We start from the raw sequence: 56,703 nt of genomic DNA, 5'->3' as shown, positions 1-56,703 counted from the left end.
GGCGATCAGCCCGCGGATCACCGCCGGAATATTCGCTCCGAACACGCCAAATGCCTGACGGCAAATCACCGCGTAAGGCACGCCAGCCTGCTGGCTTGGTTTCGCCACCAGATTGGCACAAATCTGCACGATACAAATTCCGCACAATAAACACAGCAGTACCTGCCAGCTGGTCAGGCCGAGCGTAAAGAAACTCGCGGCCATTACGTAGCCGCCCATGCTGTGCACATCGGACATCCAGAAAGAAAATATGTTGTACCAGCTCCAGTTTTGGTCTCGGGTAGGCGCTAAGTCATCATTACACAGCCGCGGGCTGTAATAAGGTTTGATGATCCCGGCGCCCTGTTCGGAAGACGCCGTGGCGGAGGTGATTTCCTGATTTGGCATAAATCGTGCTCCTGTCATAAACAACATGTGAAAGTCGGAAGCCGGATACCGGCTGCCCAAAGTTAAAAAGCAGTCACGGGAACACTGCATGAATCAGGCCAAACTTCACTTCTTGTATACAAAAAATCTATTTCAGGTATACGATAAATACACAAAACGGTATACGGAGTAACAGCAATGACCAGTTGGAGCGGGCTGAATACGGCCTATTTTACCGAGGATAAGGACGACCACATTTATAACGCGCTGGTGAAGGCTATTGTTGAGCACCAGCTTTTACCCGGCAGTAAATTACCCGAAGAAGCGCTGGCGGAAGTGTTCTCTGTCAGTCGCACGGGTATCCGCCGGGTGTTACAGCGCCTTGCCGCAGTGCAACTTGTGACAATATTGCCCAAGCGTGGTGCGCATGTGACCGCGCCGGATGCGGCTGAGGCCCGCGATGTTTTCGCGACCCGTAAAATTCTGGAATGCGCCAACCTGCCGCAGGTGATTGACCGTTGTCAGTCCACACATCTGGTGGCGCTGAAGAAACTGGTGCAGGAAGAAAAGCGTGCCCATGACGATCGTGACGGCGCTGCGGCAATCCGTCTGTCTGCCGCTTTTCACGTTCAGCTTCAGGCCATTTCCGGCAACAAAGTTCTGACCGAATCCGTTTCTCTGCTGACACTACGTTCTTCACTGGCGATTGCCGCCTGGGGCGCACCGTGGCAGCAAGGGTGCCGTTGTCGTGATCATGACGATCTGCTGGAGTTGCTGAAAAAACGCGATACCGCAGCGTTGTCCGACAGCATGGCGCAGCATTTTGACAGCATCGTCGCCAGCCTGCGCTTTGAGCAAAACAAAGGGCCAATGCCCGATTTCGCGCAGATTTTTGCCGCGCAGATGCCGGTTACAGAAAAGGACTCCGACTGATGGCGAATCCACTTTGTATACAACTGATTAATCCCAATACCAGCCTGGCGATGACCGAAGTGATGGCGCAAACCGCCCGTTCAGTGGCTGCGCCGGAGACACAAATTCTGGCGGTCTGCCCTGAAGAAGGCGCGCCATCCATTGAAGGACATTTCGACGAAGCGGTTGCAACGCTTGGCGTGTTGCAGCAGATAAAAGCGGGGCGCGATGCGGGTGTCGACGGGCACATTATTGCCTGTTTCGGTGATCCCGGATTACTGGCTGCCCGTGAGCTGGCGCGTGCGCCGGTCATAGGTATTGCCGAAGCGGCGATGCATCTGGCAACGATGCTGGCGACGCGATTCTCTATTGTCACGACGCTGCCACGCACGCTGACTATCGCCCGGCATCTGCTGCATCAGTATGGATTTGAGCGCCATTGCGCGGCTCTGCACGCCATTGATCTGCCAGTGTTATCGCTGGAAGACGGCAGCGGGCTGGCACAACAAAAAGTGCGTGAACAGTGTATCGCGGCAAAAAAATCCGACGGCAGCGGGGCGATTGTGCTCGGTTGCGGCGGAATGGCCGATTTGGCGCAGGAACTGACGCTTGAGCTGAATATACCGGTGATCGACGGCGTCAGCGCGGCGGTCAAAATGGTCGAATCACTGGCGTCCTTGCGCCTGACGACCAGTAAACACGGTGATCTGGATTATCCGCTGGAAAAACCTTTGTCTGGCCGTTTTGCCGGACTGAATCTGAGAGAACACTATGTCTGATTTCGAGTACGGTTTTACTGATGCTTATCCGCGAGACTTAATCGGTTACGCCGGACGCCCGCCGCATGCCAACTGGCCGGGCAATGCCCGCATAGCGGTGCAGTTTGTCCTCAATTACGAAGAGGGTGCAGAAAATAACGTGTTGCATGGCGATGCCGGTTCCGAACAATTTCTGTCTGACATCATCGGTGCCGCCAGTTTCCCCGACCGCCACATGTCGATGGATTCCCTTTACGAATACGGCTCCCGCGCGGGTTTCTGGCGCATTCATCATGAATTTCAAAAACGTGGACTGCCACTGACCGTTTTCGGCGTGGCGATGGCGCTGGCGCGAAATTCCGAAATCGTCAGCGCGATCAAAGCGGCGGATTACGACGTCGTCAGCCACGGCTGGCGCTGGATCCACTATCAGCACATGAGCAAAGCCGAAGAAGCGCAGCACATGCAAAAAGCCGTTACCGTGCTGCGTGATTTGTTCGGCAAAGCGCCAACCGGCTGGTACACCGGGCGCGACAGCCCGAACACCCGTCAGCTGGTGGCTGAGTCGGGCGGATTCCAGTATGACAGCGATTATTACGGCGATGACCTGCCGTTCTGGACGCCGGTAAAACTGGAAAATGGCGAGACAAAACAACATCTGGTGATCCCGTACACACTCGAAACCAACGACATGCGATTTGCGTCACCGCAGGGTTTTAACACCGGCGAGCAGTTCTACACCTATCTGAAAGATACGTTTGACGTGTTGTATGAAGAAGGTGAAACCTCACCGAAAATGATGTCGATCGGGATGCATTGTCGGATCCTTGGCCGTCCCGGGAGATTTCGCGCTTTACAGCGGTTTCTCGATTACGTGGAATCGCATGATCGCGTGTGGGTGTGTAAGCGGCAGGAAATTGCTGAGCACTGGGTTAAAGAGCATCCTGCTCCGGGACTTTAAGTTCAAAACCAAGATCAAGACCTTGGGCTCGCCGCCCAAACTGGCCCAGAGGACGCATAAGCGCGCGCCCTCTGGACTCCCGCGCTTTTTCACTGCGCGCTATCGCTAGATAATATGTTTCAGGTATCACCGTGACAGGCTGGAAATCTTGCCGCTGTGCGGTTCCCTCTCTCGGTCCTGAAGCCTTGGGTCTTCAGGCCGCTCCGTTCGGCAAGATGTCTGAATCGCCCGATGGTTCGGTCAAACCATCAGACTCACATGCGCCGCCACTATCTTCCATCCGCTCGCCATCTTCACCCACGTCTGCTGCTGACGCCCGATTTTATCGGTCCCTTCACGACGAAATTCCGTGCTGGCCACCGCCATGTCATCGCCAAACGTTGTGATAGTGGTGTTGACCAATTCCCGGTCTAACCCCTGGGACGATCGTGCGGAGCGGAATGCGCGGATGGCTTCAATGCCGTAAAGATTTTCTCCCGCGCCATAGCGTACGGTACGCGGGTCATGCCAGAACAGTTCGTCGAGGACGGCGGTATCATTGGTGATAAGCGCCTGTTCATAGCGATAAAACGCCGCATTCATTTCGGCAAGGATCGCCGGGCGGTCGATATGTTCAGTTTTCATGATTTCGTCTCTTTACTCTTTTTACTTCACCCTGAAAAACGGCGATGCAGGTTATTACTCGGGCATCACCGGAGAACTGCTGACTTTCACTATTCCCTGAAGCTCCAGCGCCCGTGCTGCGCGCAGGCACAGATCCTCGCGCCACGGCGGTGCAATCAGTTGTAATCCTATCGGCAGACCGGTCGATGTCGTGACCGGCACCGTCACCACCGGCAAACCGAGGAACGAAATCGGCTGCGTCAGCATGCCCATATTGGCACGTGTCGGCAGGTCCTGACCGCTAATTCTGATCGTGTCCTGGCCAATCAGCGTTGCCGGGCAAGGCGTGGCGGGCGCAATCAGAATGTCCCAGTGATCAAACAAGGGCAAGATTTGTTCCTGAAATTGCTGGCGAAAACGCTGCGCCTGCACGTACCACGCTGCCGGGATCATCGCGCCGGCAAGTAAACGCTCACGCGACAGCGGCTCGAACAGCTGCGGGATGCTGCGCAATTTTGGCAAATACTGATTGCCGCCTTCAGAGGCACTTATGATGAACGCCGCTGAGCGCGCCAGTTCGGCCTGCGGCATTTCAACTTCTTCCTGTGCCTCCAGCGCCTGCGCAATCTGGCGCACGGCGGCTTTGGCGTGGTCGTCGCACCAGGTAGAAAAATATCCGCCCAGCACCGCAGTACGTAAACCTTGCTGACCGCGACCCAGCTGAGAAAACGTCGCGGTAACCGGCTTATCAGCCTGAAAATGATCCTGCGGATCCGTGCCCTGGATCGCGTCATACACCTGCGAAAGGTCTTCGCTGCACCGCGCCATCGGGCCGATGTGATCGAGGCTCGCGACAAACGGCTGGCTGCCGCGACGTGAAATGCGCCCGAAAGTCGGTTTCAGGCCGAGAATACCGCTCAGCGAAGAAGGCACGCGAATAGAACCGTTGGTATCGCTGCCGAGGGTGAAATGCACCAGACCAGCGGCGACCGCAGCGGCTGACCCGCCGGAGGAACCTCCGGCGACGCGCGCCAGATCCCGCGGGTTACGGGTAGCGCCATAATGGCTGTTTTCGGTGGTAAAACCGTAGGCGTAAGCATCCATATTCAGCATGCCGGAAAGCATCGCGCCCTGTGCGGCGAGGCGGGAAACCGTCCACGCATCGTGGTGGGCGGCGGCATTGCTGCTGTTAAGACTCGCACCTGCCAGCGTCACTTCACCGGCCACGTCGAGCAGGTTTTTCACCGCATAAGGAATGCCCGCAAGTGGCGTGAGTGCGGCCCCGCTGGCGCGGGTTTTATCGACTTTTGCGGCCTCACTCAGCATGCGTTCGCGGGTGATATGCGTATATGCGTTGATGACCGGATTGGCCTGTTCAACGGCGTCGAGCGTGGCGCTGGCAATTTCTGTCGCTGAGATTTCACCCTGCGCAATCGCCTGATGTAACTGACTGACGGTAAAGCTATCAAACGATTTCATGCGCGATACACTCTTCATGCTCTATACACCCCGGCAATTTCCAGGCGCGAATCGAGCGGTAAATCCATCAGCGGTTGCGCCATTTGCGCGATACGGCTGAACTGCACCAGCAATTCCTGACGACGTCCGTCGTCGAGTTCCAGCGCCAGCACGGATTCCATCTGGCGGATGTAAGCGGCCCAGTCGGTCGCTGCGGGAGTATTTTTCATGCTGCTTCCTTATCAATGCTTATGAGCGAAGTCTGATTAAAATCCGGCGGCGCTGCCGTTACTGCGCGGGTCGGAGGCACCTTCAAACATGCCGTTGGTGTGGCGGATAATGGCTCCGGCATGGCCGACGGCCTCGCTGAAATCCGGCAACAGTTCAACGTCGTGACCGCGCTGCCTCAGTCCGGCCAGCGTCGGATAGGCGAAACGGCCTTCCAGTTTCAGTGAATCCGAACTTTCTCCCCAGGTACGACCCAGCAGCCAGCGCGGACCGCTGATCGCCTGCTGCAAAGACTGTCCCTGTACCACATGGCGGATAAACACCGCGGCCTGTGTTTGCGGCTGGCCGTCGCCGCCCATCGACCCGTAAACCATGGTGCGCCCGTCGTATAAGCGTGCGGCGGCGGGGTTGAGCGTATGGAACGGTTGTTTGCCCGGTGCCAGCGCCAGTAAATGGCTGGCGTCGAGGCTGAACGACGCGCCGCGGTTTTGCCACAACACGCCGCTGCCCGGCAGCACAACGCCACTGCCGAACTCGTGATAAATGCTCTGGATAAATGACACCGCCAGCCCGCTGCTGTCCATCACGCCCATCCAGACGGTATCGCCCGGTCCTTTTCCTTTGCCCCAGTCGGCGGCGCTGTGTGGTTTGATTCGGGTGGCGAGAGCGTCGAGATACTGCGGATCGAGCAGGCTCTGTGCATCCTGCGTCATCATACGTGGATCGGTAATGAAGCGGTCGCGCAGGCCAAACGCCAGTTTGGTGGCTTCGACAATGCTGTGAATAGTGGCGCTTTCGTCCATGGTTTCCAGTGGCAGACGGTCAGTCAGGCCGAGGATCGCCAGTGAGACCAGCCCCTGCGTCGGCGGTGTCAGATTGTAGATTTCGCCCTTGCTGTGTTTGAGGCGCAGCGGTACCCGTCGCTGCGGCTTGTAGGCGGCGAGATCGGCGCGGGTCACCGGCATACCGAGTTTTTCCATGTCGGCGGCCATATTGCCGGCCAGCTCGCCCCGATAGAAACTGTTCAGCCCGTCCTCGCACAGCATGGATAACGTCTGTGCCAGCTGCGGCTGGGTGAAACGATTACCGGCGCGCGGGACTTCCCCGTTCGGCAGAAAAACGTCGGCAAAGGTGCGGAAATCTTTTAGTTCGTGCTGCTTGGCGCGGGTCGCCGCTTCCTGCGATGCCGTCACCGGAATGCCGTCCGCAGCGTAACGGATGGCATCACGAAGCAGGCGCGAAAGCGGTTTTTGCTCGCCGCCAAATTCAGACGACACATTCAGCGCTTCCTGCCAGCCGCCGACAGTGCCTGCGACGGTCAATGCCGCTTTCGGGCCACGGTGCGGAATATGAGTTTCACCCGCGTAGAAATCGAGAGAGGCGAGTGCACCTGCCGCACCGCTGGCATCTATCGCCACAGGATTGCCCTGCGGTGGCACAATCAGCCAGAAGCCATCGCCGCCCAGCCCGTTCATGTGCGGATAGACCACGGCAATGGTTGCGGCCGCAGCCACCATCGCTTCAATGGCATTGCCGCCTTCGCGCAATACCGCAAGCGCACTCTGGCTCGCCAGATGATGAGGGGTGACCGCCATACCCAGCGGTGCGCTGTTACTGTTAATCATGCGATGTCCTTTTTAGAAACGCTTTTTTTATGCTGCCCGTGCTTGCAGGGTTTAGGGCGCGTAGGGATTAAGTTAAGCAAGAGGTGTTCCACATCCGCAGAACGTTGTGGCTTTCACACATAATTTTGCTTGCATTGGCAAGCTTAGTGCATGGTATGTTCCGCTGAAACATTGGTTACAAATACCCAAGGGTTAGGGGAAAAGATGAAACAGATTGATGAGCGTCTGCGTGATCATTACGCCGAACTGACGCCGCAGGAACAGCGGGTGGCGGACTTTATTTTTGCCAGCATCGACGACCTGATGAGTTACAACAGCGCAGAGCTGGCGCGGCTTAGCGGCGTGTCGAAAGCCACAGTCAGCCGCCTGTTTAAGCGCCTCGGCTACCCGAGTTATCGCGATATGCGCAATGAAATGCGCACCCTGCGCCAGAGCGGAATGCCGCTGACCGACAGCCGTGACGCGGTGCAGGGTAATACCTTGTTATCGCGGCACTATAAGCAGGAAATGGCCAATCTGACGCAGTGGATTAACCAGATTGACGGCGAACAGTTTGGCGCGTTGATCGCGGCGCTGAGTCAGGCGCGACAGGTGCGTCTTCTGGGCTTTCGTAACAGTTATCCGGTGGCGTTGCATTTACGTCAGCAGCTGATTCAGGTGCGTCCAGGCGTGATGATCATGCCGCAACCGGGACAAACACTGGCGGAAGAACTGGTGGATCTGACTGAACAGGACGTGGTGATTTTCGTGGCTTTCCGCCGCAGGCCGCGTATGGCGAAGGAAATTCTGATGCAGTTACAGACGCTTGGCGTACCGGTTCTGCTGATTTGCGAACCGCAGGCGCAGACGCTTATCCCGCTTGCCACCTGGCATCTGGCCGCGCCGCTCGACAGCGTGTCGGCGTTCGACAGTTATTCTTCCGCCATGAGTCTGGCGAATTTACTCAGCAATGCGTTGCTGCACGATATTCTCGCCTCAGGCCGTCAGCGCATTCATCAGATAAGCGATTTGTATAACTCTCTGGATGAACTGGAACAGCGGTGATTCCCTACTGAGGAACAAATCCGGCGCTTTTGTGGTGCTTTCGCACGATTTCAGTGCATCCTGTTTTTCATCACTTCACGCTTTTTGCCCTGATTCAGGGCAAAAAAACCGCTTCTGATCCTGTCCGTCCTTTTCTAATTCCTTGTCATACCGTGACTTTGCGCACATTTTTTTCGGCGCGTCGCTTTTGGCACATTCGTTGCAAAGTTTTAAATATAAGAATCTATCGTTCCAAAAACTTTTCACCGGAGATAATCTATGAACATGAACAAACGGCTGTTGGCTTGGGCAGGTGCGGCAATGCTGGTGCTTCAGGCATCGGGTGTGATGGCCGATCAGTTGCAGGATATTCAGAAGCGCGGCGTGCTGCGCGTGGCTGTCCCTCAGGATTTCCCGCCGTTTGGTTCGGTGAGCAAGGATTTGCAGCCGGAAGGCTATGATATCGATATGGCGCAGTATCTGGCCGATAAGATGAAACTTAAGTTGCAACTGGTGCCCGTCACCAGCGCCAACCGCGTGCCTTATCTGCAAACGGATAAAGTCGATCTGGTGATTTCCAGCCTCGGCAAAAATGCTGAGCGCGAAAAAGTGATCGACTTCAGCAACGCCTACGCACCGTTCTTCCTCGGCGTGTTTGGCGCACAAGGTGACAAACTGGCGGATCTGAAAGAGCTGTCCGGCAAAACCATCGGCGTGACACGCGGGGCGGTGGAAGATCTGGCGCTGACGGATGTCGCGCCGAAAGACGCCAAAATTCAGCGTTACGAAGACAACAACACCACGCTGTCTGCCTATCTGTCCGGTCAGGTTGAATACATCGCTACCGGCAACCTGGTGGTAGCTGTCATTGCCCGCATGAATCCGGCCAAAGCCCCGGTTTCGAAAGTGATGCTTAAAGACTCGCCGTGCTACGTCGGGCTGCGTAAAGACGAACCGGCGCTGAAAGACAAAGTGAATGAGCTGATCGCTGAAGGCATTAAAGACAAGACGCTGAATACGTTGTCTGAAAAATGGATGAAGGCTCCGCTGCCAGCTTCCATCGGCGCGTGATCAGGATTTTGACGGAGATCTTTCATGACCTATCAGCTTAACTTTAGCGCGCTGTGGCCTTATATGCCGGAACTGCTGGCCGGATTATGGACCACCATTGAGCTGACGGTACTGGCAACGATTGGCGGTGTCGCAATAGGCATTTGCGGCGCGGCCATCCGCTGCGGCAACCATAAAACCCTGCGTGCGGTCTGGGGCATTTATGTCGAAGCCATCCGCAATACGCCATTTGTGGTGCAGTTGTTTTTCATCGTTTTCGGCTTACCGGCTATCGGTCTGAAAATGACTGCCGGTGAAGCGGCACTGCTGGCGATGCTGATTAACCTCGGCGCGTACAGCACGGAAATTATCCGCGCCGGTATTCAGGTGACGCCGAAAGGCCAGTGGGAAGCCGGGCGCGTGCTGGGTTTAACGCGCAGCCAGACGTTCCTGCGCATCGTGTTGCCGCCGTCGCTGAAACGCATTTATCCGTCGCTGGTCAGCCAGTGCATTATCGTGATGCTCGGATCTTCCGTGGTATCGCAGGTGTCCTATGAAGAGCTGACATTTGCCGCGAACTTAATTCAGTCGCGCACTTTCCTCAGTTTTGAAGTGTATCTGGTCACCACGTTGTTCTATTTGCTGTTGTCGGTGGCGATGCGTCAGTTGTTACTGCTGGCCGGACGCCGTGTCTTTGGGAGTGAAAACTGATGATGACCTTCACCGACTGGGACATTGTGCGCAATCTCCTGCTGGCCGCGCGCTGGACGCTGTTGCTTTCGCTGACTGCGTTTATCGGTGGCACGCTGGTGACCCTGCCGCTGCTGTTATTGCGACTGACTAAACGCCGCTGGCCGACGCGTTTTGTGCGTTTATATTCCGAACTGTTTCAGGGCACGCCGTTGCTGATGCAGCTGTTTCTGGCGTTCTTCGGTCTTGGCCTGTTTGGTATCAACGTCAGCCCGTGGACGGCCGCCGCGCTGGCGCTGACGCTCTACACCAGCGCGTATCTGGTAGATATCTGGAGTGGCAGTATTGTCGCGTTACCGAAAGGCCAGTGGGAAGCATCGCGCTGTCTCGGCCTGAATTTCGGGCAAACGCTGTGGCGCGTAATCACCCCGCAGGCGCTGCGGATCGCGATTGCGCCGACCGTCGGGTTTTCCGTGCAGGTGGTGAAAGGCACCGCGCTGGCCTCGATTATCGGTTTTGTCGAGCTGACCAAAGCCGGAACCATGCTTAATAACGTGACCTATCAGCCGTTCAAAGTGTTTGGATTAGTGGCGCTGGGCTACTTCCTGATGTGCTATCCGCTGTCCCGTTACAGCCAGCATTTAGAAAAATCATTGCGTGGAGAGAAACAGTAATGCCACTGATCACCATCAACCAGGTTCAGAAGTTTTACGGTCAGAACCACGTACTGAAAGGCGTGGATCTGGATATCGACAGCGGCGAAGTGATTTCGATTATCGGCCGCAGCGGTTCAGGGAAAAGTACGCTGTTACGCTGCATGAACGGGCTGGAAGGCTATCAGGAAGGCAGCATCAAACTGGGCGGCATGACCATCACAGACCGCGATTCTCAGGCGCGTGATATCAGCCGTTCCGTCGGCATGGTGTTCCAGAGTTTTAATCTTTTCCCGCACATGACTGCGCTGGAAAACGTCATGCTGGCACCACGCCGCGTGCTGAAAAAATCTGCGTCCGAATGCCGTGAACTGGCCGCGCAGATGCTGGCAAAAGTCGGGCTGGCAGATCGCATGGATTATTACCCGTCGAATCTTTCCGGCGGCCAGCAGCAACGTGTGGCCATTGCCCGTGCGCTGGCGATGACCCCGAAAGTGCTGCTGTGTGATGAAATCACCTCGGCGCTGGATCCGGAATTAGTCGGCGAAGTATTGAAAGTGCTCGAGCAACTGGCGAAAGAAGGCATGACGCTGGTGCTGGTGACGCACGAAATGAATTTTGCCCGCGAAGTGGGCGACCGCGTGGTGTTCATGCATCAGGGCACCGTGTGGGAACAGGGCGAAAGCCGGGCGCTGTTTGCTAACCCGCAAACTCCCGAGCTGAAACAGTTTATCGCATCCGTACGCGGTTTGAATGAAGCCGCTGCCAGCTAACATCGTAAAGGATTAACTATGTCAGATTTCATCTCTCCCGGACAAATCAACCCGCCGACCCGTCTGCTGATGGGGCCGGGGCCAATTAACGCCGATCCGCGCGTGTTGCGGGCGATGGCGAGCCAGCTGGTCGGGCAATATGATCCGGTCATGACCGGCTACATGAACGAAGTGATGGCGCTGTACCGCGCGCTGTACAAAACCGAAAACCAGTGGACGTTGCTGATCGACGGCACCTCGCGCGCGGGTATCGAAGCTGTGCTGCTTTCCGGTATCCGTCCGGGCGATAAAGTGCTGGTGCCGGTGTTTGGGCGGTTCGGGCATCTGCTGTGCGAAATCGCCCGCCGCTGTCGTGCCGAAGTGCACACCATCGAAGCGCCGTGGGGGGAAGTGTTTGACCCGCAGCAAATCGAAGATGCGATTAAATCGGTGAAACCACGCTGGTTGCTGACCGTGCAGGGCGATACGTCCACCACCATGTTGCAGCCGCTGGAGCAACTGGGCGAAATCTGCCGCCGTCATGGCGTGCTGTTCTACTCCGATGCCACGGCGTCCTTTGGCGGCAACCCGCTGGAAACTGACGCCTGGGGATTAGACGCCGTATCTGCCGGTTTGCAAAAATGCCTCGGCGGTCCCTCCGGCAGCTCACCGGTGACCATCAGCCCGCGCTTTGAAGAACAAATCCGTCGCCGTAAATGTGTGGAAGAAGGCATCCGTACTGCCGACCACGCCGACGGCGATGAAGAGATGATTTATTCCAACTATTTCGATCTGGGCATGATCATGGATTACTGGGGCCCGGAGCGTCTGAATCACCACACCGAAGCCACCAGCATGCTTTTTGCCGCACGTGAATGCGCCCGCATCATTCTGGAAGAAGGGCTCGATACCGGCATCGCCCGCCATAAACTGCACGGCGGCGCGTTGCTGGCGGGTATTCAGGGCATGGGGCTGGAAGTGTTCGGCGACCTGAATAACCGCATGAACAACGTACTCGGCGTGGTCATTCCTCAGGGCGTTCACGGCGAACAGGTGCGTCAGATGATGCTTAACGATTTCAGCATTGAAATCGGCACGTCATTTGGTCCGCTGGCCGGGAAAATCTGGCGCATCGGTACGATGGGTTACAACGCGCGTAAAGACTGCGTGTTGCAGACGCTGGTGGCGCTGGAAGCCGTGCTTAATCGTCTGGGATTTGCATCGAAATACGGCGCAGGGGCGCAGGCAGCCTGGGATCACTACGCGGGAGGTCAGTAATGGCAGAAGCCTTTACGCTGGCTGCGGTTTCCGACAGCGCAAAACTTGCCGCTGAACGGGTAATGGCGCGCTGCGACGCACTCGCCGCCATCAGTGAAACGCCGGGACAACTCACCCGCGTGTATATCTCACAAGAACATTTACAGGCCAACCATCTGGTGGGGGAATGGATGGCCGCCGCCGGTATGCGCGTCTGGCAGGACAGCGTTGGTAATATTTGCGGACGCTACGAAGGGCTAGACGCTTTGGCACCGGCCATACTGCTCGGTTCGCATCTCGACAGCGTGCGCAATGCGGGGCGTTACGACGGACCGCTCGGCGTGCTGGCCGCGCTGGAAGTGGTGGCACATTTGCATCAGAACGCTATTCGCTTGCCGATGGCTGTGGAAATTGTCGGGTTCTGCGACGAAGAAGGGACGCGTTTTGGCATCACGCTGCTGGGCAGTCGCGGACTGACCGGCACCTGGCCTGCTGACTGGTTGGAACGTCAGGACGCGCAGGGTATTTCTGTGGCGCAGGCCATGCAACATGTCGGGCTGGATCCGCTGAAAATCGGCGCGTCACAGCGTGCGGTCAGCGATTTTTGCGCTTATCTGGAATTGCACATCGAGCAGGGCCCGTGCCTGCAAGCGGCTGATGTGCCGCTCGGTGTGGTCACGGCGATCAACGGCGCGCGTCGTCTTAATTGCGAATTTACCGGTCACGCCGGACATGCCGGAACCGTGCCGATGGGGCGACGTCAGGACGCCCTGACGGCCGCCGCCGAATGGACGCTGGCGATTGAAAGCATCACCACCGCCACCGGCCGCAATCTGGTGGCAACAGTCGGCACGCTGGAATGTCTGCCGGGCGCGGTGAACGTCATTCCGGGGCAGGTCAAATTGTCGCTGGATGTACGCGGGCCGAGCGATGATGATCTCTCTGCGCTGCTGGAAACGCTGCTGGCGAAAGGCAGGGATATCGCAACGCGTCGCGGACTGACTTTCGCCGCCGGGCAGTTTTACGGCATCAGCGCGACGACGTGCAGTGCCGGTTTGCAACACCGTCTGAACCAGAGCGTTCTGCAATTGCAGGGGCAGGCAATGTCACTGCCAAGCGGCGCCGGGCATGACGCGATTGCTATCGCCGAATGCTGGCCGGTGGGCATGTTATTTGTGCGCTGCAAAGACGGTATCAGCCATCATCCCGACGAATCTGTCACCACCCGTGACGTGGCTTACGCGGTGCAGGCGTATATCAATACGGTGCTGAGTTTTGCAGAGGGACATTTATGACCTTTGAAGAATTCAACGCGCTGTCAGAATTCGAAGCTGTGGCTCTGTTGCGCCCGCTGGTGAATATCCCTGCCTGGGCGAAATCGGTCAGTGACGCGCGGCCTTACATTTGTGTGGAAGACGTGCTGCAAAGCGCCGAATCAGCCTGTGAAAACTGGCAGCAGGAAGATATTGCTCAGGCACTGTCGGCGCATCCGCGTATCGGTGAGCGCGCCAGCGGTGCCAGCAAAGAAGCACAGCTTTCCCGCGGCGAACAGGCGACGCTCAATATCAGCCAGCAAACGGTGATTGATGCGCTGCATGAAGGTAATCTGCGATATGAACAGCGCTTCGGGCGGGTATTTCTGATCCGCGCCAAAGGGCGCAGTTCAGAAGAGATCCTCGAAAATTTGCAACGACGTCTGAAGAACTCACCCGACGCCGAATATCAGGAAACTGCTCAGCAGCTAAAAGAAATCACCCTGCTGCGTTTAAAGGAGATATTCCAGCCATGACCCGCATCACCACGCATATTCTCGATACCTCTCTGGGACAGCCTGCTGCCGGCGTACGCGTCTGGCTGGAAAGCCTGGAAGGGCAGAAAATCACGCTCATCAGCGAAGGCCAAACTGATGCCGACGGGCGCGCCGCGAAATTAACGCCGGAACCGGTGGCTTCCGGCCATTACCGGCTATGTGCAGACATTGGCGCGTATTTCATAGCGACGGGGCGCGACACGCTTTATCACTCGGCGATCATTGATGTGATGATCGACGGGGAGCAAGATCATTACCATCTGCCGCTGCTGATCAGTCCGTATTCCTACTCGACCTATCGCGGCAGCTAAGTTTCACGAAATTTAGCCCATCAGCAGGTGCGGATGCTTTAACCGCACGCTTTGGGTCAGTGCCGCGTGGCTGACATCCCGCTCACGGTTGCTCTGACGCACCTGTTGCAGAAACGCCATCAGCAGCGGATTGGGGCGCTCGCGGCGCGACATCAGTTCCGGTTGTCCCTGAACGCCCATAAAGAACGGATGATTATCCAGTTCTACCGCCTGCGCCTGTTCCCCGCTTTCGTCGTAACCCGAAATCAGTAATCCCGAACTTTCCAGTTCTGCCAGTAATTGCGGATTCAGATAGCGGCGCTGGTTATAGCGCAGCGTAAATTCGTCGCCCATTTTATTCGCCAGCAGGCTGCCATTGCGGGTAATAACCGGATGGTTCCCCAGACGCGGCTGCGCGTGTTCGGCGAGCGGCAGACCGGTTTGCAGGCTACCGAGCGTCGACGGGCCGTGCATCACCACGCTGTCCTGTCCCAGCACTTTCTGGCCCAGCGCCGTCACCATCTGATGCATTCCCTGATTGATGCCCAGCACTGGCGTGCGGTTTTCCAGCGCCCAGGCCGCCGTCGCCAGCGGACTGGCCTGATGATCGCCTGACGTTAACGTCGCTCCCGGCAAAATAATGCCATCGACATCAAAAAGCGTGCAGTCGAGCTGACTGCCCAGTAATGCGGCGGTCACATAAACCACGTCAATGTTCATTGCCAGTGCATCGGCGGCGTCTCCCAGTGCAGCGAGCATCGCCGGATAGCTGTCACGCTGCTCGGCAAAATCACCCACCAGCGCCACGCGCAGAGTTTTTCCTGCCCGCATGACCGGCTGTGAAACGGAGCCTAGCGCCCAGCGACCGAAGGTATCGCGCCCCCAGCCGTTACTGCGAATTTTGCCGGTGACACAATCTTCCAGCTGGAATTTATCCTGTTTGCGCACCACGGTCAGTGACTCAATTTCTATGCCGTGTTCCGTGATTTGTGCCGCCAGCCCTGCGGGTAACGGCTCACGCAATGGCACGACGATATCTTCTTTAAGTGCCCGATAAATAAGAGATTCAAGGCCAGTTTCTTCACCCGCACCGCGCCCGGTGAGGCGCTCAAGCCACACCAGTCCGCTGGTCAGTGCGTGCCCCTGCGCCGTGACGTGCTGACGGGCATTCGGGTAACGTTGTGCATCATGACTGACGGGGAAGTGACACAGCGGCAAAGCGCGGAGTTCAGCAAGTATCGCCGCCATCGCGCCGTACAACGCAGGTTCGGGCGTGGAGTGTGCAATAAAGGTGATGGTCATCAGTGGTCCTCTGTCAGATGTTTTTTGCGGGGGTATTGAATGCAAGAATTGATCCACACCGGGATGTCTTTACATGCTCTGACAAAAAGAGGGAGGTCTGTCGCAAACCAGCATTTCGTCACACTTCACTGCTATAAAACGTCACGCTGTTTAGAACGGAACGCGCTAATGTAGCGCCGGTTGTTCTAACACTTCATTCACTAAGGAAGCATCATGTCAGCATCTCTTTATGGCAGTACGGCGGCACAGTTTGTTCGTGGTTTAAAGAATCTTTCAGCATTGCTGGAAAAGGGCGCGGCATGGGCAAAGGAAAACGGAAAATCAGAAGAAGAAGTCCTGAATACCCGTCTGGCTGATGATATGTATCCGCTGGCGCGTCAGGTGCAGATCACCAGCGATATGTCTAAAGGCGCGATTGCCCGTCTTTCCGGCGTTGCCGCACCGGCGATGGAAGACAATGAAGTGACGTTTGCCGAGTTGCAGGAACGTATTGCCAAAACCCTGCGCTTTATCGAAAGCGTGGATGTCGCGAAACTGGAAGGCGATGAATCCCGTGAAATCGTGGTGAAAGGCAAAAATCATGAACTGAAATTTACCGCACACAGTTATGTCACCGTGTTTGCCGTACCGAACTTCTATTTCCACATCACTACGGCCTATAACATCCTGCGTCATCTTGGCGTGAATATTGGCAAGGCGGACTTTATCGGCGGGAACTAACAGAAATGTTTAATCCGGCGTCTACCCTGAGGGTAGACGCCGGAATATGTATATTTTCATTTATTCAGGCTATAAGTGAATCTCTTAATATTCACAGGAATTATGATTAAAGGAAAATAATCCTTAAATCACCTCCTTTTTATTTAATACCCCCGGTGCCACTGCTGGCACAACAGCTTCCATTTTTTAATTAAAGATTAATTTGCCACGATAAAGCCTCTTTAATTCCGGCGTATTTATTCAATGACGTTCGCGAATTACTGATCCTGAATATTTGCACTTAATCTAATGGAAGAATTTACTATGTGTAATTGCAACTGTAATTCATCAAATAATACAGTATTAAAAGCGGGCGAAGTGAATGACGTCACCTATGTTTCTGTCGAAGCTGCCGCCGCCGCTGCGGCAGATCAGGCTATGCAGGCCTATTGTCAGAATACTTTCAGCGTCGGCGGTGTAATGCTCGATGGCACTGGAAAAGTTCTGAATGCGATTCATAATAACGTCGTCATGAATAATAAGACCAACGATCCTACTGCTCACGGTGAAAGACAACTGATTGACTGGTATTACGCGCAGATTGCCCAGGGCGTTGAGCTGCCACCTCCGTCCGAAATTACTATTGTGACCTCACTGGATCCCTGCTGCATGTGTACCGGTTCGATTATTACCGGCGGCTTTAACGTGATTTCTGCGGCTTTCGATACTTATTCTGGTATCAATTACGACACTCTGGCTGATTTCCCCTCGCTTTCTGCCGATCTGGCTCTGGTGGCGCAGGAGACATTCAGCTATCCGGCCGTTAACGGGGATAACTGCTTTTCCCGACCGGCAAGTTCTGCGCCGGTGGCGGAGTTCTTTACGCAAGACGTGATTGATGTGCAGACGCTGGCGTTGTGTGAGTCCATTTTTGACGCCACCCTGACGCAGGTGAAGGCGAGCATTAACTCAGATTTACCCCCGGATCAGTTGAAAGATATCAAAGAATTACCGGCTGATGATCCGATTGTCGTGGCGTTGCAGGCCATCTATCCTGATGCTTTGCAATATACTGCCCCATCACGTGGCGCACCGGACGACGGGCTGGCTCCTTTCCTGATTGAAGCGGCGAATACTGATATTGCTCAGGGGGGTAAAGGCAACTCGGTCGCATTCCTCGATTACTTCGGTAATCTGTTGTTGTGTTTGTCCGGTGACGAAAAAGCTTCATTGATTCAGACGGCGTTTTTACTGGTGACGCGCAATTATGCACAACTGCGCTATAACCTGCGTGATTCTCTCGGTGACGAAAAAGTACTGCCTTATCTCGGTCATCCCAAATACGGCACTTTTGTATTTTCGCATGGTCCGGATGAGTCATCACATAGCCTGATTGAGCTCGGTGCCTACGGTTCAACCATGGAAGGTGCATTGCCTGAGGAGAATCCGAATTCCTTCCAGTATGGTGTGCCGACAATCGCGCAAACCGAACTGGATGCGTATTGTCAGAAACTGCCACCGTTATACAGCTCAGAAATTAAGGTTCATCCGCAACAGGTCGTGGATCAGGGATTGATAGACGCGCTGGAGGCCGGTTTACCGACAGTTTAAAGTCTCTCATCACACGCTGAGTCTTTAGCCGCCTGGAAATTTCACAGGCGGTGTTTTCGTTTTATCAAGTCCTCAGGCGTGACTAACACGAGCTATCCTGACGAAAAGCTGAGTTTCTGGCTGATCAATCATGTAATAAATACGTATCGGCATCGCGCCAGGCAGGGAAGGTTTCGCGGTAATCCTGTAATGCTTCCAGCGACAGTTCGGCGTCGATAATCATCGCTGAACCCGGTTCGGCACGCGCCAGTTCTTCGCCCTGCGGATTAATGATCAGGCTGTCGCCGCTGTAGTAATGGCCGTTATCATCGTGGCCGACGCGGTTGCAACCGGCAACGTACGCCTGATTTTCAATGGCACGGGCAGCAAGCAACGTCTGCCAGTGACGGCTGCGCGGAGCAGGCCAGTTGGCGACGTAAAGTGCCAGGTCGTAATCCTGACGATTGCGGGAATACACCGGGAAACGCAGGTCATAACAGACTTGCGGCAGAATACGCCAGCCTCGCCATTCGACGATTTCACGACGTTTTCCCGGCACATAATAATTGTGCTCACCGGCCATGCGGAACAGGTGACGTTTATCGTAAAAATGCACTTTGCCCTGCGGTTCTACCAGCAGAAAACGGTTCACGGCGCCTTCGGTGGTACTCAGCGCCACACTGCCGCCGATCATTGCCCCGAGTTGCTGTGCCCATTGTTGCAGCCATTGCACTACGCGGGATTCCGGCAGCGCACTGCCCGGTGCCTGCATGGCGAAACCGGTAGTGAACATTTCCGGTAACACAATCAGATCACGGCCGGTCAGCGCACCGAGCAGGCCGTCAAAATGCGCGAGGTTTGCCTCGCCGTCCAGCCATACCAGCGGCTGTTGCAATACGGACAGTTTTAAAGTTGACACAGGCGCTCCGCAGCAGCGTCCAGCGTGGCTTCCTGTTTGGCAAAGCACAGCCGGATCAGTTTATGTGGGAAAGGCGCGGCGCAGAATACCGACATCGGGATCGCCGCGACACCTACATGTTCAGTCAGCCAGTGGCAGAATGCAACGTCGTCTAAATCGGACACGTCACTGTAATCGACCAGCAGGAAATAGGTGCCCTGGCTCGGCATAACCTTCAGGCGGCTGTTCGCCAGTCCCTGCGCCAGACGGTCACGTTTGGCCTGGTAAAAGGCCGGTAATTCCTGCCAGTGTTCCGGCGCTTCCCGCAGCATATCCGCCAGCGCCAGCTGCACCGGTGTGGTGATGGAGAAGGTCAGATACTGGTGAACCTTGCGCAGTTCGGCGCTGATAATCGCCGGTGCGATGCAATAACCCACACGCCAGCCGGTCATGTGGTAGGTCTTGCCGAACGATGACACTGCAATCGCGCGCTGACGTAACTCGGGATGGCGCAGCACGCTGGCGTGGCCTTCCGGTGCGAAACAAATGTGCTCGTACACTTCATCGCTCAGCACGAAAATGTGCTTATCAGCAATAATTTGCCAGAGCTGTTCAACGTCGCTGTTGCTCCAGACGGTGGCCGACGGGTTATGCGGCGTGTTGATGATGACAAGTTTTGTGCGGTCGGTAATCTGATCGGCGAATTCCGCCCAGTTCACCTTGAATTCCGGCGGCTGCAACTGAATGCGCTTCATCACGCCGCCTGCCAGTTCTACCGCCGGGGCGTAGCAGTCATAGCTCGGATCGAAAGCAATCACTTCATCGCCCTTAGACACCAGCGCGGTGATGGCGATATACAGCGACTCCGTCGCGCCCGCCGTGATGGTGATGTCAGTATCGGCGTCGGGCGCATAGCCGTAAATTTGTTCGGTTTTCGCCGCAATCGCTTCACGCAGCGTTGCGGTACCGGTCATCGGGGCGTACTGATTCGCGCCCTGACTGACGTGATATGCCAGACGATCCCGCAGATATTGCGGGCCATCGAAATCAGGAAAACCCTGCGACAGGTTAATCGCATTGTGTTTCTGCGCCAGAGCACTCATTTGGGTGAAAATCGTGGTGCCTAGTGCGGGAAGTTTACTTTCGGGGATCAATGCTGCTGTGCTCATGGCGGGTCAATACTCCTGGACCGTTGACCTGACAGGCGTCAGGTGTGCAAATAGCGATGTTGCTGACAATATAACACGATGTTAATATTTGGCAATCGAGACGCTTAGATGGCTAAATGACAATTCGGTATAAGGCGCTACGCTTTTTATATATTGCATATTTCACCCCAAACTCAGTCCCTCAACGCACCGTTTTTTCAGGATAAAGATGACAGAAAATTTGCAACTGGGCGCGCTGCTGGCGGCGTGTCACTGGATTGGTCAGAAGGGCTGGAGCCCGGCGACGGGCGGCAATATGTCCATCCGGGAAGGCGATGCCCATTGTCTGATCACCGAATCTGGGAAAGACAAAGGATCACTTACCGCAGAAGATTTTCTGCTGGTTGAACTGGAAAGCGGGCTGGCGCCGAGCGGCCGTCGTCCTTCTGCGGAAACCGGCCTGCACACAATGCTGTATTCCCGCTATCCTGAAACAGGCGCGGTGCTGCATACCCATTCGGTCAATTCGACCGTGTTATCGCGGGTAGAGCGCAGCGGCGCGCTGGTGCTGGAAGGCTACGAGATGCAGAAATCGCTCAGCGGCCAGACCTCGCACCTCGATCAGGTGGTGATCCCGATTTTTGACAACAGCCAGGATATTCCTGCGCTGGCGCAGAAAATTATTGCGTCTTCAGAGCACACGCCGTTGCAGTATGGTTTTTTGCTGCGCGGCCACGGGCTGACCTGCTGGGGACGGGATGTGGCCGAAGCGCGCCGCCATCTGGAAGGGCTGGAATTCTTATTCCAGTGTGAACTGCAACGCCGCCTGCTGGAGGCCAAATGATCCGCGCCATCGTCACTGATATTGAAGGCACAACAACGGATATCCGTTTTGTGCACCAGGTGTTATTCCCTTACGCACGCCAGCGTCTGGCCGAGTTTTTACGTCATGAGCATGACCAGCCGGACGTTGCTGCGGCGCTGGATGCTTTACGCGCTGAAATAGACCGGCCACAGGCCAGTGTCGAAGCGCTGATCGAACAGCTTTTTACTTACATGGACAACGATGTGAAATCGACGTCGCTGAAAGTATTGCAGGGCATTATCTGGCGTACCGGTTATGAGAACGGCGATTTTCGCGGACATCTTTATGACGATGTCGCGCCGCAACTGGAAACCTGGAAAGCCGATGGCCTGCAACTTTGCGTCTATTCCTCCGGCTCGGTGGACGCGCAAAAACTGCTGTTTGGCTACAGCGATGCCGGTGATTTAACGCCGCTGTTCAGCGGGTATTTTGATACCCGCGTCGGGGCCAAGCGTGAAACGGAGTCGTATCAGAACATCGCAGAACAACTGATATTGCCGCCACAGGATTTATTATTTTTATCGGACATCCGTCAGGAACTGGACGCCGCGCGTTTAGCGGGCTGGCATACCTGTCAGCTGATCCGTGATGACGCTGACGAACTCAGCAGCCACCTGCAAGTTAATCGTTTTGATCAGATAGCCTTAGAAACATTCTTATAAGAGGGTTGACCATGAGTGCATTGACGATTTTTAGTGACCAGGATCCTTCCGTCGCGGTGTGGGAAAGCCGTGACGGCGACGCTATCGCCGCCGAACTGAGCAAAATTGATGTACGTTTTGAGCGCTGGCAGGCCGACCGTGATTTGGGCGCGAACCCGCAGCCACAGGACGTGATCGCCGCTTATCAGCATGAAATCGACAAGCTGGTCGAAGAGAAGGGCTATCAGAGCTGGGATGTGATCAGCATGCGTCCGGACAACGAACAGCGCGAAGTGCTGCGCACCAAATTCCTTTCCGAACATACTCACGGCGAAGACGAAGTACGTTTCTTCGTCGAAGGCGCCGGGCTTTTCTGTCTGCATCTGAACGGCAAAATTTTCCAGATCCTGTGTGAGAAAAACGATCTGATTTCCGTACCGGCCAACACCCGTCACTGGTTTGATATGGGCGGATCCCCGTCGTTTACCGCGATCCGCGTGTTCGATAATCCCGAAGGATGGGTCGCGCATTTCACCGGCGATAAGATTGCGGATGCGTATCCGAGAATGGGGGAGTAAGGGGCGTCTTTGAAAGGCTTTAAATCTGAATCAAGTTCAAGGTCGTCGGCGTCGGCCCACACCGACCAGAGACCCGGTAACGCTCGGGCCTCTGGACTCCGCGCTTTTTTCACTGCGCGCTGTCGCGGGCACAACGGACATGTTCTGGTGCATTGGTGAGTGGCGCAAATCCAGGTGCTTCGCACTGCCTTCTTTGGGCGGTTTCGGCGCAACCCGATAAGTGATCACGGCAATTGTGAAACCGAAACGTTCACCGTCTGTTTGCGAAGCGTTCAGCGCCTCAGCGCTATGACTTCAGGGATGCCGCGAAGATCCCTTCGCGAACCTGATCCGGCGTCACCACGCCCGCATCCAGCACCCATCCGCTGATCAACTCCGCAGGTGTGACATCAAACGCCGGGTTATAAACCTGCGCGTTGAGTGGTGCCCATTGCACGGAACCAAAACTGCCGGAAACGCCGGTGACTTCGCTCGCTGCACGCTGTTCGATGGGGATCGCGGCACCGTTCGGACAATGCGGATCGTGCGTGGTATGCGGTGCGGCGACGTAAAACGGGATGCCGTGATATTTCGCCAGTACCGCCAGACTGTAAGTGCCGATTTTGTTGGCGACATCGCCGTTGGCGGCAATGCGGTCAGCACCGACCCAGATCGCATCGACGCGTTTTTGTGCCATCAGGCTGGCCGCCATCGAATCGCAAATCAGCTGATAAGGAATACCCAGCTCGCCGAGTTCCCACGCGGTCAGGCGTCCGCCCTGTAACAGCGGACGGGTTTCATCTACCCAAACCTGTTCGACATTGCCTTGTTCATGGGCGCGACGGATAACACCAATTGCTGTACCGACACCCGCCGTTGCCAGCCCGCCGGTGTTGCAATGTGTCAGCAGGCGACTGCCGGGCGTCACCAGCGCAGCACCGTGAGTCGCAATGCTGTCGCACAATGCTTTGTCTTCATCCACCAGACGCAATGCTTCTTCAACTAACGCCTTCACGTAATCGTGTTGTTGCAATGCGGCTTTCATGCGATCGAGATTGTTCATCAGATTCACGGCGGTCGGGCGCGAGGCGCGCAGCGTTTCCAGCGCGTGATGCAGTTCATCCTGCGCCATTCCCCGTTCGGCGAGCAGGGCCAGCAGCAGGCTGGCAGATAATCCAATCAACGGCGCGCCACGCACACGCAGGGTGCGGATGTGATCCACCAGCTCGCTGACATTGCGGCATTCGCGCCAGTCAGATTGTTGCGGCAGGGCTTGCTGATCGAGGATCCACAGCTGGTTTTCACGAATACGTAAACTGGTGGTTGTGAGGCTTTGCATTATTGGTTAAATCCTTGTTGCCCGGTTGCATCTGGTCACTTATTCTGCCAACATGCTGAACGGATGTATAGACGTCTAAACGCTTTAAAGGCTAAAAAAGAATTCGAGAGGTCAGGATGTCGCGCTACTACACATTTACCGCCAACGATGCCGTTGAATATGCCCGTCAGTTTGGCGGCGTGGCAGATCCTCAATCCCTGGTGACCGCCGATGAAATCGGTGACGGAAACCTGAATCTGGTATTTAAGATCCGCGATACTGCGGGTAAAAGCCGGGTGATTGTTAAACAGGCGCTGCCTTATGTACGTTGTGTGGGAGAATCCTGGCCGCTGACGTTAGACCGTGCGCGCATCGAAGCCGAAACCCTGATTATCCACGGTCAGTACTGCCCGCAGCACACCGTCACCGTTTTGCATCATGACGCTGAACTGGCGGTGATGGTGCAGGAAGATTTGTCGGATCATCACATCTGGCGCAGCGAACTGGTGCAGGGGAAATACTATCCGCAGGCTTCTGCCCAGCTGGGGGAATATCTGGCGCAGACCCTGTTCCATACCTCGGATTTCTTCCAGAACGCGCAGACCAAAAAAGCGGAAGTATCACGTTTCACCAATCCTGAATTGTGTCAGATCACCGAAGATCTGTTCTTTACCGATCCGTACATGGATCACGAACGTAATAACTTTGACGCCATATTGCAGCCGGAAGTCGGGGCGCTGCGAGCCGATAAACCGCTGCGACTGGCGGTGGCTGCCCTCAAACATCGTTTCCTGAGCAAAGCCGAAGCTTTGCTGCATGGCGATATTCACAGCGGTTCAATTTTCGTCGCCGAAGGTAAACTGAAAGCTATCGATGCGGAATTTGGCTTTTACGGTCCTGTCGGATTTGATCCGGGTTCCGCGATGGGTAATCTGCTGCTCAACTACTGCGGCCTGCCGGGGCTGGTCGGCGTGCGGGAAGCGGCAGACGGGCGCGAGCAGCGTCTGAAAGATGTGCGCGAACTGTGGCTGAGTTTCTCGGAACGTTTCCTGCAACTGGCGCGGGATAAATCACAGGATCCGACGCTGGCTGAGCCGGGTTATGCAGAGGCTTTCTTGCAGGAAGTCTGGCACGATGCGGTCGGTTACTGCGGCGCGGAGTTGATCCGCCGGACCATCGGGCTGGCGCATGTTGCCGATCTCGATACCATTAGAGATGCCGCAATGCGCGCCGATTGCCAGCGACATGCGCTGAGCCTCGGACAAAAACTCATTCTGACTGCACAACAAATCGGCGATGTGGAGTCACTTATTGCGCGGATCCGTCAGTTCAGCTAATCCTGTAAGATTCTTGTATAATGCCGGCTTCGAGGTGCGTAGGGGTAAACCCGGTGGCATTTCCTCGGTTTACTTTTAACAGGAATACAGAATTATGATGCATAACCATGTCTTGCGCAGCGTGCGCTACATGTTGGATTTAAGCGAAGGCCAGTTGATCGAGATCCTCAAAACGACCGGTACGCCTGTCAGCCCTGAAGTGATGTCGCGTTACCTGAAAAAAGAAGACGAAGAAGGCTACATGGAAGTGCCGGACGAAGTCATGGCGAACTTCCTCAATGGCCTGATCAGTTTCAAACGTGGCAAAGACGATCGCTTCCCGGCACCGGAAGTGGAAAAGCGCCTGACCAACAACATCATGCTGAAAAAACTGCGTGTGGCGTTCGAGCTGAAAACCGAAGACATGATTTCCGTGCTGACTGCGGCAGACTTCAAAGTCTCTGAAGGCGAACTGAGCGCGTTCTTCCGTAAAGAAGGCCACAAGAACTACCGTCCGTGCGGCGATCAGGTGATGCGCTACTTCCTCAAAGGTCTGACGGCTAAAGTTCGCCCGAAAAAGGGTTGAACCCTCAACATGCGCTGAATAAATATTTTTAGCGCAATATATTTGAGATGAATAATAAGCGGGGTGCTTTTAACAAAAGCGCCCCGTTTTACGTTTATTAGTTTTGTGAGGATGAAATTTCGTTATTACAGTTTTACTTCACGTTTCGCCAGTTTATTTTTGACAGCTTATTAAGCATGAATCTATCTTCAATTCTCATTATGAAATCTCTGGGCACTATTTTAATAAAAATAAAACAACGACGTTGATTTTAAAACGGCGGGTTTGTTTTCTATTGGGAAGGACATCTGAAATTATGAGAAAGATTAAAACACTGGCTTTATTAGTGGGGATCGCTGTATCTGGTTCAGCGATGGCGGCAAGTTCCAGTGCCAGTCTCGAGGCCCGTATGGCACTGCTCGAACAGCGCCTTCAACAGGCAGAAGCGCGCGCAGAATCGGCAGAGAAACAAATTCAGCAGCTCACAAAACAGGATGTGAAACGCGAGCAGGAAATAGCCAGTGTGAAACAAGCCGCACCGGTAGAAGTAAAAACTGACGGAATATCGAAAGACAAGGTTTTAACCCTGAATGGTTTTGATAATTTGAAATTATACGGCGATGTAGAATTTAACGTCGACGGAACCAGTCGTAGCGGGCAATTAACGTCAATTCGCACCAATGATAATAAACACTGGAAGTCTGGCACAAATGAACGCTGGGATGTGAATGGCCGTTTATTAATCGGACTTGATGGTTATCGCCGCAATGAAAATGGTCAGTTCTCCGGTTTCTCCGTACAGCCGACCGCCAATTTAAATGGCTCTATGGGCGTGGATGATGCGGCTTTCTTCTTCGGTGAAGAAAAAGACTGGATGGCGAAAGTCGGGCGATTTGAAGCCTACGATATGTTCCCGCTTAATCAGGATACCTTCATCGAATATTCAGGTAATACCGCCAACGATTTGTACGCTGACGGTTACGGATATGTCTACATGATGAAAGAAGGGCGCGGGCGTAGTAACAGCGGCGGCAACATCCTGTTGAACAAAAACATCGGCAACTGGTACTTTGAGCTCAATACCCTGCTTGAAGACGGTACCTCACTGTTCGCCGACAGCAATTATCACGGTAATCATCTGGAACAAGATAAAAACGTTGCTTATCTGCGTCCGGTTATTGCCTGGAAAGGGGATGTCTATTCGGTTGCCGCCGCAATGGAAACCAACGTGGTCGACAACGCTTACGGCTACAAAGATGCGCAGGGCAACACCATAGATCAGTCCAAACGTAATGGTTACGGCATGACCATGACCTGGAACGGGCAGAAAGCTGATCCGGAAAACGGCATTGTGACTAACCTCAGCACCGCATATATGGACGCGACAGATGAAAAAGATTTTACCGTCGGAGCGAATGTGCTGTGGAAAAATCTCGAACTGGGCTACATCTACGCGCATAACAAAATCGAAGATTTCAGTATTGATGGCCTGCGCGCGTCAGATTACAAAGACGACTGGTTTAATGAACCGGGCAGCTACGATATTCACACCATCCATGCCAGCTACCTCATCCCAAATGTCATGGATATGAAGAACTTCAACGTCTATCTCGGTGCCTACATGTCAATGCTTGATGGCGAGAGAACGTACTCAGATGACGACAGTAACGAGAAGAGATACGGCGGGCGCGTTCGCTTCAAATACTTCTTCTGATTACCCGTCATATTTCGCACCGCAAATGCGTTGGCTGTACTCACTCACCCCGGTCGCTTAGTTATCTAAGCTCCCGGGGATTCCTGAGCTTGCCGCCTTTTTGCAGCACGAACTATTTAGGGTAATACGCATGTGTCTTCACAAATAGCAAAAAGCCTGAGTGCGTAAACACTCAGGCTTTTTAATGGGTTAACGGTTAAATCAGGCAGCTTCGGTGTGGCGGGTTTTTGCCTCATCCTTTTTTGCGCTGTCTTCCTCCGCTTTTGGTTTTTGTGCGGCCAGGGCATCCGGTTCGAACTCATCAACATTAATGGAACGCAGACGGCTTTCTTCCGCACGGCTCAGGATACGCGCATCATCAGCACTCAGATGACCGGCATCCAGACCCTTTTGCGCCAGAATATCCAGACGGGTGAACGGGAGTTTTTTGCCCATCGCTTCGCACAGGCGTTTATGTACCGGTTCAGCGGCCAGAATGTCCTGCAACGCTTCTTCCAGCAGTCCGACCGGGTTGTGCTCGCTCGGTTCCAGATACTGACCGCGACCGATGCGACTGCGGGTCGCAGATGGCAGTTGGAGAATACGTGCCAGTTCGTGATCCAGACGGTCAGACGGCGCCGCATGAGACAGTCCCAGCGGGAAGATCACCAGACGCATCACGCCTGCCACGAAACGGTTCGGGAAGTTACGCAGCAAATCGTCTATAGCTACTTCAGCCTGATGCAGACAATCCTGCACGCCCCAGTGAACCAGCGGTAAATCCGCTTCGTGACAGCCTTCTTCGTCATAACGTTTCAGCGTCGCCGTCGCCAGATACATCTGGCTGAGGATATCGCCGAGACGGGCAGAAATACGTTCGCGACGTTTCAGACTGCCGCCGAGCACGCCCATCGACACATCAGACAGCAGCGCCAGGTTAGCGCTCAGGCGGTTGATGTGCTGATAGTAACGCGCGGTTTGATCATTAACCGGCGTATCGCTGGTGCGCCCGCCAGTCAGACCCAGCCAGAAGCTGCGCATTTTATTACTGCCGACGTGGCCAATATGTCCGAACAGCGCACGGTCGAAATCAACCAGATCGTTTTTCTCCGCCGCCGCCATTTCACGCAGAACATACGGATGGCAACGGATTGCGCCCTGTCCGAAGATGATCATGCTGCGGGTCAGAATGTTGGCCCCTTCCACGGTGATCGCAATCGGCGCGCCCTGATAAGAACGGGCCACGAAGTTGCTGGTACCGAGCATAATGCCTTTACCGCCGGTGATATCCATCGCATCCATCACGGCGCGCTGGCCGCGGTGCGTACAGTGATATTTCACGATTGCCGACAGCACAGCCGGTTTTTCGCCGAGCATAATGCCGTTGGTAATCAGCGTTGCGGCGGCGTCCATCACATAAGCGTTACCAGCAATGCGCGCCAGCGGTTCTTCGATACCTTCCATTTTGCCGATAGGCAGTTTGAACTGACGGCGGATATAGGCATATGCACCGGTCGCCAGCGCCAGAGATTTCAGGCTGCCCGTTGAGTTAGACGGCAGGGTAATACCACGACCCACGGACAGACATTCCACCAGCATACGCCAGCCCTGACCGGCCATTTTCGGGCCGCCAATGATGTAGTCAATTGGCACGAAAATATCGTGGCCGCGCGTCGGACCGTTCTGGAATGGCACGTTCAGCGGGAAGTGACGATGACCAATTTCAACACCGGCAGTGTCGGTCGGGATCAGCGCACAGGTTATGCCCAGTTCAGTTTCATTGCCAAGCAGGTGGTCGGGGTCTTTCAGTTTAAACGCCAGACCCAGCACAGTGGCGATAGGAGCCAGCGTGATGTAGCGCTTGTTCCAGGTCAGTCGCATACCGAGAACTTCTTTCCCCTGCCATTGGCCTTTACAGACGATACCGAAATCCGGAATTGCGCCGGCATCAGAACCCGCTTCCGGGCTGGTCAGGGCGAAACAAGGGATTTCCAGACCTTCGGCCAGACGCGGCAGATAGTGGTCTTTCTGCTCTTCCGTACCGTAATGTTGCAGCAGCTCGCCAGGGCCGAGGGAGTTTGGCACGCCGACGGTGATGGCCAGAATACCGGACACACCGGCCAGTTTCTGCAATACACGAGCCTGAGCGTAAGCGGAGAATTCCAGGCCGCCATATTCTTTCTTAATGATCATCGCGAAGAAACGGTGTTCTTTCAGATACGCCCACAGTTCCGGCGGCAAATCGGCCAGCTCATGAGTAATCTGGAAGTCATTCGCCATGCGGCAAGCTTCTTCCACCGGACCATCGATAAAGCGCTGCTCTTCTTCGGTCAGGCGTTGTTCAGGATAATCCTGCAATTTTTTCCAGTCCGGCTTACCGCCAAACAGATCGCCTTCCCACCAGGTGGTCCCGGCTTCAATCGCTTCTTTTTCAGTGCGCGACATTGCAGGCATCACTTTGCGGAAGGTGCGCAGGGCAGGGGCTGAGAACAATGCGCGGCGCAGGGCGGGCACATTGAACGGCAGCAAAATGATTGCCAGCGGCAGTAAAAGCCACAGCGTCCACAGATGAATGACACCCATCGCAGCCGTAAACGCCAGTAAAATCAGGCTGCTGAGGAGAAGGTTGACCTTGTGGTAGAACAACGCACCAAGGATCACGACAAATGCAACAATGCTAAGAACCATCATAGTAAAGCTCCTGAGTAGTAGGAGGTCTGACCTGTTGTAGGGATACAATGGTTTTAGTTCATGCTCATTTCTTTATCAATGTGTTTACATACTAATTACAACACAGCTCACAAACCGGTCGCACGAAGCGTCAAAAACCGAAACTATCGGAATCATTACCGCTTCATTGCTTCTCGCTGTTTCGGCTTTCCGTTAAACTGCTCAGCGGAACGTTTTATTGCTATCGGCCGTGCTGAAACCGGCTGCAAATGGACATAAAAGAGGCTGCTATGTACCAGGATATTATCCGTACTGAACTGAACGAAGCTGCTGACACGCTGAATAAATTCATCAGCGATCCGGCAAATATTGAGTCTATTCAACGTGCAGCCGTGCTGCTGGCTGATTCATTCAAAGCGGGTGGGAAAGTGATTTCCTGCGGTAACGGCGGTTCACACTGTGACGCCATGCATTTCGCGGAAGAACTGACAGGCCGTTACCGCGAAAACCGTCCGGGCTACCCGGCGATTGCCATTTCTGACGTCAGCCACATCTCATGTGTCGGCAACGATTTCGGTTACGACTACATTTTCTCCCGCTATCTGGAAGCGGTTGGCCAGAAAGGCGACGTTCTGCTGGGTATCTCCACTTCCGGTAATTCCGGTAACGTGATCAAAGCTATCGAAGCGGCGCGTGCCAAAGGCATGAAAGTCATTACCCTGACCGGTAAAGACGGCGGCAAAATGGACGGCTCAGCCGACGTGGAAATCCGCGTTCCGCACTTTGGTTTCGCAGACCGCGTGCAGGAAATTCATATTAAAGTCATTCATATCCTGATTCTCTTAATCGAAAAAGAAATGGCAAAATAATTCGCCACACGTTGGTAATGCGGCGTTGAAATCTGGCTCAGAATGCTCATTTACTCTGTGTAAACTCCGCTTCTTCGCCAGATTCCGCCTTGTCTTACCTTAGTGCTGCGCATTATTAAAATAATAATAAGGAGGCTGGTGATGTGCGAGTTGCTCGGGATGAGCGCTAACGTTCCTACTGATATTTGCTTCAGTTTCAGCGGATTAGTGCAGCGCGGAGGCGGGACAGGCCCGCATAAAGACGGCTGGGGCATTACCTTTTATGAAGGTAATGGCTGTCGTACTTTTAAGGATCCGACGCCAAGTTTTAATTCGCCCATTGCCCGCCTTGTTCAGGAATATCCGATCAAATCCTGCGCCGTGATTTCCCATATTCGCCAGGCAAATCGTGGCGAAGTGGCACTGGAAAATACCCATCCGTTTACCCGCGAACTGTGGGGACGCAACTGGACTTACGCGCACAACGGCCAGCTTCGCGGTTACCGCCAGCTGGATACCGGCACGCTGCGACCGGTCGGTCAGACCGACAGCGAATACGCTTTTTGCTGGTTGCTGCACAAACTCACGCAACGTTATCCGCGCCGCCCTGCAAGCTGGCCGCCTGTGTTTCGCTATATTGCGTCGCTGGCTGAAGAGTTAAGGCAGAAAGGGGTGTTTAATATGTTGCTGTCGGACGGCAATTTCGTGATGGCGTACTGCTCGACGAATTTGCACTGGATCACGCGGCGGGCGCCTTTCGGAAAGGCAACGTTGTTGGATCAGGATGTGGAAATTGATTTTCAGCAGCAGACGACACCGAACGATGTCGTCACCGTGATTGCCACGCAACCGCTGACGGCAAACGAAACCTGGAACAAGATCGCCCCAGGTGAGTTCGCATTATTTCATCGGGGCGAACGCCAGCTGTGAAGACAGCGGGGTGTTAGACAACGGCTGCAACACTTCATATTTACCATCACTCACCACGACATTCGGTGGCTGATGGTGTTTTTCAAAGTACGCATATCCCGGCTGCAACTGGCTCCAGAAGCTGTAATAGCTTGAGTTTTTGTGCGCCTTCATGTTGGCATCGGTCATTTTGAACGGATAAATACTGATTTGCAGATTACGCTGTCCGAACTGGAACGCGGCCTGCACATAGGTAAAGATTTCGTCCATATAACCGTCGGTCATTGCATAGCAACCAATAGACTTACAGTTACCGTGGATCATCAGATACTTACCTGAATAACCCTGCGAGATGTCGTAAGCGTTCGGGAAGCCGATGTTAATGGCGCGGTAAAAGCGACTGTCGGGTTTCAGGTGGTGAATATCCACGTTATAGAAACCTTCCGGGCTTTTAAAATCGCCTTCGCGACGTTTATTTCCCAAACCGCCGGAAAAATCGCAGATGCCATAACTGCCGATCAGACGAAATTCTCCGTCGAGCTGTGCATACAATTCGAGTTTACGTTCTTGTTTGAAAATCTGGATATAAACGGGCGCACCCAATAATTGTTTTTTAAGTGCGGCGTTGACCGGAACAGCATCGCTGGCCACGGCGTAATTTGCTGTAAATAAAGGCAAACTGAGGAGCATCGCAAGAAACAGCGCGATTCTGATCATTCTAAATCCTGCTTGGTAATATTTCTGATTATTTTGTCTACAGCTGAACTGCCTGTAAGACCGCCACTGATTTTCTTCTTATCTACTGCCTGTCTGAAACGATGCCATATTAATACTGATTAATTTTTTAGCAATCACCAACTAATCATTTATGCGGCTTTGAATTGTAAAACTATTCCAATGCCATTCCTGGTGATTAATTAAGCGAAATTAACCGATATTTTCTGTGTTTGATATTACGCCATTCAACTGTATACTTATACAGTTATTAGGGGAGGGCTATGCGTAAAATCATTCACGTGGATATGGACTGCTTTTTCGCGGCCGTCGAGATGCGCGATGATCCTTCCCTGCGCGACATTCCTATTGCCATCGGTGGCAGTCGTGACCGCCGTGGTGTCATCAGCACCGCCAATTATCCCGCGCGCAAATTCGGTGTTCACAGTGCTATGCCCACCGGAATGGCCCTGAAACTTTGCCCGCATCTGAAAGTCATTCCCGGCAGAATGGAAGCGTATAAAGAAGCCTCCAACCACATTCGTGAAATCTTCGCGCGTTATACGCCATTGATCGAACCGCTGTCACTCGACGAAGCATATCTGGATGTTTCCGACGCCACCCAATGCAACGGTTCCGCCACTTTGATTGCCGCTGAAATTCGTCAGGCCATTTTCGATGAAATCAATCTCACCGCTTCTGCGGGCATTGCGCCGATCAAATTCCTGGCAAAAATAGCCTCAGACCTGAACAAACCCAACGGCCAGTTTGTGATTACGCCGGACAAGGTCGATACGTTTTTGCAGGATCTTCCGCTGAGTAAAATCCCCGGCGTCGGTAAAGTCACCGCCCAGCGTTTGCAGGAGCAGGGGCTGATCACCTGCGGCGATGTGCAGCGTTATGATCTGGCTAAACTGCTCAAGCGTTTCGGTAAGTTTGGCCGCGTCTTGTGGGAACGTTGTCAGGGGATCGACGAGCGTGAGATTTCTCCCGAGCGGTTGCGTAAATCGGTCGGTGTGGAACGGACGCTGGCGGAAGACATCCACAGCTGGGAAGAATGCGTGGCACTAATTGAACGTTTATATCCCGAATTGCAAACGCGCTTAAGCCGCGTCAGCCCGGATCTGCGCATTGCGCGGCAGGGCGTAAAACTCAAATTCCACGATTTCCAGCAGACCACGCAGGAACACGTCTGGCCGGTGCTGAATAAAGAAGATTTACTGAAAGTCGCGCGTGATACCTGGGAACAACGGCGCGGCGGAAGGGGAGTCAGGCTGGTGGGCTTACATGTGACGTTGCAGGATCCGCAGATAGAGCGGCAACTTCTTCTTCCCTGGGAATAATCCCCGTCATCCTTCAAACTGTCTCTGCGTTGGCTGCCTTCGCAAACCCCGGTCACATACTTGTGTATGCTCCCGGGGATTTACTCAGTTGCCGCGTTACTCGGCAAAGCCTCGCCCCTTTGGGGCCAGCACAAGTGCTGTTCAAAAGGCTAAAGCCTTTTGTGATACAGCCCGAATGATTTAGGGGACTGATCGTGTATTAACCGCGTTCAGGAATTGCTTTCAGCAGAGCCGTCAGCAGTTTCCAGTACAGCTCGACGCTGGCGATTTCAACCTGCTCATCCGGCGAGTGTGGCCCGGTGATGGTTGGCCCGATGGAAACCATGTCCATGTCCGGGTACGGTTTTTTGAACAGACCGCATTCCAGACCTGCATGGATAACCATGATATTCGGGGTTTTGTTGAACAGCGTCTGGTAAGTTTCACGCACCAGCGTCATGACCGGAGAGCTTGGCTCAGGTTTCCAGCCAGGATAGCTGCCTTTTGCCAGACTTTTTGCGCCCGTCAGTTCGCTCAGTGAATTGAGCATGCTGACCACATATTCTTTACCGCTGTCGATAAGAGAACGGATCAGGCTATTGATCGCCACTTCGTCATCTTTCATGGTGACAACACCGACGTTCAGGGAGGTTTCTACCACGCCTTTCACGTCATCGCTCATGCGGATCACGCCGTTTGGCGTTGCGTTCAGCAAGGCAATGAATTTGCCCTGAGATTCAGCAGTCAGCGCTTTCGCTGCGCTTTCAGCCGGCTCCACAACCAGAGCAATTTTCTTCTCTACTGCAGACAGTTCGAACTGAATCGTTGCCAGGAATTCCTGTGCAGCCGCTTTCAGTGCATCTGCTTTATCCGCGGCAACGGCCAACGTCACAATCGCTTCACGTGGGATGGCGTTACGCAGTGTGCCGCCGGCGAAGTCCAGCACGCGCAGGCCAAGGGTTTCGGCGTTATCAGCCAGGAAACGCGCCAGCAGTTTGCTTGCGTTGCCCAGACCTAAGTGGATTTCAGCGCCGGAGTGGCCGCCTTTCAGGCCTTTCAGGGTCAGTTTCAGCGTAGTGAAACCGGCCGGTACCACTTCACGGCTCAATGGCAGTGTGGCAGTAAAATCAATCCCGCCGGCGCAACCCATGTAGATTTCGCCTTCGGTTTCTGAATCTGTGTTGATCAGGATTTCAGACTGTAACCAGTTCGGTTGCAGGCCGAATGCGCCCGCCATACCGGTTTCTTCGGTCATGGTCAGCAGCACTTCCAGCGGGCCGTGTTCTACGCTGTCATCAGCCAGAACTGCCAGCGCGGACGCCATACCGATGCCGTTGTCAGAACCCAGCGTGGTACCGCGGGCTTTTACCCAACCGTCTTCGATAAACGGCTGGATCGGATCTTTAGTGAAATCATGAACGGTATCGTTGTTTTTCTGCGGCACCATATCGAGGTGCGCCTGCAGGGCAACGGCTTTGCGGTTTTCCATGCCTTTTGTGGCCGGTTTGCGCAGCAAAATGTTGCCGACTTCATCACGCTCAGCGTGGATACCCTTTTCCTGTGCCCATTCAACGATGTGTTTTGCCAGTTCTTCTTCATGGTAAGAAGGGTGCGGAATTGAACAAATTTTGGCAAAAATATCCCACAACGGTTGTGGCGAAAGCTGAGACAGTTCAGACACTATAAGTCTCCTGTAACAGTCAGCTCATTCAGGCTCCATTTGCAGGCGAACTGATTGAGATGCTGTAGGTTTAAGGTTAAGTAATCCCCGCCAGACTGTGTGGCGAGTGGCCTGACAGAATATCACTTAATCTTAACCTGTGCGCGGGCGCCGGGATAAATTCCGGGATATTTAGGCCGCCGGGGCCAGATAATTGCTGGTTTTTGTGAGACGGACTCACTATAATCTCGCGCAACCTTTTTTCCCCCCAATACATTTTTAGAAGCCGTTAATTCACTGGCTGGGACACCTTTATGAGCGAAAAATACGTTGTAACCTGGGACATGCTGCAAATCCACGCCCGCACTATGGCTAAACGCCTGCTGCCGGCAGAACAATGGAAAGGCATTATTGCAGTCAGCCGTGGTGGCCTGGTTCCTGCAGCGTTGCTGGCTCGCGAGCTGTGCATCCGTCACGTGGATACCGTGTGTATCTCCAGCTACGACCATGATAATCAGCGCGAAATGCATGTGCTGAAACGCGCAGAAGGCGACGGCGAAGGCTTTATCGTCATCGACGATCTGGTTGATACCGGCGGCACCGCGAAAGCTATCCGCGAAATGTATCCGAAAGCACATTTTATCACGATCTTCGCTAAACCAGCCGGCGCGCCGCTGGTCGATGATTACGTGATCGACATCCCGCAGAACACCTGGATCGAACAGCCGTGGGATATGGGCGTCGTGTTTGTTCCTCCTTTAGTGGGAAAATGATCCCCTGCACTTTATAAAAGACGCCTGGCTTATTGCCGGGCGTTTTGCTTTTGTTGACTTGAAATCCTTTCCGCTTGACCTCACTCCTGTCTTGTCGCAACGTGGGCGGGTTATAATCCCGTCCAGAAAGGGTTGCCTGCGGGCGACCTGCTGCTTGCTAACGGAGGATCATGCATTATGGCTCCAGCCAACCTTACGGAAAAACTGTTTAAACCTTCCTTTAAATACCCGGAAACTTCGACGCTGGTTCGTCGCGTTCATCATCATAATACGCACCCGCCGATGCATACTGCGCTGGAAGGCGATACGGTAAATTGCTGGTACAGAACCATTAACCGTCTGATGTGGATGTGGCGGGGTGTTGATCCATTAGAAGTCGAAGAAGTGCTTTCGCGCATCGCGGTTTCTAAAGCTGAGCACAGCGATCCGCTGCTTCTGGACACAGTGATTGGCTACCGTAACGGTAACTGGGTTTACGAATGGTCCAATCAGGCGATGGCGTGGCAGCAAAAAGCTGCAGAAGAAAAAGATCCGAACCTGGCCAGCGAATACTGGCTGAAGGCGGCGAACCTTTACAGCATCGCCGGATATCCCCATCTCAAAGGCGATACGCTGGCAGAACAGTCAGAAGCGCTGGCCAATAAAGCGTTCGAAAAATCGTCAGAACATTCGCCGTATACTCTCAAAGAGATCGACTTCAAAATTCCGGGCGGAGCGCCGATCACCGGTTTTCTGCACCTGCCGAACGAAGGCAAAGCACCGTTCCCGACCGTGATGGTGTGTGGCGGTCTGGATACGTTACAAAGTGACCATCAGCGCCTGTTCCGTTCTTATCTCGCACCGATGGGTATTGCGATGCTGACTATCGACATGCCGTCGATCGGATTTTCGTCGAAGTGGAAACTCACTCAGGACACCAGCTTCCTGCATCAGCAGGTATTGCATCAGCTTTCCGATGTTCCCTGGATCGATGCCAGCCGCGTCAGCCTGCTGGGTTATCGTTTTGGGGCGAACGTCGCCGTGCGTCTGGCCTATCTCGAGCCACGCCGTGTCTGTGCGGTCGCCACGTTAGGCGCGCTGGTGCATTCCCTGCTGAGCGACCCGAAATGTCAGGAACAGGTTCCCGATATGTATATGGATGTGCTGGCGAGCCGTCTCGGGATGTCCAGCGCGTCGGATTCTGCACTTAAAACCGAACTTAATCGATATTCTCTGAAAATGCAGGGGCTGCTCGGGCGCAGAACGCCGACGCCAATGCTGGCCGCATACTGGGAAAACGACATCTTCAGTCCGAAGGCCGAAGCCAAGTTGATTGCGGATTCCTCATCGGAAGGCAAGCTTTTAGCCATTCAGAGCGAGCCACTTTACGAGCATTTTGATCGCGCATTGCACGAGATTTGTGAGTGGTTGCAAAAGCATATGCGTTAACTTAACGGTTGCTAATTCCTAACGTTTTGCTAAAAAGGATCGTCTTTCTATGGAGGTTGTACAATGACGTTACCAAGTGGTCATCCTAAAAGCAGGCTAATGAAACGTTTCGGTACATTGGGGCCGTACATTAGAGAAGGGAAATGCGAAAACGACCGCTTTTTCTTTGACTGCTTAGCGGTTTGTGTGAACGTGAAGCCCGCGCCAGAGAAGCGTGAGTTCTGGGGCTGGTGGATTGAGTTACAGGCTGAAGCTGAACGTTTTACCTATGTTTATCATTTCGGTTTGTTCGACAAAGATGGCATCTGGAAAGCGCAAAACATTAAAGATGCTGAAGTTCGTGAGAAGCTTGAGACAACGTTGAAAGGGTTCCACAAGAACCTGAATAAGATGATTGAAGAGATGTCGCTCAGACTGGAACCCGCTGATGATTTCAGCGAACAACCGGTGAAGCTCTCCGCCTGACCTTCCGTACTACCCATTCCCATACTGAATGCTGCTATTATAGCGTTATGCCGGTTGGCATAACGCTTCTCCCCTGTTAAAAAAGACACAGAAGCACTTCTTATTCACACTAATGGAACGATTATGAGTGGTAGTCAGACACTGGTTGTAAAACTGGGCACCAGCGTGCTCACTGGCGGTTCACGCCGCCTCAACCGTGCTCACATTGTTGAGCTTGTCCGCCAGTGCGCGCAGCAACATGCGGCAGGGCATCGGATTGTGATTGTGACGTCGGGCGCGATTGCTGCCGGGCGTGAACATCTTGGCTACCCCGAACTCCCCGCCACCATTGCTTCCAAACAACTGCTGGCTGCTGTCGGTCAAAGCCGTCTGATCCAGCTGTGGGAGCAATTGTTCTCGATTTATGGCATCCACATTGGTCAGATGCTGCTGACGCGTGCCGATATGGAAGACCGCGAGCGGTTCCTCAACGCCCGCGACACCATGCACGCGCTGCTCGATAATCGTATCGTACCGGTCATTAACGAGAACGATGCGGTGGCGACGGCGGAGATCAAAGTCGGCGATAACGACAATCTTTCCGCGCTGGCCGCGATTCTGGCCGGTGCCGATAAATTGCTGCTACTGACTGACCAGAGCGGTCTTTTCACCGCCGATCCGCGCACTAACCCGCAGGCGGAGCTCATCCGCGAAGTCATGACCATTGATGACGAACTGCGTGGCGTGGCGGGTGACAGCGTTTCCGGTCTTGGCACAGGCGGCATGGCGACCAAATTGCAGGCCGCGGATGTCGCGTGCCGTGCGGGTGTCGATACTATTATTGCTGCGGGTAGCCTGCCGGGCGTGATCGGTGATGTGATCAACGGTGTTTCCGTGGGTACACGTTTCCACGCCATGCAGACACCGCTGGAGAATCGTAAACGCTGGATCTTCGGCGCACCGCCTGCCGGTGAAATCACCATCGACGACGGCGCGGTTTCCGCCATGATGGAGCGCGGCAGCTCGCTGCTGCCAAAAGGGATCCGCGAAGTGAAAGGCGATTTCTCGCGTGGCGAAGTGATCCGCATCCGCAACCTGAACGGACGCGACCTCGCACACGGTGTCAGCCGCTATAACAGCGATGCGATGCGCATGATTGCCGGTCATCACTCTCAGCAGATCAGCGAAATTCTCGGTTACGAATACGGCCCGGTTGCCGTTCACCGTGACGACATGATTGTCAGTTAAGGAGTTTTCCATGCTTAACGAGATGGGCAAGGCCGCGAAAGCCGCGTCCTGGCAGCTTTCCACCCTCAGCACCGCGCAGAAAAACCGTGCGCTGATGCTGATGGCCGACATGCTTGAGGCCAACAGCCAGAGCATTATTCTTGCCAACGAACTCGACATGGCCGCAGCACGTGAAAGCGGTATGAGCGAAGCGTTATTAGACCGCCTGCTGCTGACGCCCGCACGTTTATCGGCGATTGCCAGCGACGTGCGCGATGTCTGCCGCCTGAGCGATCCGGTCGGGCAGGTGATTGACGGTTCACAGCAGGACAGCGGTTTGCGTCTCGAACGCCGCCGTGTGCCGCTCGGCGTGATCGGCGTGATTTATGAAGCGCGTCCGAACGTGACCATCGACGTCGCCAGCTTGTGCCTGAAAACCGGCAACGCCGTTATCCTGCGCGGCGGCAAAGAAACGCATCACACCAATCAGGCGACGGTTAACGTCATCCAGATGGCACTGGAAGAGTGCGGACTGCCGAAAGCGGCGGTTCAGGCGATTGAAAGCCCGGATCGCGCGCTGGTGGCGGAACTGCTGCGTCTGGATAAATACGTCGACATGCTGATCCCACGCGGTGGCGCGGCGCTGCACAAATTGTGCCGCGAACAGTCCACCATTCCGGTGATCACCGGCGGTATCGGCGTATGTCATACGTTTGTGGATGAAAGCGTTGATTTCGATAAAGCGCTGACTGTGCTGGAAAGCGCGAAAGTGCAGCGTCCGAGCGCCTGTAACAGCCTCGAAACCGTGCTGGTGCATGACGCTATTGCCGCCCGATTCCTGCCGGAACTGAGCGACAAAATGCACCGCGCAGGTGTCACGCTGCACGCCAGCGAATCTGCGATGCCGTATCTGCAAAACGGCCCGGCGAAAGTGCTGGCGGTGACCGAAGAAGATTATTCGGACGAATGGCTGTCGCTGGATCTGAACGTTACGGTTGTCGCCGATCTGGACGCCGCCGTGGCGCATATCCGCACCTACGGCACCGAGCATTCCGATGCGATCCTCACCCGTTCCATCAGCAGTGCCGACCGTTTCGTGCGTGAAGTGGATTCCTCGGCGGTGTACGTCAACGCCAGCACCCGTTTCACCGACGGCGGACAGTTCGGCTTAGGCGCAGAAGTGGCGGTCAGTACCCAAAAACTGCACGCCCGCGGCCCGATGGGATTAGAAGCCCTGACGACCTACAAATGGGTTGGTTACGGCGACGATTTAGTCCGTCCGTAACGCGTGGCACCGGTGGAATTTTCGTCATGAAGCCGGTGCTAACTCCTTATTTTGCATAGGGTGATTAGAAAAGCAGCAAACGCACCGCAGGGGGCTTGACGGCAGCGTCAGATTTCACTAATTTAGCACCCCGTAGTTCCCCGGTAACACTCCAAAAAGCCGACTTAGCTCAGTAGGTAGAGCAACTGACTTGTAATCAGTAGGTCACCAGTTCGATTCCGGTAGTCGGCACCATTTCTGTTCTAAACTCCCTGATTATCAAACATTCATTTCGATTAGCATCTCAGTTTCCAGTCTATTTCTGTCTCGCGTGTCAGATTTTTTAGACAGTGCCCTCCTGTTCTCCTCAGGTAGGGGAAAAATGCAGCTCAAAGAAAAATTTGAAGAGTATCCTGAAGGCAATAGGAATATCACTCCAGCTCAGGCAACCCTGCGATCAATTTATCCAGCGTCACCGGATAATCTCTGACCCTGACACCTGTCGCATTATAAATGGCATTGGCGATAGCGGCGCTGACGCCGCACAGACCGAGTTCGCCGACGCCTTTGGCTTTCATTGGCGAGGAAACCGGATCGGTGTCGTCGAGGAAAATCACCTCCTGATCGGGGATGTCGGCATGCACCGGGACTTCGTAGCCAGCCAGATCGTGATTCACGAAGTACCCCAGATTTGTATCGACGTTCAGCTCTTCCGTGAGCGCCGCGCCGATGCCCATAGTCATTGCGCCGATCACCTGGCTGCGTGCGGTTTTAGGATTGAGGATCCGGCCCGCGGCACAAACGGCCAGCATGCGGCGGACGCGGGTTTCGCCGGTGGCGATATTCACACCGACTTCCACAAAGTGTGCCGCGAAGGTCGATTGCTGGAATGTTTTATCCAGCCCGCCGAATTCGATGGTGTCTTCGACGGTGAGGGTGCCGCTGGCCGCCGCGTCGGCGAGCGGGGCAGTGCGGTCGCCCTGACAAATCAGTTCGTCGGTGAATACCGATTTCTGTGCATCAAACCCGAGTTTTTCCGCAATGGCTTCGCGCAGTTTTACGCAGGCGGCATAAACACCGGCAGTAGAGGTATTTGCGCCCCACTGGCCGCCGGAACCGGCTGATACCGGGAAATCCGAATCCCCCAGTCGTACCACGACTTTTTCCAGTGGCACACCCATCATTTCGGCGGCGGTTTGCGCGATGATGGTGTAACTGCCGGTGCCGATATCCGTCATGTCGGTTTCCACCGTCACCATGCCCTGTGCGTCGAGATGTACGCGCGCACCGGATTTATCCAGCAGATTATTGCGAAAGCCCGCCGCGACGCCCATGCCAATCAGCCACTTTCCGTCGCGCTCCTGTGCGGGCGTAGCGTTGCGGCGGTGCCAGCCAAATTTCTCCGCGCCTGTACGCAGGCATTCGATCAGCTGACGGCGTGAGAAGAACCGTTCAGGATGGAGCGGATCCACCTGCGTGTCGTTGAGAATCCGAAATTCAACGGGGTCGACACCGGCTTTTTCCGCCACTTCATCGATGGCGATTTCCAGCGCCATCAGGCCAGGCGCTTCGCCGGGCGCACGCATCGCGTTACCTTCCGGCAAATCCAGCTGTGCCAGCCGCAATCCTGTCAGCCGGTTTTGTCCGGCATAAAGCAGTTCACTTTGCTGTACCGCCATCTCCGGTGTGCCGCCGGGCAGGTTACCGGACCAGCTTTCATGGGCAATGGCGGTGATCCGGCCTTTCTCATCGGTACCGATGCGGATGTGCTGAACAGTGGCCGGACGGTGTGTGGTGTTGTTGGGGATCAGCGGTCGTGGCAGGGTGACTTTGACCGGTCTTTTTATCGCACGAGCCGCCAGCGCCGCCAGCACCGCATCACTGCGCAGGAAAAGTTTACCGCCAAAGCCACCGCCAATATACGGCGAAATCACGCGGATCTTCTCTTCAGGTATTTTGAGCGTTTTGGACAGTTCGCTCCGACACCAGGCAATCATCTGGTTCGAGGTGCGCAGGATGAGTTTATCGCCTTCCCACACCGCCAGCGACGCATGCGGTTCCATCGCCATATGGCTCTGATCCGGCGTTGTGTAGGTGGCGTCATGTTGCACCGGTGAGGCGGCGAACGCGCTGCCGAAATCGCCTGCAGTTTTATCCGGCGTATCTTCCGGAGGAGTGGTAACAGAAGGTTTTTGTTTCGCCAGGCTGTACGCGCCTTTCTCGCATTCATATTCCACGTTGATAAGCGATGCGGCAGCACGCGCCTGCTCGAAAGTCTCCGCAACTACTACGGCTATCGCCTGATGGTAGTGTTCAATTTTCGGGCCACCGAGCAGGGTGGCGGTATTCATGTCGCCTTTACCCAATTTACCGGTGTTTTCCGCAGTGACGATCCCCAGCACGCCGGGTGCATTTTCGGCGGCATGTAAGTCCATCATGGTTATCCGGCCTTTGGCAATGGCGGATCCGACCACATAACCGAACGCCGCTCCGGGCACTTCATTATGCCATTCAAAGGCATAGGGCGCGGTACCGGTGGTTTTCAGCGGGCCGTCGATACGGTCGTGGGGCTGGCCGACAACCTTCATCTGGTCGATGGGATTTTGTTGTGCAGGAGTGTCAAATTTCATCAGATTATGCCCTCGCTTGCGCCAGCACTGAGGCGAGCGTTCGTTTCGCCAGAATCAGCTTAAACTCGTTTTCAGGTGTCGGATGCGCGTCAGCGAAGAGCCGCGCGTACACCTCTCCGGCACCGTGTGCCACCTGTGCATCGGCTTCTGCCAGCCGCCAGGGTTTATGTGCCACGCCACCCAGTGCGACCCGGCCAGTGCCATCCGCCTGAACAATAGCGGCGACGGAGACCAGCGCGAAGGCGTAAGACGCCCGGTCACGAACCTTAGTATAAATCTGCGTTCCGCCCGCTGGCGGCGGCAGGGTCACGGCGGTGATGAGTTCGCCTGCGGCCAGCACTGTCTCCAGATGCGGCGTCTCGCCAGGCGAAAGGTAGAAGTCAGCCAGCGGAATGCGACGAACCACGCCGTCAGGATTGATGGTTTCGACGACGGCATCCAGCAGTTGCATGGCAACGGCCATATCGCTCGGATGCGTGGCGATGCAGGCCGAACTTGCGCCAACTACCGCATGCTGGCGGCTGAACCCTTTCAGGGCGGCACAGCCACTGCCGGGCTGGCGTTTATTGCAGGGCTGATTGGTGTCGTAAAAGTACGGGCAGCGGGTGCGCTGAAGCAGGTTTCCGGCTGTAGTGGCCTGATTGCGTAACTGGCCGGAGGCTCCGGCCAGCAAGGCGCGTGAAAGCACGGCATAATCACGGCGGATACGTAAATCAGCCGCCAGATCGGTATTGCGCACCAGCGCGCCTATGCGCAGACCGCCTTTGCCGTCTGGCTCAATGGTTTCCAGCGCCAGACCGTTAACGTCGATCAGATGCGAGGGCTGCTCGATCTCAAGTTTCATCAGATCCAGCAGGTTGGTGCCGCCCGCGATAAATTTTGCACCGGGATGCTGTAAAGCACTGGCGGCGGCATCGGCAGGCGTTTGCACCCGCTCATATGTGAAAGCCTTCATGATTTTTGCCCCCCGGCGACGTCTTCAATCGCCGCGAGTATGTTGGAATACGCGCCGCAGCGGCAAATATTGCCGCTCATGCGTTCGCGAATTTCATCTGCGGTGCACTGAGGAGGAGAAACCAGATCGTGAGTGACATGGCTCGGGATACCATTTTCGATCTCATGCAAAACGGCCACCGAGGAGCAGATTTGCCCCGGTGTGCAGTAACCGCACTGGTAGCCGTCGTGCCTGATAAAGGCTGCCTGCATCGGGTGCAGATTATCCGGTGTGCCCAGTCCTTCAATGGTGGTGACCTCAGCATCCTGCTGCATCACCGCCAGCGTCAGGCAGGAATTAATGCGCCGTCCGTCGACGATCACCGTACAGGCTCCGCACTGACCGTGGTCGCAGCCCTTTTTGGTGCCGGTCAGTTGCAGGTTCTCTCGTAACGCATCCAGCAGCGTGGTGCGCGTATCAACGACCAGTTGTCGGATCTGGCCGTTCACTTTCAGTTTCAGGTGGGATGTGTGGATTTCGTCGTGGTTGCTCATGCCAGACCTCCGGGATTACCAAATGAGATGCTTTATGCCTGCGCTGATGACGCGCTTTTTTTTATAGCGAAGCCTTAAGCATAGTCGGCGATGGCGATCGGATTAGTCCTGAATACCGCAAGGGCCATGAGCAGAAATTGTAAATCCCGGCGGAAGAGGGTTTTCCTCATCCGTATTTACATTTTTTCAGCCACCGCTCTGGTCAGCTCCCGTGCGTAACGGATGAAATCTGCCAGCGCTTTATTTTTCAGATGCCGCTGCCAGCTGAGGGTCAGCGTGGTGGTCGCACCGGGATCGGTCAGAAAACAGTAATTCACATCGGAAATCATCATTGAGCGCTGGGTTTCCGGCACCAGCGTGACGCCCATGCCCATCGATACCAGCCCGATGGCCGCAGAAACATCCCGCGTGAACTGAATTTTCTGCGGCACAAATCCCGCCTGTTCGCAGGCGTTAATCGCTGACCAGCCAAGGCCAACGCCCGGCGGATCTTTCTGGATAAGAAAAGGCGACTCCGACAGCGACGAAAGCGAGATTTTTTGGCCGGAACCGGCGGGATGATCGCGTGGCAGCACGGCGATCAGCGGGCGGGTGGCGATATCCAGATATTCCAGTTCAGGGAATCGCGGAACTGGCGACCGGACGAGGGCGATATCCAGCTGATAATTGAGCAAAAGTGTTAGCTGCTCGTGAACGTTATGTTCCTCAATGACGATCTCAATATCGGGTTTCTGCCTGCGGTAACCATTAATTAACAGCGCCAGCGCCGGATCCAGAATCGACGACCCGACATAGCCGATCTTCAGCTGCCCTTTGTGTCCCTGTCGCAAACTGCGCGCGTTCTCGAGAAATCTCTCGTAGTGCGTGATGGCAATACGCGCTTCTTCGACCAGTTGCAGCCCCTCGAACGTCAGCGCCACGTGGCGCTTGTCGCGGGTGAAAAGCGGGATCCCCAGGGATTGTTCCAGCTGCTTGATTTGCTGACTTAATGCAGGCTGCGCGATGTTCAGTTGCAGGGCGGCTTTACCAAAATGCAGCACTTCAGCCAGCACCACAAACGAGTGTAATTGTCGGTAATCCATATGTCCTCCGGTGCGTTTTTCTCATAATAATCCCTTATCAAAGAGCGGTGTATTGTTATTGGACTCTTATCAGCGATCCTTTGCAAACTGACCGGGCAGCGGCGATGAAGAGCCTGCCGGTGCATCCTCGATGACATAACTTTAAGGGGCAAAAGATGTCTGAAGAACAAATAAAAGTGACGGATCTCCGGTCCGCGCTGGCGGTGTTAAGCCAGTACGACGATGAACTGATCTACACCGATGAGCCTGTGGATCCGATTGCGGAGTTATCCGGTGTATACCGCTACGTCGGTGCGCACGGCACCGTGAAACGTCCGACCCAAATCGGTCCGGCGATGATCTTTAATAAGGTCAAAGGCTATAACGACATGCGGGTGCTGATTGGCCTGCTGTCTTCGCGTAAACGTGTGGCCCGTCTGTTTGGTACCACGCCGGAAAATCTGGCGTTTATGCTGAAAGACTCCGTGTCGAATCCTATTCCGCCTATTGTTATTCCGCGTGAAAAAGCGGTCTGTCAGGAAGTGGTACATCTGGCTACCGACCCGGATTTCGATATTCTGAAAATCCTGCCAGCGCCGACCAATACGCCGGAAGATGCCGGTCCGTATTTCACACTCGGCATGTGCTACGCCGCTGATCCTGAAACCGGTGAGCACGACGTCACCATTCACCGCCTGTGCGTGCAGAGCAAAGATGAAATCTCCATGTACTTTGTGCCGGGCCGTCACCTGGACGTGTTCCGCCAGAAAGCCGAAGCCGCAGGCAAACCGCTGCCGATCACCATCAGCATTGGCGTTGATCCGGCGATTGAAATCGGTGCCTGTTTTGAGCCGCCAACCACACCACTGGGCTTTGACGAACTGTCAATCGCCGGCAGCCTGCGTAATCAGGCCGTCGAACTGGTGGATGCACTCACCGTCAATGCGCGCGGTATTGCCAACGCTGAAGTGGTTATTGAAGGCGAACTGGTACCGAACTACCGCGTTCGCGAAGACCAGAACACCAATACCGGCAAAGCCATGCCGGAATTCCCAGGTTACACCGGTGCGGCGCAGGCCGAAGTGCCGGTCATTAAAGTCAAAGCCATTACGCACCGCCGCCATCCGATCCTGCAAACCTGTATCGGACCAAGCGACGAACACACCAACATGGCCGGTATTCCGACTGAAGCCAGCATCTTGCAGATGGTGGAACGCGCGCTGCCGGGCTTTGTACAGAACGTTCATTGCCCGTCACCGGGTACCGGTAAATACCTCGCGGTTTTGCAGGTGAAAAAGCGCTTTGCGGCCGATGAAGGTCGTCAGCGTCAGGCCGCACTGCTGGCGTTTGCTGCTTTCTCTGAGCTGAAACACGTGATGCTGGTGGATGAAGATGTCGATGTCTTCGACCTTAACGACGTGATCTGGGCGATGACCACCCGCTATCAGGGAGACGTCAGCACCGTCTTTATTCCCGGCGTGCGTTGCCATCCGCTCGATCCGTCTTCCGATCCGGCCTTCAGCCCGTCGGTACGCGACCACGGTATTGCCTGCAAAACCATTTTCGACTGCACAGTACCTTACAACCTGAAAGCGAATTTCCAGCGCAGCGAGTTCCTCGACGTGGATGTAAACCGCTTTATTCCGGGCTTCAACAAAAAATAAGGAAACAGCATGTCAGGGTCTGTATTGAAAGCCTCACAGAAGCCCCGTGTGATCGTCGGGATCAGCGGTGCGTCCGGGTTTTCCTATGGCGTTCAGGCGTTGCGTTACCTGCGCCAGCTGGATGTGGAAACGCATCTGGTGATTTCACCGGCCGGGCACCTCAACCGGGAACATGAAACCACGCTGACCGAAGCGGACGTGGCTGATCTGGCGGATGTGGTGTATCCCTTCCGCGCAGTCGGTGCGGCCATCGCCAGCGGATCGTTCCGTACGCTCGGCATGCTGGTGGCGCCGTGTTCAATGCATACCCTGGCGGCAGTGGCCAATGGCCTGACGGATAACCTGCTGACGCGGGCGGCAGACGTCGTTTTAAAAGAACGACGCCGGCTGGTGATGATGGTGCGTGAAACGCCGCTGCACGCGGGGCATTTACGCAACATGCAACAGGTCACGGAATGCGGCGGCATTGTTTTTCCGCCGGTTCCTGCCCTTTACGCCAGACCCACCAGTGTGGAAGACATCATCGCGCACAGCGTGGCGCGGGCGTTGGGACTGCTGGATCTGGACTGTGCCGATCTGCCCCGCTGGGGCGAAAACATGACGTTAATGACCAGGAGTAATAACCCGTGATTATCGGACCTTATATCAACGGCTCTGCCGTTTTGCTCGGCGGGATTGTCGGCGCGTTGCTCAGTAACCGCCTGCCGGAACGTCTGCGTAACTCCATGCCGCTCATTTTCGGGGCGGCCTCCATGTGTATGGGCATCGTGCTGGTGGTGAAAGTCAGCCACATGCCGGTGATGGTGCTGTCGGTGATCCTCGGCGCGTTGCTGGGTGAACTTTGTTATCTGGAGAAAGGCATCGGCAAACTGGGCAGCAAAGCCCGCAGTCTGGTAGAGATTTTTGTCAAATCCGATCCAGGCGATCAGGAATCTCAGGAGAAGTTCCTGCAAAGCTACGTGGCAATTATCGTGTTGTTCTGCGCCAGCGGCACCGGGATTTTCGGCTCCATGCATGAAGGCATGACCGGCGATACCAGCGTGCTGATCGCCAAATCGTTCCTCGATCTGTTCACCGCCGCCATTTTTGCCACCACGCTCGGTTTTGCAGTGGCCGTCGTCGCGGTACCGCAGCTGATCATCCAGTTGCTGCTGGCGTACGGCGCGGTGTTTATTCTGCCGCTGACCACGCCCCAAATGCAGGCGGATTTCTCTGCCGTCGGCGGTGTATTGATGTTCGCCACCGGTTTTCGTATCTGCGGCATCAAAATCTTTCCGGTCGCCAACATGTTGCCCGCGCTGGTGCTGGCCATGCCGATTTCGAGTTTATGGGTCCATTTTTTCTGAATTAACGACCCCCGCCTCCGCGGGAAACAACGTGTTTTTATCTAAGAAGAAACAGGTACTGTCATGATAATAAATAAAATTTCTATGGCGCTGGCGTTACTCCTGCCTTTCGCGTCATTTGCAGCAGAGAATACTTATACCGCACCAGAAATCTTAAAAGTCACCTCATCCGCCGATGACGGCAGCGCAGGTACCTTGCGCTGGGCGCTGGAGAAAAATAACCAGAACGCCGGACATTACCGCATTGAACTTCAGTCACCGGATCATCAGCCGTTAGTGATTAAACCGGTTAAACCTCTGCCGCCGATCCTCGGGCCGGTGGATATCATCAACCTCGACTGGCAGAAAAGCGGCCAGTTCGCCGCCATCGATGGCACCGGTTATATCAAAGGCAGCGAACCGCAATCCTGTCCGGGGGCGGTCAGCGGACAATATGGCGCGAACGTTCGTACCACGACTATGCCGGGACTGGTTTTACGCGATACCCATGACGTCACGCTGCAGGGGCTGGAAGTGCGCAATTTTTGTATCGGCATCCTGATCAATCGCGCGAAAGATAACGTCATTGAAGACAACCGTATTGTGGGCAACCACGGTGGCGCGGGGATCATGATGACGGGCGATGACGGCAAGGGGAGTTCCACCGCCACCACCACCGAGCGTAATAAAATTATCCGTAATACTTTCGTGAACAATGGCGACGCGATGGAAGCCACGCGCGGCGCGTCATTCAACCTGATTGCGGATAACTTTGTGACTACCGACGAGGTGAACAACAAAGAACCTTCGCAGGGGCTGGAAATGCTGTGGGGGAATGATAACGAGGTGCTGCATAACCACTTCGAAAATTATTCTGACGGCGTGCAGCTTAACTGGGGCAACCGCAATTATATCGCCGGGAACACCTTCACCAATCTGTCTTCCGCCGTCACCCTCAGCGGCACCGGCAATATCGTCGACAGCAATATCATGACCGGCAACCGTGTCGCGGTGTCCGTCCGTCCGCAGGGCGAACCGGGCAAAGACGGCGCGTTTGGCATCAACCGTATTACCGGACCGGCGGTTAACCGCATTACGGCGAACATCATGATCGACAACGGCAAACCGGTGAACCGTTGCTTTGCGGGCGGCAGTTGCCTGCCGGGTTTTGCCGGGGCGATTGTGTTTAACGTGCCGGGGCTGGAACACGCGGCCTTTATCGGCAACCGCGGCGGCGGTATCAGCAACGACACCAGCACGCTGGAAAAAATCTGTGCCATCGACGGTCAGTCTGCGGACTGTGAAAAAACGCCGAATAAAGATCAGCACGCGCCAGCAATCACTCACGTCAGCCGCCACCAGAATAGCCTGACTATTGACGGCAGGGTGAGAGGCGAGGCGAATACGCTGTACCGCATCGAGTTCTTCTCCAACAGCAAATCCACTCAGGATGAAGCGGAAAACTATCTCGGCTATCAGCAGGTGCCGATCGACGCCAAAGGGCAGGGGATCATCCACGATCAGCTGACCGTGGCTGCCGATTTACACATTGCCAACGTCACCTCCACCGCCACCACCAGCGACGGTGCCACCTCACCACTGAGCAAACCGGCCGCGCTGACACAATAAATCCTCTCTAGCCTTCGTCCTGACAGAGTGCATTCCCTGCAAATAATAAAATGTCGCCGGGTGGCGTTCGCCACCGGGCAGACGTGTCACGATATTCAACAGGAAGACTATGATGAGACTGACCAAAACTATATTAGCCCTTTCACTTTTACTGAGCGTGCAGGGCGCAGCGATGGCTGCACAGACCAGCGCACCGGCGGTGGCTGTGATGCAGCGTCACGCTGTGCCGATCACCATCCGCCACACGGTGATTGGTGAAGGTACTCCGAAAATTATCGTCCCGACCACCGGCACCACTGCCGGTCAGGTGCTGGAACAGGCCAAAACCATCGGCACCAACCCGGATGCTGATCTGATTGAATACCGCATCGATTACCTGACTTTTGCCAGTGACGCCGCCAAAGTCGGCGCGCTGGGCAAACAGGTTGCGGCCGCCGCGGAGGGTAAACCGCTGATCCTCACCTTCCGCACGCAGGCCGAAGGTGGCATGAAAACCATTAGCGATAAAGCCTATGGCGATCTGTACCTGTCGTTGATCAACGATCACTTCATCGACATTCTCGACGTAGAGATGTTCCGCGATGCAAAAGTGGTGAATCAGGTGGTCGCTGCCGCGCATAAAGCTGGGATCAAAGTGGTGATGTCCAGCCATGATTTCCACAACACGCCCTCGGTTGCCGATATCGTTGCCCGCCTGCGCAAACAAGACAGCATGGGCGCGGATATCCTGAAAATCGCCGTGATGCCGCACAACCCGGAAGACGTAGTCAGACTGATGGATGCCACGGCGCAAATCCGTGAACAGTATTCCCTGAAACCTTTGCTGACCATGTCAATGGGCGGACTGGGCGCGGTATCCCGACTTTCCGGTGAAGTGTTCGGTGATGATCTGACGTTTGGTATGCTGGGCACGCCTTCAGCACCTGGCCAGATTGAAGCGCACCAGCTTCATCAGGAAATGAATACCCTGCATCTTGCGATAACCAGCCACTAATTCTTCTGCGGCAGAGCATCCCGTCTCTGCCATTCCCCTTTCCAGCTTTACATCTTTTATCCGCCATTTCCTTGCGATCGCACAATTAGTTAACGGTCATTAAATAAAGTGCTTGCACAACCTCTCGTCGGCGCTTAGTATTTACTTATCGAACGTTAATTAATAAATAACGTTGACCTGAAACTGAGGTTCCTGAAGAAGGCACCCCGAACAAAAATTAACGAACAGGAATTAACATCATGAAAACTATCGCAATGACCATCGCTGCTCTGACACTTGCCACCGCTTCTTTCTCAACCCTGGCCGCAACTGAAGTTCAGTCTGCACCAGCTGGTGCACAAGCAGTCGGTACCATCAGTGCAACATCAAACGGTGACTTATCTACCCTGCAATCAAAACTGAATGCTAAAGCCAGTGAAGCCGGTGCGTCGTCTTACCGCATCATCGGCGCTTCTGGTGAAAACCACCTTTACGGTACTGCTGAAATCTATAAATAAGAACGACAGTATCAGGGTTAATAATCGGACAGAAATGCTTTGCAACTGACGGTAAGTCTGCAAAGACAAACAATCGAAATGAGGAAAATATTATGAAAAACATCGCTATGACAATCGCTGCTATCGCACTGGCAACTGCATCATTCACCACTCTGGCAGCCACTGAAGTTCAGTCCGCTCCGGCAGGTCAGCAATCTATCGGTGTGGTCGGTGCATCAACCACCGGTTCAATTTCCGGTCTGCAATCAGAACTGAATGCAAAAGCCACCCAGGCAGGTGCAAGTTCATACCGTATTATCGGTGCATCCGGTAATAACCAGCTTTACGGCACAGCAGAAATGTACAAATAAGCTGAGCAGTAACAAGCAGTAAGCAGAAGAGGCGGCGGTTGCCGCCTTTTTCGTTTCTGTCAGACCGGGAAATGTGGTTCCGTAATATCATTCTGACGGGTAAAGCGCCCCGGAGAAATCCCCGCGTAACGGGTAAATGCCACACCGAAAGCGCTGACTGAACTGTAACCGGTACGTTCTGCAATATCGGCAATCGACAGTTCGCGTTCACTCAGCATTTTTTTGGCAATCGCCATCCGCCAGGACATCAGATAGGCCACCGGTGCCATTCCTACAGCGCGGTGGAAGCGTTCGCAATACGCCGAGCGCGACATCGCAGCCTCGCGGGCCAGTTGAGCAATAGTCCACGGTGCGGCAGGGGACTCGTGCATACAGCGCAATGTGAGCGCCAGTTTCGGATCGGAAAGGCCGCGCACCAGTCCGGGCGATGCCGCCGTCACCGCCGCCGAGCGGAAGGCTTCGATGAGCAGCACTTCCAGCAGACGCGTCATCACCATTTCCCGCGCCGGTTTATCCGAGCGATATTCTTCCCCGACCATCTGCACCAGTGTCGATAAACGTTTTTCCCCCCGAACATGCAGCCATTGCGGCAGTAACGACACCAGCAGCGCCGAATCCGGCGAGCCAAAAACACAGTTTCCGACCAGCATCCGCATATCAATATTGCCGTTCGGATCGCCGACACGCGCGCCGCCGGGCATGGGCACGACGGGCGTGGTGATCGTTTCTCCGGTAACGGGCGGCTGCCGGTCAAGGCTTGAGGTCGAAAAACTCTTTGCTTCCGGGATCAATACGAAATCCCCTTCACTGAGCAGAAGGGTGTCATTCTTAGTCTCGTTTTCTACCGTCAGATAACAGGATCCTTCCAGTACCGCGAAGTAAAACGGGCGTCCTGTTTCTGCACGATGCACCGCCCACGGCGCGGAGGCGATCACCAGTTTTGAAAAGGGTGCGCCGGGCTGAAGTAATGAAATAACATCTGCTAAAGGATCTACCATTTGGACGATCTCGACAAAAACATGGCGTTCGGAACATAGGTATTCCTGAAATGTACGCCTATCGTAGGAGTCCTGTCCAATACGAAGGAGTTTCCTATGTCTGCACCATCAACCGTTCTGATCACCGGCTGTTCTTCAGGTTTCGGCCTCGACATTGCGCGTCATTTCCTCGAAAAAGGTTGGCGCGTGATTGCCACCATGCGGACGCCGCAAAAAGATTTGCTGCCGGAATCTGATGCATTACGCATTCTGGCGCTGGACGTTACTGACGCTGAAAGTATCCGACGCTGCTTTGAAGAAGCAGGACCCATTGATGCGCTGGTCAATAACGCCGGTATCGGTCTCCTGGGACCGCTGGAGGAAGAGAAAATAGACACCGTGCGTCAGATTTTTGAAACCAACACTTTCGGAACCATCGCCATGACGCAGGCCGTTGTGCCGCAGTTCAGGGCTCGCCGGTCGGGTGTAATAGTGAATGTGACATCAAGTGTGACGCTGAAATCACTGCCACTGCTTTCGGTTTATACCGGCAGCAAAGCGGCGGTGAATGCGTTCACCGAATCACTGGCACTGGAGCTGGCTCCGTTTGATATCCGCATGCATCTGGTCCTGCCGGGGCGCGCACCGGGCACAAGCTTTGGCACCAATGCCCGCAAACTCATGGCAGAAAAAATCCCCGAAGCGTATCAGGACTTCGCTCAGAGTGTGTTTTCCGCCATTCAGGACACCAGCACGCCGGTAACGTATTCAGAAGATGTCGCCGAAGCGGTGTGGACGGCTGTCACCAAAACTGATTCCCCGATGCGAATTCCTGCCGGGGCAGACGCGATGGCACTTTCCTGAAAGCTGAATGCCTGATAAACGAAGTAAAAAGAGCACGCCTTTTAAGAATAGGGGAGTAGCTAACCGATGGCGGCGGGGAATAGAATCCTCCGTCGCTTATTCATTTTTTAAAGGCCCGTAATGAAAAAACTCTTTCTCATCATCATGGTTTCAGCGCTGGCAGGTTGCGTCAGTTACCACCATAAACCGGCAAAACATCAGACCGGAATGGCGAATCCGGCCGCGGTATATTGCCACGAAAGAGGCGGGAGATCGGTGAGTGTGCAAACCCCGCACGGCGTTCGTGCCGACTGCGTATTCCCTGATGGCAGGGGTATCGACGAATGGGAATTGTACCGCCGGGATCACGGATAATAATTAACGCGCCGGGCAGAGGCAAACAACCCGATTTCACGTTTATCTGATCCCCGCAGGATGTGATACTTTGAATCCATCACGTGCCGGTGAGAGCATCGCACAGCTTCGGATTCAGAACAGCGCAGAGGGTTTATGGCGGTCATTTCCCAACACATTATCGAGCAGGCAAAACAATGGCGCAGGGACTTCCATATGCGCCCCGAACTGGGTCTGAATGAGCATGGCACCGCAAAAATAATCAGTGAGCTGTTACTGTCCTTTGGTCTTGAAGTTCACACCGGGATCGCACAAACCGGTGTTATCGCCACGTTGCGAAATGGTGAGGGGCCGTCCATCGGTTTACGCGCAGATATTGATGCGCTGCCCATCCATGAGCTGAATGATTTCGCTCATCAGTCACAGAATCCGGGGCTGATGCATGCCTGTGGTCACGACGGTCATACGGCGATTTTGCTGGGTCTGGCAAAGCATCTTAGTGAGAACCGCCATTTTCGCGGCACAGTGTATTTCATTTTCCAGCCTGCCGAAGAGAACTTCGGTGGCGGCGAAATGATGGTGAAAGAAGGGCTGTTCCAACGCTTTCCGATGCAGGCGGTTTACGCGCTGCACAACTGGCCGGGTTTGCCGGTCGGTGAAGTGGCAGTCAGTCAGGGGCCGATGATGGCGTCGCAGGACAACTTCTATATCACCCTGACCGGAAAAGGCTGCCACGCCGCGATGCCTGAACTCGGAGCTGATCCGGTGGTGGCGGGCGCGCAACTGATCTTGTCCCTGCAAAGTCTGATCTCTCGGCGTCTGTCACCGCTGGAACAAACGGTGATAAGCCTGACACAGCTTCAGGCCGGTGAGGCCATCAACGTGATCCCTGAAACGCTGCAAATGTCGGGCACGCTGCGTTGCCTGAGCAGTAAAACCCGCGAAACATGCTGGCAGCTGATTGAGGAATACGTCAAAGCGGTGCCGCAGCCGTTTGGTGTGAAAGGGGAGGTGCGCTGGGAATTCGGTTATCCGGTGACGCAAAACCATGCGGCGCAGGCCAATATTGTGCGCGACGCGGCAGAAAATACGCCGGGTATTCAGAAAGTACATTTCAATAATGCACCGTCGATGGCTGCCGAGGATTTTGCTTATCTGCTCGAAGCCTGTTCGGGCGCGTATTTTTGGTTAGGAGCCGATGGCGCCACGCCGTCGGCGTCTTTGCACAGCCCGCGTTACGACTTTAATGATGACATTATTCCGCTGGGTATCGGCGTACTGACGACATTGGTTGAGCGCGAGCTGAAAGAATAACGCCCGCACGGCGCATTAAAAAAGGCCACACGACTTACCGCGTCTGGCCTTTTTGCTGTCAGATCCCCGGCACTTTTTTCACTGTACTTTCTGCGGGCTGACCGTTACGGGTCATGGTGCTGATGGCGATTCTGCCCGACAGACTGTCAGCAAGTTTCGCGGTGAAAACAGTAAAGTAATGTACCGCCGGCCCACATCCCTGAGGTACTGTGCGCCGGCGCGGATGTTCTTATATTTTCGCTAACTCGTGCGCGATATTAACAATTTTATATTGATGTTTTCTTATTTCGCCACGGGCTATTTTATCTTCCATTTGTTGGAGGAAATAAAGAATGTCATCCGATTGGGTAACATCTGGCAGATCAGTGATTTTATATTCCCACCATTCAATCGCCTGAAGACGATCGATGATCTCGGGTGCAAATCGGTATTTAATAATCTTAGCCGGAATGCCGCCGACGATGGCGTAAGGCGGCACATCACTGGTGACCACCGCATTGGCCGCAATAACTGCACCATTACCGATGGTAATGCCGCCTTTTAATACGGCGTGTTCCCCCACCCAGACATCATGACCTAATACCGTTGCCGCCGGCATATAGTCGAACCCGGCAATGTTCAGCGTTTCTCCGAATTGCTCCTGCGCCACTTTCGGGAAAAAATCGTGATAAGTCAGGGGACTGGTCGTAAACCGGTGTATGGGATGTTGAGGCCCCATAATCCGCACCCCTGCGGCCAGGCTGCAAAATCTGCCGGTTTTGAGGTTATTAGGTAATTTACTGCACGCGTAAGAATACGCGCCCATCGAACAGAAACTTTTCCGCGGCATGGAGGCATATTCTTCTACCCAAACATCCGTCGTAAATTTTACTCTCTCGCCTTTTCTAAAAAGGAATACATTCCTCTTTTTATATATTCCCTTCACTATTTCCGGGAATTTAAGATGGATCTTATGGCTTACACAATAATCCTCATGTTTTTGAGTCCATCGAAACTCAACGGGATACTTCATTCATTCTTCCTCAAAGGTGAAATGCTGTTTTTATATATTCTTGTCAAAATGCTAGCATAAAACAGACATAACAAAAATCTGAGGTCGGTGGAAATCACGTGAGGAGGCGCAGAAATAAAGCAAAAAACGCCCGGAGGATAAACTCCGGGCGCTAAATAGCTGCGCCTATTACCGCTCCACTTTTGTTAACCCGTGTTGACTGCCGGGGAAAGGTGAAGCTGATTTCATAAACTGTCTGACATTTTTCAGTAACTGCCACATTGTCCGGCAGCGATGAT

The 56,703-nt window shown here is 54.6% G+C and carries 56 protein-coding genes, 1 tRNA gene and 1 pseudogene (1 of these 58 only partly in view); 39 read left to right on the top strand and 19 right to left on the bottom strand.

Annotated features, from left to right (window positions below; genetic code table 11):
- On the bottom strand, positions 1-387 hold the beginning of the coding sequence (locus J1784_RS04750; RefSeq protein ID WP_217148246.1) for an NCS1 family nucleobase:cation symporter-1. It extends 1,116 nt beyond the left edge of the window; the window shows 387 of its 1,503 coding nt (coding positions 1-387); it begins with the start codon at positions 385-387; the stop codon falls past the left edge of the window.
- A 177-nt stretch (positions 388-564) separates the two neighbouring features.
- Between J1784_RS04750 and J1784_RS04745 the strand changes: the two genes are divergently transcribed.
- From J1784_RS04745 to puuE, 3 genes are read left to right on the top strand one after another with little or no spacing between them, the layout of a single operon-like run.
- Entirely contained in the window at positions 565-1,299 is a 735-nt protein-coding gene (locus J1784_RS04745) for a GntR family transcriptional regulator (protein WP_217148245.1), read from the top strand.
- A complete protein-coding gene (locus J1784_RS04740) occupies positions 1,299-2,057 on the top strand; it encodes an aspartate/glutamate racemase family protein (protein WP_217148244.1) in 759 nt (252 codons plus the stop codon). The genes J1784_RS04745 and J1784_RS04740 overlap by 1 nt, the downstream gene beginning before the upstream one ends.
- Positions 2,050-2,997, top strand: coding sequence for an allantoinase PuuE (gene puuE / locus J1784_RS04735; RefSeq protein WP_217148243.1), 948 nt, complete (start codon positions 2,050-2,052; stop codon positions 2,995-2,997). The genes J1784_RS04740 and puuE overlap by 8 nt, the downstream gene beginning before the upstream one ends.
- A gap of 240 nt (positions 2,998-3,237) precedes the next feature.
- On the opposite strand, the gene hpxZ is transcribed toward puuE, so the two are convergent.
- Genes hpxZ through J1784_RS04715 form a run of 4 tightly spaced genes read right to left on the bottom strand, consistent with a single transcriptional unit; the run spans position 3,238 to position 6,911 of the window.
- Positions 3,238-3,621, bottom strand: coding sequence for an oxalurate catabolism protein HpxZ (hpxZ, locus tag J1784_RS04730; protein WP_217148242.1), 384 nt, complete (start codon positions 3,619-3,621; stop codon positions 3,238-3,240).
- Between the two features lie 54 nt (positions 3,622-3,675).
- The gene (locus J1784_RS04725) at positions 3,676-5,079 is read right to left on the bottom strand and encodes an AtzE family amidohydrolase (protein ID WP_217148241.1); all 1,404 of its coding nucleotides are present in this window, start codon (positions 5,077-5,079) and stop codon (positions 3,676-3,678) included.
- Between the two features lie 14 nt (positions 5,080-5,093).
- Positions 5,094-5,288 carry an oxalurate catabolism protein HpxX gene (gene hpxX, locus J1784_RS04720; protein ID WP_217148240.1) on the bottom strand — a complete coding sequence of 65 codons (195 nt, stop codon included), beginning with the start codon at positions 5,286-5,288 and terminating at the stop codon, positions 5,094-5,096.
- Between the two features lie 36 nt (positions 5,289-5,324).
- Positions 5,325-6,911 (bottom strand): gamma-glutamyltransferase family protein, encoded by a 1,587-nt coding sequence (locus J1784_RS04715; RefSeq protein WP_217148239.1) that lies wholly within the window; start codon positions 6,909-6,911, stop codon positions 5,325-5,327.
- Between the two features lie 204 nt (positions 6,912-7,115).
- On the opposite strand from J1784_RS04715, the gene J1784_RS04710 reads away from it, so the two are divergent.
- The 9 genes from J1784_RS04710 (at position 7,116) to uraH (ending at position 14,457) form a co-directional block, all read left to right on the top strand.
- A complete protein-coding gene (locus tag J1784_RS04710; protein ID WP_217148238.1) occupies positions 7,116-7,955 on the top strand; it encodes a MurR/RpiR family transcriptional regulator in 840 nt (279 codons plus the stop codon).
- A gap of 258 nt (positions 7,956-8,213) precedes the next feature.
- On the top strand, positions 8,214-9,005 hold the full coding sequence (locus J1784_RS04705) for a transporter substrate-binding domain-containing protein (protein WP_217148237.1): 792 nt from the start codon (positions 8,214-8,216) through the stop codon (positions 9,003-9,005).
- A 24-nt stretch (positions 9,006-9,029) separates the two neighbouring features.
- Positions 9,030-9,695 carry an amino acid ABC transporter permease gene (locus J1784_RS04700; RefSeq protein WP_217148236.1) on the top strand — a complete coding sequence of 222 codons (666 nt, stop codon included), beginning with the start codon at positions 9,030-9,032 and terminating at the stop codon, positions 9,693-9,695.
- Positions 9,696-9,697: 2 nt separating this feature from the next.
- Positions 9,698-10,348 carry an amino acid ABC transporter permease gene (locus tag J1784_RS04695; RefSeq protein ID WP_217148276.1) on the top strand — a complete coding sequence of 217 codons (651 nt, stop codon included), beginning with the start codon at positions 9,698-9,700 and terminating at the stop codon, positions 10,346-10,348.
- Entirely contained in the window at positions 10,348-11,100 is a 753-nt protein-coding gene (locus J1784_RS04690; protein ID WP_217148235.1) for an amino acid ABC transporter ATP-binding protein, read from the top strand. Before J1784_RS04695 ends, J1784_RS04690 begins: the two co-directional genes overlap by 1 nt.
- An 18-nt stretch (positions 11,101-11,118) precedes the next feature.
- Positions 11,119-12,357, top strand: coding sequence for a pyridoxal-phosphate-dependent aminotransferase family protein (locus J1784_RS04685; RefSeq protein WP_217148234.1), 1,239 nt, complete (start codon positions 11,119-11,121; stop codon positions 12,355-12,357).
- On the top strand, positions 12,357-13,631 hold the full coding sequence (gene hpxK / locus J1784_RS04680) for an allantoate amidohydrolase (RefSeq protein WP_217148233.1): 1,275 nt from the start codon (positions 12,357-12,359) through the stop codon (positions 13,629-13,631). The genes J1784_RS04685 and hpxK overlap by 1 nt, the downstream gene beginning before the upstream one ends.
- Positions 13,628-14,125: a 2-oxo-4-hydroxy-4-carboxy-5-ureidoimidazoline decarboxylase gene (gene uraD, locus J1784_RS04675; RefSeq protein WP_217148232.1), complete on the top strand. Its 498-nt coding sequence runs from the start codon at positions 13,628-13,630 to the stop codon at positions 14,123-14,125. The genes hpxK and uraD overlap by 4 nt, the downstream gene beginning before the upstream one ends.
- Positions 14,122-14,457 carry a hydroxyisourate hydrolase gene (uraH, locus tag J1784_RS04670; protein ID WP_217148231.1) on the top strand — a complete coding sequence of 112 codons (336 nt, stop codon included), beginning with the start codon at positions 14,122-14,124 and terminating at the stop codon, positions 14,455-14,457. Before uraD ends, uraH begins: the two co-directional genes overlap by 4 nt.
- Positions 14,458-14,469: 12 nt before the next feature.
- Here the strand turns inward: uraH and J1784_RS04665 are convergent, their stop codons facing one another.
- The gene (locus J1784_RS04665; protein WP_217148230.1) at positions 14,470-15,738 is read right to left on the bottom strand and encodes a glutamine amidotransferase-related protein; all 1,269 of its coding nucleotides are present in this window, start codon (positions 15,736-15,738) and stop codon (positions 14,470-14,472) included.
- 213 nt (positions 15,739-15,951) lie between these two features.
- On the opposite strand from J1784_RS04665, the gene J1784_RS04660 reads away from it, so the two are divergent.
- Positions 15,952-16,458 carry a DUF1993 domain-containing protein gene (locus J1784_RS04660; protein ID WP_217148229.1) on the top strand — a complete coding sequence of 169 codons (507 nt, stop codon included), beginning with the start codon at positions 15,952-15,954 and terminating at the stop codon, positions 16,456-16,458.
- A gap of 357 nt (positions 16,459-16,815) precedes the next feature.
- Positions 16,816-18,048 carry a nucleoside deaminase gene (locus tag J1784_RS04655; RefSeq protein WP_338019897.1) on the top strand — a complete coding sequence of 411 codons (1,233 nt, stop codon included), beginning with the start codon at positions 16,816-16,818 and terminating at the stop codon, positions 18,046-18,048.
- Between the two features lie 124 nt (positions 18,049-18,172).
- Here J1784_RS04655 and J1784_RS04650 read toward each other — a convergent pair whose 3' ends face one another.
- Positions 18,173-18,946 (bottom strand): amidohydrolase, encoded by a 774-nt coding sequence (locus tag J1784_RS04650; protein ID WP_217148227.1) that lies wholly within the window; start codon positions 18,944-18,946, stop codon positions 18,173-18,175.
- Positions 18,934-20,094, bottom strand: a complete 1,161-nt coding sequence (locus tag J1784_RS04645; protein ID WP_217148226.1) for a pyridoxal phosphate-dependent aminotransferase — start codon at positions 20,092-20,094, stop codon at positions 18,934-18,936. The genes J1784_RS04650 and J1784_RS04645 overlap by 13 nt, the downstream gene beginning before the upstream one ends.
- 208 nt (positions 20,095-20,302) lie before the next feature.
- Here J1784_RS04645 and J1784_RS04640 point away from each other — a divergent pair, with 208 nt between their 5' ends.
- From J1784_RS04640 to J1784_RS04630, 3 genes are read left to right on the top strand one after another with little or no spacing between them, the layout of a single operon-like run.
- On the top strand, positions 20,303-20,917 hold the full coding sequence (locus J1784_RS04640; protein WP_217148225.1) for a methylthioribulose 1-phosphate dehydratase: 615 nt from the start codon (positions 20,303-20,305) through the stop codon (positions 20,915-20,917).
- The gene (mtnC, locus tag J1784_RS04635; RefSeq protein WP_217148224.1) at positions 20,914-21,600 is read left to right on the top strand and encodes an acireductone synthase; all 687 of its coding nucleotides are present in this window, start codon (positions 20,914-20,916) and stop codon (positions 21,598-21,600) included. Before J1784_RS04640 ends, mtnC begins: the two co-directional genes overlap by 4 nt.
- Before the next feature lie 11 nt (positions 21,601-21,611).
- Positions 21,612-22,157 carry a 1,2-dihydroxy-3-keto-5-methylthiopentene dioxygenase gene (locus J1784_RS04630; protein WP_217148223.1) on the top strand — a complete coding sequence of 182 codons (546 nt, stop codon included), beginning with the start codon at positions 21,612-21,614 and terminating at the stop codon, positions 22,155-22,157.
- Between the two features lie 286 nt (positions 22,158-22,443).
- Here the strand turns inward: J1784_RS04630 and mtnA are convergent, their stop codons facing one another.
- On the bottom strand, positions 22,444-23,475 hold the full coding sequence (gene mtnA / locus J1784_RS04625; RefSeq protein ID WP_217148222.1) for an S-methyl-5-thioribose-1-phosphate isomerase: 1,032 nt from the start codon (positions 23,473-23,475) through the stop codon (positions 22,444-22,446).
- A gap of 116 nt (positions 23,476-23,591) precedes the next feature.
- Here mtnA and mtnK point away from each other — a divergent pair, with 116 nt between their 5' ends.
- The 3 genes from mtnK (at position 23,592) to J1784_RS04610 (ending at position 27,049) form a co-directional block, all read left to right on the top strand.
- Positions 23,592-24,791, top strand: coding sequence for an S-methyl-5-thioribose kinase (gene mtnK / locus J1784_RS04620; RefSeq protein ID WP_217148221.1), 1,200 nt, complete (start codon positions 23,592-23,594; stop codon positions 24,789-24,791).
- Between the two features lie 94 nt (positions 24,792-24,885).
- Entirely contained in the window at positions 24,886-25,356 is a 471-nt protein-coding gene (locus J1784_RS04615; protein WP_120507371.1) for a YehS family protein, read from the top strand.
- A 295-nt stretch (positions 25,357-25,651) separates the two neighbouring features.
- Positions 25,652-27,049 (top strand): carbohydrate porin, encoded by a 1,398-nt coding sequence (locus J1784_RS04610; protein WP_217148220.1) that lies wholly within the window; start codon positions 25,652-25,654, stop codon positions 27,047-27,049.
- Between the two features lie 201 nt (positions 27,050-27,250).
- Here J1784_RS04610 and fadE read toward each other — a convergent pair whose 3' ends face one another.
- On the bottom strand, positions 27,251-29,719 hold the full coding sequence (fadE, locus tag J1784_RS04605) for an acyl-CoA dehydrogenase FadE (protein ID WP_217148219.1): 2,469 nt from the start codon (positions 29,717-29,719) through the stop codon (positions 27,251-27,253).
- Positions 29,720-29,988: 269 nt separating this feature from the next.
- Between fadE and lpcA the strand changes: the two genes are divergently transcribed.
- Positions 29,989-30,567, top strand: a complete 579-nt coding sequence (lpcA, locus tag J1784_RS04600) for a D-sedoheptulose 7-phosphate isomerase (RefSeq protein ID WP_217148218.1) — start codon at positions 29,989-29,991, stop codon at positions 30,565-30,567.
- A gap of 141 nt (positions 30,568-30,708) precedes the next feature.
- On the top strand, positions 30,709-31,476 hold the full coding sequence (locus J1784_RS04595; RefSeq protein WP_217148217.1) for a class II glutamine amidotransferase: 768 nt from the start codon (positions 30,709-30,711) through the stop codon (positions 31,474-31,476).
- Here the strand turns inward: J1784_RS04595 and dpaA are convergent.
- The gene (gene dpaA, locus J1784_RS04590) at positions 31,447-32,172 is read right to left on the bottom strand and encodes a peptidoglycan meso-diaminopimelic acid protein amidase (protein WP_217148216.1); all 726 of its coding nucleotides are present in this window, start codon (positions 32,170-32,172) and stop codon (positions 31,447-31,449) included. The genes J1784_RS04595 and dpaA overlap by 30 nt on opposite strands.
- 281 nt (positions 32,173-32,453) lie before the next feature.
- On the opposite strand from dpaA, the gene dinB reads away from it, so the two are divergent.
- On the top strand, positions 32,454-33,512 hold the full coding sequence (gene dinB, locus J1784_RS04585; protein WP_217148215.1) for a DNA polymerase IV: 1,059 nt from the start codon (positions 32,454-32,456) through the stop codon (positions 33,510-33,512).
- A 199-nt stretch (positions 33,513-33,711) separates the two neighbouring features.
- Here the strand turns inward: dinB and pepD are convergent, their stop codons facing one another.
- Positions 33,712-35,172: a beta-Ala-His dipeptidase gene (gene pepD / locus J1784_RS04580; RefSeq protein ID WP_217148214.1), complete on the bottom strand. Its 1,461-nt coding sequence runs from the start codon at positions 35,170-35,172 to the stop codon at positions 33,712-33,714.
- A gap of 293 nt (positions 35,173-35,465) precedes the next feature.
- On the opposite strand from pepD, the gene gpt reads away from it, so the two are divergent.
- The 6 genes from gpt to J1784_RS04550 all read left to right on the top strand — a co-directional run bounded on the left by gpt (position 35,466) and on the right by J1784_RS04550 (position 40,542).
- Positions 35,466-35,924 carry a xanthine phosphoribosyltransferase gene (gene gpt / locus J1784_RS04575; RefSeq protein ID WP_120131793.1) on the top strand — a complete coding sequence of 153 codons (459 nt, stop codon included), beginning with the start codon at positions 35,466-35,468 and terminating at the stop codon, positions 35,922-35,924.
- Between the two features lie 177 nt (positions 35,925-36,101).
- Positions 36,102-37,352, top strand: coding sequence for an esterase FrsA (gene frsA / locus J1784_RS04570; protein WP_217148213.1), 1,251 nt, complete (start codon positions 36,102-36,104; stop codon positions 37,350-37,352).
- Between the two features lie 63 nt (positions 37,353-37,415).
- Positions 37,416-37,817 carry a sigma factor-binding protein Crl gene (crl, locus tag J1784_RS04565; RefSeq protein WP_217148212.1) on the top strand — a complete coding sequence of 134 codons (402 nt, stop codon included), beginning with the start codon at positions 37,416-37,418 and terminating at the stop codon, positions 37,815-37,817.
- 123 nt (positions 37,818-37,940) lie between these two features.
- The gene (proB, locus tag J1784_RS04560) at positions 37,941-39,044 is read left to right on the top strand and encodes a glutamate 5-kinase (protein ID WP_217148211.1); all 1,104 of its coding nucleotides are present in this window, start codon (positions 37,941-37,943) and stop codon (positions 39,042-39,044) included.
- Positions 39,045-39,054: 10 nt separating this feature from the next.
- Entirely contained in the window at positions 39,055-40,308 is a 1,254-nt protein-coding gene (gene proA / locus J1784_RS04555; RefSeq protein WP_217148210.1) for a glutamate-5-semialdehyde dehydrogenase, read from the top strand.
- A 158-nt stretch (positions 40,309-40,466) separates the two neighbouring features.
- Positions 40,467-40,542, top strand: a tRNA-Thr gene (locus J1784_RS04550).
- A 176-nt stretch (positions 40,543-40,718) separates the two neighbouring features.
- On the opposite strand, the gene paoC is transcribed toward J1784_RS04550, so the two are convergent.
- From paoC to J1784_RS04530, 4 genes are all read right to left on the bottom strand, one after another.
- Entirely contained in the window at positions 40,719-42,917 is a 2,199-nt protein-coding gene (gene paoC, locus J1784_RS04545; protein WP_217148209.1) for an aldehyde oxidoreductase molybdenum-binding subunit PaoC, read from the bottom strand.
- Positions 42,918-42,921: 4 nt separating this feature from the next.
- Entirely contained in the window at positions 42,922-43,872 is a 951-nt protein-coding gene (locus tag J1784_RS04540; RefSeq protein WP_217148208.1) for an FAD binding domain-containing protein, read from the bottom strand.
- Positions 43,869-44,405: an aldehyde dehydrogenase iron-sulfur subunit PaoA gene (paoA, locus tag J1784_RS04535; RefSeq protein WP_217148207.1), complete on the bottom strand. Its 537-nt coding sequence runs from the start codon at positions 44,403-44,405 to the stop codon at positions 43,869-43,871. The genes J1784_RS04540 and paoA overlap by 4 nt, the downstream gene beginning before the upstream one ends.
- Positions 44,406-44,581: 176 nt before the next feature.
- Positions 44,582-45,487, bottom strand: a complete 906-nt coding sequence (locus J1784_RS04530; protein ID WP_217148206.1) for a LysR family transcriptional regulator — start codon at positions 45,485-45,487, stop codon at positions 44,582-44,584.
- A gap of 155 nt (positions 45,488-45,642) precedes the next feature.
- On the opposite strand from J1784_RS04530, the gene J1784_RS04525 reads away from it, so the two are divergent.
- The 7 genes from J1784_RS04525 (at position 45,643) to bhsA (J1784_RS04495) (ending at position 51,925) form a co-directional block, all read left to right on the top strand.
- On the top strand, positions 45,643-47,130 hold the full coding sequence (locus J1784_RS04525; RefSeq protein WP_217148205.1) for a UbiD family decarboxylase: 1,488 nt from the start codon (positions 45,643-45,645) through the stop codon (positions 47,128-47,130).
- Positions 47,131-47,139: 9 nt separating this feature from the next.
- Complete coding sequence (locus tag J1784_RS04520) at positions 47,140-47,760, top strand: UbiX family flavin prenyltransferase (protein ID WP_217148204.1); 621 nt, start codon at positions 47,140-47,142, stop codon at positions 47,758-47,760.
- On the top strand, positions 47,757-48,476 hold the full coding sequence (locus J1784_RS04515) for a DUF554 domain-containing protein (RefSeq protein ID WP_217148203.1): 720 nt from the start codon (positions 47,757-47,759) through the stop codon (positions 48,474-48,476). The genes J1784_RS04520 and J1784_RS04515 overlap by 4 nt, the downstream gene beginning before the upstream one ends.
- A 63-nt stretch (positions 48,477-48,539) precedes the next feature.
- Positions 48,540-50,084 carry a NosD domain-containing protein gene (locus J1784_RS04510; protein WP_217148202.1) on the top strand — a complete coding sequence of 515 codons (1,545 nt, stop codon included), beginning with the start codon at positions 48,540-48,542 and terminating at the stop codon, positions 50,082-50,084.
- A gap of 109 nt (positions 50,085-50,193) precedes the next feature.
- Positions 50,194-51,078 carry a type I 3-dehydroquinate dehydratase gene (gene aroD / locus J1784_RS04505; protein WP_238485387.1) on the top strand — a complete coding sequence of 295 codons (885 nt, stop codon included), beginning with the start codon at positions 50,194-50,196 and terminating at the stop codon, positions 51,076-51,078.
- Between the two features lie 239 nt (positions 51,079-51,317).
- On the top strand, positions 51,318-51,575 hold the full coding sequence (gene bhsA / locus J1784_RS04500) for a multiple stress resistance protein BhsA (protein ID WP_217148201.1): 258 nt from the start codon (positions 51,318-51,320) through the stop codon (positions 51,573-51,575).
- A 92-nt stretch (positions 51,576-51,667) separates the two neighbouring features.
- The gene (bhsA, locus tag J1784_RS04495; protein ID WP_217148200.1) at positions 51,668-51,925 is read left to right on the top strand and encodes a multiple stress resistance protein BhsA; all 258 of its coding nucleotides are present in this window, start codon (positions 51,668-51,670) and stop codon (positions 51,923-51,925) included.
- Between the two features lie 59 nt (positions 51,926-51,984).
- On the opposite strand, the gene J1784_RS04490 is transcribed toward bhsA (J1784_RS04495), so the two are convergent.
- Positions 51,985-52,923: an AraC family transcriptional regulator gene (locus J1784_RS04490; protein ID WP_217148199.1), complete on the bottom strand. Its 939-nt coding sequence runs from the start codon at positions 52,921-52,923 to the stop codon at positions 51,985-51,987.
- A gap of 96 nt (positions 52,924-53,019) precedes the next feature.
- On the opposite strand from J1784_RS04490, the gene J1784_RS04485 reads away from it, so the two are divergent.
- From J1784_RS04485 to J1784_RS04475, 3 genes are all read left to right on the top strand, one after another.
- A complete protein-coding gene (locus J1784_RS04485; protein ID WP_217148198.1) occupies positions 53,020-53,766 on the top strand; it encodes an SDR family oxidoreductase in 747 nt (248 codons plus the stop codon).
- Positions 53,767-53,886: 120 nt separating this feature from the next.
- Positions 53,887-54,120: a putative hemolysin gene (locus J1784_RS04480; RefSeq protein ID WP_217148197.1), complete on the top strand. Its 234-nt coding sequence runs from the start codon at positions 53,887-53,889 to the stop codon at positions 54,118-54,120.
- A gap of 135 nt (positions 54,121-54,255) precedes the next feature.
- Positions 54,256-55,413 (top strand): M20 aminoacylase family protein, encoded by a 1,158-nt coding sequence (locus J1784_RS04475; protein WP_217148196.1) that lies wholly within the window; start codon positions 54,256-54,258, stop codon positions 55,411-55,413.
- A gap of 229 nt (positions 55,414-55,642) precedes the next feature.
- On the opposite strand, the gene J1784_RS04470 is transcribed toward J1784_RS04475, so the two are convergent.
- Both J1784_RS04470 and J1784_RS26435 read right to left on the bottom strand, forming a co-directional pair.
- Positions 55,643-56,425, bottom strand: a complete 783-nt coding sequence (locus J1784_RS04470) for a CatB-related O-acetyltransferase (RefSeq protein WP_217148195.1) — start codon at positions 56,423-56,425, stop codon at positions 55,643-55,645.
- Positions 56,426-56,593: 168 nt separating this feature from the next.
- Positions 56,594-56,703 (bottom strand): annotated as a pseudogene (locus J1784_RS26435) (IS630 family transposase); the annotation flags it as partial.

The sequence above is a fragment of the Rahnella ecdela genome, assembly GCF_019049625.1.
Classification (GTDB): Bacteria; Pseudomonadota; Gammaproteobacteria; order Enterobacterales; family Enterobacteriaceae; genus Rahnella; species Rahnella ecdela.
Note: the sequence above shows the minus strand (reverse complement) of the source record. Positions and strands in the feature narration are given on the sequence as shown.

Excerpts from the sequence above, each read along its gene's own strand:
- J1784_RS04665 (WP_217148230.1), bottom strand. The coding sequence starts at position 15,738 with ATGACCATCACCTTTATTGCACACTCCACGCCCGAACCTGCGTTGTAC.
- aroD (WP_238485387.1), top strand. The coding sequence starts at position 50,194 with ATGATGAGACTGACCAAAACTATATTAGCCCTTTCACTTTTACTGAGC.
- J1784_RS04740 (WP_217148244.1), top strand. The coding sequence starts at position 1,299 with ATGGCGAATCCACTTTGTATACAACTGATTAATCCCAATACCAGCCTG.
- hpxK (WP_217148233.1), top strand. The coding sequence starts at position 12,357 with ATGGCAGAAGCCTTTACGCTGGCTGCGGTTTCCGACAGCGCAAAACTT.
- J1784_RS04640 (WP_217148225.1), top strand. The coding sequence starts at position 20,303 with ATGACAGAAAATTTGCAACTGGGCGCGCTGCTGGCGGCGTGTCACTGG.
- gpt (WP_120131793.1), top strand. The coding sequence starts at position 35,466 with ATGAGCGAAAAATACGTTGTAACCTGGGACATGCTGCAAATCCACGCC.
- J1784_RS04595 (WP_217148217.1), top strand. The coding sequence starts at position 30,709 with ATGTGCGAGTTGCTCGGGATGAGCGCTAACGTTCCTACTGATATTTGC.
- J1784_RS04710 (WP_217148238.1), top strand. The coding sequence starts at position 7,116 with ATGAAACAGATTGATGAGCGTCTGCGTGATCATTACGCCGAACTGACG.
- mtnC (WP_217148224.1), top strand. The coding sequence starts at position 20,914 with ATGATCCGCGCCATCGTCACTGATATTGAAGGCACAACAACGGATATC.
- uraD (WP_217148232.1), top strand. The coding sequence starts at position 13,628 with ATGACCTTTGAAGAATTCAACGCGCTGTCAGAATTCGAAGCTGTGGCT.
- J1784_RS04530 (WP_217148206.1), bottom strand. The coding sequence starts at position 45,487 with ATGGATTACCGACAATTACACTCGTTTGTGGTGCTGGCTGAAGTGCTG.
- hpxZ (WP_217148242.1), bottom strand. The coding sequence starts at position 3,621 with ATGAAAACTGAACATATCGACCGCCCGGCGATCCTTGCCGAAATGAAT.
- J1784_RS04685 (WP_217148234.1), top strand. The coding sequence starts at position 11,119 with ATGTCAGATTTCATCTCTCCCGGACAAATCAACCCGCCGACCCGTCTG.
- J1784_RS04490 (WP_217148199.1), bottom strand. The coding sequence starts at position 52,923 with ATGGTAGATCCTTTAGCAGATGTTATTTCATTACTTCAGCCCGGCGCA.
- J1784_RS04485 (WP_217148198.1), top strand. The coding sequence starts at position 53,020 with ATGTCTGCACCATCAACCGTTCTGATCACCGGCTGTTCTTCAGGTTTC.
- J1784_RS04715 (WP_217148239.1), bottom strand. The coding sequence starts at position 6,911 with ATGATTAACAGTAACAGCGCACCGCTGGGTATGGCGGTCACCCCTCAT.
- hpxX (WP_217148240.1), bottom strand. The coding sequence starts at position 5,288 with ATGAAAAATACTCCCGCAGCGACCGACTGGGCCGCTTACATCCGCCAG.
- J1784_RS04525 (WP_217148205.1), top strand. The coding sequence starts at position 45,643 with ATGTCTGAAGAACAAATAAAAGTGACGGATCTCCGGTCCGCGCTGGCG.
- J1784_RS04705 (WP_217148237.1), top strand. The coding sequence starts at position 8,214 with ATGAACATGAACAAACGGCTGTTGGCTTGGGCAGGTGCGGCAATGCTG.
- paoA (WP_217148207.1), bottom strand. The coding sequence starts at position 44,405 with ATGAGCAACCACGACGAAATCCACACATCCCACCTGAAACTGAAAGTG.
- fadE (WP_217148219.1), bottom strand. The coding sequence starts at position 29,719 with ATGATGGTTCTTAGCATTGTTGCATTTGTCGTGATCCTTGGTGCGTTG.
- J1784_RS04540 (WP_217148208.1), bottom strand. The coding sequence starts at position 43,872 with ATGAAGGCTTTCACATATGAGCGGGTGCAAACGCCTGCCGATGCCGCC.
- dpaA (WP_217148216.1), bottom strand. The coding sequence starts at position 32,172 with ATGATCAGAATCGCGCTGTTTCTTGCGATGCTCCTCAGTTTGCCTTTA.
- J1784_RS04615 (WP_120507371.1), top strand. The coding sequence starts at position 24,886 with ATGATGCATAACCATGTCTTGCGCAGCGTGCGCTACATGTTGGATTTA.
- J1784_RS04725 (WP_217148241.1), bottom strand. The coding sequence starts at position 5,079 with ATGAAATCGTTTGATAGCTTTACCGTCAGTCAGTTACATCAGGCGATT.
- J1784_RS04690 (WP_217148235.1), top strand. The coding sequence starts at position 10,348 with ATGCCACTGATCACCATCAACCAGGTTCAGAAGTTTTACGGTCAGAAC.
- J1784_RS04645 (WP_217148226.1), bottom strand. The coding sequence starts at position 20,094 with ATGAGCACAGCAGCATTGATCCCCGAAAGTAAACTTCCCGCACTAGGC.
- paoC (WP_217148209.1), bottom strand. The coding sequence starts at position 42,917 with ATGAAATTTGACACTCCTGCACAACAAAATCCCATCGACCAGATGAAG.
- J1784_RS04695 (WP_217148276.1), top strand. The coding sequence starts at position 9,698 with ATGACCTTCACCGACTGGGACATTGTGCGCAATCTCCTGCTGGCCGCG.
- J1784_RS04610 (WP_217148220.1), top strand. The coding sequence starts at position 25,652 with ATGAGAAAGATTAAAACACTGGCTTTATTAGTGGGGATCGCTGTATCT.
- J1784_RS04480 (WP_217148197.1), top strand. The coding sequence starts at position 53,887 with ATGAAAAAACTCTTTCTCATCATCATGGTTTCAGCGCTGGCAGGTTGC.
- J1784_RS04510 (WP_217148202.1), top strand. The coding sequence starts at position 48,540 with ATGATAATAAATAAAATTTCTATGGCGCTGGCGTTACTCCTGCCTTTC.
- bhsA (WP_217148200.1), top strand. The coding sequence starts at position 51,668 with ATGAAAAACATCGCTATGACAATCGCTGCTATCGCACTGGCAACTGCA.
- bhsA (WP_217148201.1), top strand. The coding sequence starts at position 51,318 with ATGAAAACTATCGCAATGACCATCGCTGCTCTGACACTTGCCACCGCT.
- J1784_RS04475 (WP_217148196.1), top strand. The coding sequence starts at position 54,256 with ATGGCGGTCATTTCCCAACACATTATCGAGCAGGCAAAACAATGGCGC.
- dinB (WP_217148215.1), top strand. The coding sequence starts at position 32,454 with ATGCGTAAAATCATTCACGTGGATATGGACTGCTTTTTCGCGGCCGTC.
- J1784_RS04745 (WP_217148245.1), top strand. The coding sequence starts at position 565 with ATGACCAGTTGGAGCGGGCTGAATACGGCCTATTTTACCGAGGATAAG.
- puuE (WP_217148243.1), top strand. The coding sequence starts at position 2,050 with ATGTCTGATTTCGAGTACGGTTTTACTGATGCTTATCCGCGAGACTTA.
- mtnA (WP_217148222.1), bottom strand. The coding sequence starts at position 23,475 with ATGCAAAGCCTCACAACCACCAGTTTACGTATTCGTGAAAACCAGCTG.
- mtnK (WP_217148221.1), top strand. The coding sequence starts at position 23,592 with ATGTCGCGCTACTACACATTTACCGCCAACGATGCCGTTGAATATGCC.
- crl (WP_217148212.1), top strand. The coding sequence starts at position 37,416 with ATGACGTTACCAAGTGGTCATCCTAAAAGCAGGCTAATGAAACGTTTC.
- frsA (WP_217148213.1), top strand. The coding sequence starts at position 36,102 with ATGGCTCCAGCCAACCTTACGGAAAAACTGTTTAAACCTTCCTTTAAA.
- J1784_RS04630 (WP_217148223.1), top strand. The coding sequence starts at position 21,612 with ATGAGTGCATTGACGATTTTTAGTGACCAGGATCCTTCCGTCGCGGTG.
- proA (WP_217148210.1), top strand. The coding sequence starts at position 39,055 with ATGCTTAACGAGATGGGCAAGGCCGCGAAAGCCGCGTCCTGGCAGCTT.
- J1784_RS04700 (WP_217148236.1), top strand. The coding sequence starts at position 9,030 with ATGACCTATCAGCTTAACTTTAGCGCGCTGTGGCCTTATATGCCGGAA.
- proB (WP_217148211.1), top strand. The coding sequence starts at position 37,941 with ATGAGTGGTAGTCAGACACTGGTTGTAAAACTGGGCACCAGCGTGCTC.
- J1784_RS04520 (WP_217148204.1), top strand. The coding sequence starts at position 47,140 with ATGTCAGGGTCTGTATTGAAAGCCTCACAGAAGCCCCGTGTGATCGTC.
- J1784_RS04470 (WP_217148195.1), bottom strand. The coding sequence starts at position 56,425 with ATGAAGTATCCCGTTGAGTTTCGATGGACTCAAAAACATGAGGATTAT.
- J1784_RS04660 (WP_217148229.1), top strand. The coding sequence starts at position 15,952 with ATGTCAGCATCTCTTTATGGCAGTACGGCGGCACAGTTTGTTCGTGGT.
- uraH (WP_217148231.1), top strand. The coding sequence starts at position 14,122 with ATGACCCGCATCACCACGCATATTCTCGATACCTCTCTGGGACAGCCT.
- lpcA (WP_217148218.1), top strand. The coding sequence starts at position 29,989 with ATGTACCAGGATATTATCCGTACTGAACTGAACGAAGCTGCTGACACG.